The organism is Thermus thermophilus, assembly GCF_019974155.1.
Classification (GTDB): domain Bacteria; phylum Deinococcota; class Deinococci; order Deinococcales; family Thermaceae; genus Thermus; species Thermus thermophilus_C.
Genome location: NZ_AP025158.1, coordinates 2053192 through 2105750, shown reverse-complemented (window position 1 = coordinate 2105750; position 52559 = coordinate 2053192). Strand labels below are relative to the sequence as shown.

The window sequence follows — 52559 nt, the reverse complement described above, 5'->3', positions numbered from 1 at the left end:
TTGAGCCTGTGCACGAGCTGTCCCACGTTGGCCTCCTCCCGGGCCGTCACGCCCACGAAGCCTCCGCCCACGGGACGGAGGAGGAGGAGCCTCGAGGCGGTGCGCAGGTAAAAGAGGGCGTACCCCTGGCGGCGGAGGAGGAGGTGGGCGGTGTCCAGGGGTATGGGGAAGCCCTCGGGGAGCTCGGCCTTCCCCGAGGGGTGGGCCACCACCACCCCCGTCACCCCCTCGAGGCGGGCGAGGCTTCGGGCGAGGCGGTCCCGCTCCGCGGGGTCGGCCAGGTCCACCGCCTCGAGGGCCGGCGCGGCCTCCGGCGCCGCCTCGCCTTGGGGTTCGGGCGGAGGGGGGGTAGCCGCCTTGAGCCGCCGAACGAGGGCCTTAAGCCCGGGGGGCATTTCCCGGAAGGGGAGGATGGCCCGTAGCTCCTCCCAAAGCGGTCCCTCCAAAAGCCGTGCCCAGTCCTGGGGGGTGGTCGGGGCGAGCCGCGCTTTGGCACGGGCGAGGAGGTTGGCGGCCGCTTGCGGGGAAAGGTACTCGCTGAGGATGTCTACGACCTCGCGTTCCATAGGAGGGGCTTGCCAATCCGCCCCTTAGAGTGTACCATAACGACTGCCCGAGGCTTCGGGCGCCCGTCGCTGGGGTGTCGTCTAAGGGTAGGACAGCGGACTCTGGATCCGCCGGTCGTGGTTCGAATCCACGCACCCCAGCCAAACTTTGGCCCCATCGACTAGCGGTTAGGTCACCGGCCTTTCAAGCCGGCGGCGGGGGTTCGAGTCCCCCTGGGGTCACCAAAGCCAGCCGAGCCGCGCATGGCCCCATCGTCTAGAGGCCTAGGACACGGCCCTCTCAAGGCCGAGACGGGGGTTCGAATCCCCCTGGGGTCACCAGAAACACCCCTTCGGGGGTGTTTTTTCCGCGGCTCGGTTGGTTTTTTCTTGACACCCTTCCCCTCACCCCCCAAAATGGGACGAGGTATACCCCCTATAGGTATGTGAGGGGGTAAACTGGCATCCAAGGAGGAGGGAAAGAATGGAGTTCAACCTGAGCGCACTGGGGAGCACCCCCACCTCGGAGGAAACCTACGATGTGGTCATCATCGGCGGGGGGCCCGCGGGGCTTACCGCCGGGATCTACGCCGGCCGGGCCCAGCTCAAGACGGTCATCGTGGAGAAGGGGCTTCCCGGGGGGCAGATCGCCCAGACGGACGAGGTGGAGAACTACCCGGGCTTCCCCGAGGGCATTTCCGGGCCGGAGCTCGCGGGCCGCATGGTGCAGCAGGCGGAGAAGTTCGGGGCCCGGATCGTCATGGACGAGGTCCTGGGCCTGGAGAAGGCCGAGGGGGGCTACCTGGTCCGGGGCTACGAGCGGAACTACCGCGCCCGGGCGGTGATCGTGGCCACGGGGGCGAACCCGAGGCGGCTTGGGGTCCCCGGGGAGGACAAGTTTTACGGCCGGGGGGTTTCCACCTGCGCCACCTGCGACGGCTTCTTCTACCGCGACAAGGAGGTGGTCGTGGTGGGTGGGGGGGACGCCGCCGTGGAGGAGGGGATCTTCCTCACCAAGTTCGCCCGAAAAGTGACCCTGGTCCACCGCCGGGACGAGCTTAGGGCCAACAAGGTGGCCCAGAAGCGGGCCTTCCAGAACCCCAAGATGCACTTCCTCTTCTCCCACGTGGTCACCGAGATCCTGGGAGAGGACCAGGTGACGGGGGTGCGGCTTAAGAACCTGAAGACGGGGGAGGAGTACGTCTACCCCACGGACGGCGTCTTCGTCTTCATCGGCCACGAGCCCAACACCGCTTTCCTCAAGGGGGTGGTGGAGCTCAGGCCCGACGGGTACATCGCCGTGCGGGACGAGGTCTTCACCTCGGAACCCGGCATCTTCGCCGCCGGGGACGTGGCCGACCCCATCTACCGCCAGCTCACCACGAGCGTGGGGGCAGGCACCCGCGCCGCCATGATGGCCGAGCGCTACCTGGCGGAGGAGGCGGAAAAGGTCAAGGGCTAGGCGGACGTGGCGCGCCTTTGGGCGCTTCTCGTGGCCTGGGGCCTGGGCCTCGCCCAGCTCCTCTATCTTCCCCTGGACGACCGTCCCCCCAACCTCGCCCCCTGCGCCTGGGGGGTGGTCCTCTGTCCGCCCCGGGAGGCCTACCGGGGGCCGGAGGGGGCCGACCTCGAGGCCTTGAGGGCCTGGCTCCTCGCCACCCCCGGGTGGGGGCTTGTGGCGAGCCTGGACGCCTTGGCCTACGGGGGGCTTGTGCCAAGCCGCCACCTCCCCCTCGCCCCGGAGGACGCCTTGGCCCGCCTCGCCCCCCTCCTCGCCTGGAAGGCCCGTGGGGGCGGGGCGCTTTACCTCTTCGGCGTCGTCCCGAGGTGGGACGCCTCGAGGCGGGAGCGGAACCTTCGGGTCCTCCAGGCCCTCGCCTCCTGGAGGGGCCTTCGGGGGGTCTACCTGGAGGCGGTCTGGGACGACGCCCTGAGGAACTCCCCAGGCCCCCGGGAGGCCCGGGCCCTGGGCTACCCCGCCCGCCCCGGGGCCGACGAGGCGGGCCAGGTCCTGCTTCTTAGGGCCCTGAGGCCCGGCCTCCGGGTGGCCGTGGTCTACGAGGACGAGGCCTTGCGCGCCCGGGTCACCCCCTACGAGGGGCTTCCCCTGGAAGAGACCGTGGCCGGGGTCTTGGCCAGCGCCCGCGCGGTGGCGGTGCCCTTGGCCGAGGGCCCCGACCTCGTCCTCTACGTCTACGGGGGTGGGGACCCGAGAAGGGCCGCCCTGGACCTCCTCCGCCTCATGGCCCGCCACCCCGTGGCCCTGGCCGACCTCGCCCGGGTGAACCGGGGGGACCCCCGCCTCATGGCCTACCTGGAGGGGATGGGCCTCTACGCCCGCCTCGCCGCCTACGCCGCCTGGGGCACGCCGGCGAACAACCTGGGGAGCGCCTTGGCCCAGGGGGGGCTTTTCCTCGAGGACCGGGAGGGGCGGCTTTCGCGCCTCGCCGAGGCCTACTTCCAGTACTGGTGGGGGGAGGTGGGCAGGCCCTGGGTGCGGGCCCGCTTCCCCGAGCCCCTCCCCGAGGAGGCCCGGGCCGTGGCCGAGGGCTTTCCCCGGGTGGAGCTGGACGGGTTCTGGCTGGACCTCCGGGGCCTCGCCTTCCCCTGGCGGCGAAGCTTTGAGGCCTGGCCTGAGCTCGCCCTGGTGCCCCGCCGGGCGGGCCCCGCCTTGGGCCGGTAGAATGGCGCCGTGGACGCGCCTTTCCGGGTGGTGGTGGGGGTTTCCGGGGCGAGCGGCATGCCCTACGCCCTGGACCTCCTCGAGGCGCTCAAGGACCTCGCCGAGGTGCACCTCGTCCTCTCCCAGGGGGCCACGCGGGTGCTCTGGGAGGAGATGGGCCTAAGCCCCAAGGACCTCCACGCCCTGGCCCACCGGGTCTACAAGGACCAGGACCTGGGCGCCCCCATCGCCTCGGGCTCCTTCCCCACCCGGGGGATGGTGGTCGTCCCTTGCTCCGCCACCACCCTGGCCAAGGTGGCCGCGGGCTTGGCCGACACCCTCCTCACCCGGGCGGCCTACGTCCACCTGAAGGAGCGCCGCCCCCTCGTCCTTGTCCTGAGGGAGACCCCTTTGCCCCTCCCCACCCTGAGGGCCATGGTCCAGGCGGCGGAGGCCGGGGCCACCATCCTCCCGGCGAGCCCCGGCTTCTACCACCGCCCCAAGGAGATCAGGGACCTCCTCGGCTTCGTCACCCAGCGCATCCTGGACCACCTGGGGCTTCCCGGGAAGCGCGCCCCCCGGTGGGGGGAAACGTGACGCTTTTTTGCCGACCTGCGATGTTACGATGGGGAGGATGACCCTCACCCAGGAGCAACGGCTGGTTCTGGACGCGGTGCGCCGGGTGGCCCGGGAGGTCCTCTACCCCCTCGCCCCCGAGTACGACCGGAAGGCCGAGTACCCCTGGCCCCAGCTCAAGGCCCTGGCCGAGCTCGGCCTCCTCGGCATGACCACCCCGGAGGCGTGGGGCGGGGTGGGTCTGGACTCCGTGACCTGGGCCTTGGCCCTGGAGGAGCTCGCCGCCGCCGACCCCAGCGTGGCCGTTATCGTCTCCGTGACCAGCGGCCTTCCCCAGTACATGCTCCTCCGCTTCGGGAGCGAGGCGCAGAAGCGGCGCTACCTCGTGCCCCTGGCCCGGGGGGAGTGGATCGGGGCCTTCTGCCTCACCGAGCCCCAGGCGGGCTCCGACGCCAAAAGCCTCCGCGCCGAGGCGCGGCGGGTCAAGGGCGGGTTCGTGCTGAACGGGGTCAAGAGCTGGATCACCTCCGCTGGCCACGCCCACCTCTACGTGGTCATGGCCCGCACGGAGAAGGGGATCAGCGCCTTCTTGGTGGAGAAGGACACCCCGGGGCTTTCCTTCGGCCGCCCCGAGGAGAAGATGGGCCTCCACGCGGCCCACACCGCCGAGGTGCGCCTCGAGGAGGTCTTCGTCCCCGAGGAGAACCTCCTCGGGGAGGAGGGGCGGGGCCTGGCCTACGCCCTCGCGGGCCTGGACTCGGGGCGCGTGGGGGTGGCGGCCCAGGCGGTGGGCATCGCCCGGGGGGCCTTTGAGATCGCCAAGGCCTACGCCGAGGAGCGGGAGCAGTTCGGGAAGAAGCTAAAGGAGCACCAGGCCATCGCCTTCAAGATCGCCGACATGCACGTGAAGATCGCCGCCGCCCGCGCCTTGGTCCTCGAGGCCGCGCGGAAGAAGGACCGGGGGGAACGGTTCACCCTCGAGGCCAGCGCCGCCAAGCTCTTCGCCAGCCAGGTGGCGGTGGAGGTGACCCGGGAGGCGGTCCAGGTCCTGGGGGGGTACGGCTACCACCGGGACTACCGGGTGGAGCGGTACTACCGGGACGCCAAGGTGACGGAGATCTACGAGGGCACCTCGGAGATCCAGCGCCTCGTCATCGCCCGAGAGCTCTACCGCTAGCGCGCCCCGCCCTTCTCCCTTAGGGTGGAAAGGGTATGGTCCGCCGCCTCTTTGCCCTTTCCCGCCCCCTCTACTGGCTTTACGAAAGGCGCCTCCTCAGGGAGGTCAAGCGGGGCCCCATGCCCCGGCACCTGGGCCTCATCCTGGACGGGAACCGCCGCTACGCCCGCGCCCTCGGCCTTTCCCCCACCAAGGGGCACGAGTTCGGGGTGCAGAAGGCCTACGAGGTCCTGGAGTGGTGCCTGGAGATGGGCATCAAGACCGTGACCGTCTGGGTCTTCTCCACCGACAACTTCAAGCGCTCCCCGGAAGAGGTGGAGACCCTCATGAACCTCTTCCTGCGGGAGGCCGAGCGGATGGCGGAGGACCACCGGATCCTGGAAAACCAGGTGCGGGTGCGCTTCATCGGCAGGCGGGAGGGGTTTTCCCCGGAGGTGGTCCGGGCCATAGAGCGCCTGGAACGGAGGACGGAGGGGCACCGGGGCATGTTCCTCAACATCGCCATGGGCTATGGGGGGCGGGAGGAGATCGTGGACGCCGTGAAGCGGCTTCTTCTGGAGGCGGAGGCCCAGGGCCTCACCCCTAAGGAGGTGGCCGAGGCCCTCACCCCGGAGGACATCGCCCGCCACCTCTACACCGCCGGGCTTCCCGACCCCGACTTCATCATCCGCACCTCGGGGGAGATCCGGCTTTCCGGCTTCCTCCTCTGGCAGTCCGCCTACTCCGAGTTCTACTTTGCCGACGTCCTCTGGCCCGAGTTCCGCAAGATTGACTTCCTGCGCGCGCTAAGGAGCTACCAGGCCCGCGAGAGGCGGTTTGGGCGTTGACAACCCGCGGCGTTTCGTATACCCTTACGGGCAAGATGCTGGCCCGCGCGAAAAAACTCGGCCGCCGGGGGGTAGGATAGCCCTCTAAGGGTTCCTTATCCCCCGGCCCGAGTTCGGGCCGGTTTTCTTTTGGGGAGGGGCGTATGCGGGAATGGAAGATCATAGACTCCACGCTTCGCGAGGGCGAGCAGTTTGAGCGGGCCAACTTCTCCACCCAGGACAAGATAGAGATCGCCAAGGCCCTGGACGCGTTCGGCATTGAGTACATTGAGGTCACCACCCCGGTGGCCTCCCCCCAGTCCCGCAAGGACGCCGAGGTCCTCGCCTCCTTGGGCCTCAAGGCCAAGGTGGTGACCCACATCCAGTGCCGCCTGGACGCGGCCAAGGTGGCGGTGGAGACGGGGGTGCAGGGGATTGACCTCCTCTTCGGCACGAGCAAGTACCTCCGGGCGGCCCACGGGCGGGACATCCCCAGGATCATTGAGGAGGCCAAGGAGGTGATCGCCTACATCCGCGAGGCGGCCCCCCACGTGGAGGTGCGCTTCTCCGCCGAGGACACCTTCCGCTCCGAGGAGCAGGACCTCCTCGCCGTCTACGAGGCCATCGCCCCCTACGTGGACCGGGTGGGCCTGGCGGACACCGTGGGCATCGCCACGCCCCGGCAGGTCTACGCCCTGGTGCGGGAGGTGCGGCGGGTGGTGGGGCCAAGGGTGGACATTGAGTTCCACGGCCACAACGACACGGGTTGCGCCATCGCCAACGCCTATGAAGCCATTGAGGCCGGGGCCACCCACGTGGACACCACCATCCTGGGGATCGGGGAGCGGAACGGGATCACCCCTTTGGGGGGGTTCCTCGCCCGCATGTACACCCTCCAGCCCGAGTACGTGCGCAAGAAGTACAAGCTGGAGATGCTCCCCGAGCTGGACCGGATGGTGGCCCGGATGGTGGGGGTGGAGATCCCCTTCAACAACTACATCACCGGGGAGACGGCCTTCAGCCACAAGGCGGGGATGCACCTCAAGGCTATTTACATCAACCCCGAGGCCTACGAGCCCTACCCGCCCGAGGTCTTCGGGGTGAAGCGGAAGCTCATCATCGCCTCGAGGCTCACCGGGCGGCACGCCATCAAGGCGCGGGCGGAGGAGCTCGGCCTCCACTACGGGGAGGAGGAGCTCCACCGGGTCACCCAGCACATCAAGGCCCTGGCCGACCGAGGCCAGCTCACCCTGGAGGAGCTGGACCGGATCCTCCGGGAGTGGATCACGGCGTGAGGCTAGAGGTTATGGAACTCCTCTTCGGTGAGGCCGGCATCGCGCAGGATGCGCTTGAAGGTGCCCTTGGGAAGCTCCCCGCTGTGGAAGGGCACCACCACGATGCGGCCGTCGGGGTGCGCGTAAAGCCTATGCCCACCCTTGGCCATGCGCTCCACGAACCCGAGGCGGCGGAGCTTCCGGGCCACCTCCTCCGGCCTAGGCGGCATCCACGCCCACCTCTACCGCTTGCACGTCCTGGGGAAGGGGGCACCCTTCGGTTTTCAAGTAGGCCAGGACGAGTTCCAAGGCTTCTTTGGCCCGCGCCAAGGCTTCCTCGGGGCTTTGGCCGAAGGAGTGGGCTTGGGGCACCGCGGGAAACTCGGCGATCCAGACCCCTGGGGTCTCCGGGTCCGGGTAGAGGAGGGCGGTGTACTTGGGCATACCCTCAGTATAGGAGGTGCGTGTGGGACAGACGCTAGCGGAAAAGATCCTCTCCCACAAGGTGGGAAGGCCCGTGCGGGCGGGGGAGCTCGTGGTGGTGGAGGTGGACCAGGTGATGGTGGTGGACTCCATCGCCGGGAGCTTTTTCAAGCGCCTGGAGTACCTGGAGGCCACCCCCCGCTACCCGGAAAGGGTCTCCATCGTGATAGACCACGTGGCCCCGGCGGCGAACCTGGAGGTGGCCAAGGCCCAGAAGGAGATAAGGGAGTGGGGCAAGCGGCACGGCATCCGGGTCTTTGACGTGGGGAGGGGGGTGTGCCACCAGGTCCTCATAGAGGAGGGCCTGGCCCAGCCGGGCTGGGTGGTGGTGGGCTCGGACAGCCACTCCACCACCTACGGGGCGGTGGGGGCCTTCGGCACGGGGATGGGGGCCACGGACATCGCCTTGGCGGCGGCGAGCGGGCGCACCTGGCTTCGGGTGCCCGAGAGCGTCAAGGTGGTCTTCCGGGGAAGGCTTCCCAAGGGGGTCACGGCCAAGGACGCCGCCCTGGAGATGGTCCGCCTCCTCACCGCCGAAGGGGCCACCTACATGGCGGTGGAGATCCACCTCCTGGACGGGGCGGAGGCCCTCACGCGGGGCGAGCGCATGACCCTCGCCAACCTCACCGTGGAGGCGGGGGCCAAGGCGGGGCTTGTGGTGCCGAGTGGGGAGATCCTGGAGATGTACCGGGTGCCCGACTGGCTCTACCCCGACCCCGACGCCCGGTACGCCAAGGAGGTGGAGATAGACCTTTCCGCCCTCACCCCCAGGGTCTCCGTGCCCTTCTACGTGGACAACGTCCACGAGGTGGCCGCGGTCAAGGGCAAGCGGGTGGACCAGGTCTTCATCGGCACCTGCACCAACGGCCGGATTGAGGACCTCAGGGCGGCGGCGGAGGTGCTAAGGGGGAGGAAGGTGGCCCCTTGGGTGCGGCTTTTGGTGGTCCCGGCGAGCTCCCAGGTCCTGGAGGAGGCGGCCAGGGACGGCACCCTCCTCACCCTCCTCGAGGCCGGGGCCACCATCGGCACCCCGGGGTGCGGCCCCTGCATGGGGCGGCACATGGGGGTCTTGGCCCCGGGGGAGGTGTGCGTCTCCACCTCCAACCGCAACTTCCGGGGACGCATGGGAGCCCCGGACGCCGAGATCTACCTGGCGAGCCCCCGCGTGGCGGCGGCGAGCGCCGTGGCGGGCTACCTCACCACCCCGGAGGAACTGGAGGAGGTCCATGCCTAGGGTTTGGAAGTTCGGCGACCAGATCAACACCGACGACATCCTCCCCGGCAAGTACGCCCCCTTCATGGTGGGGGAGGACCGGTTTCACCTCTACGCCTTCGCCCACCTTCGGCCCGAGTTCGCCAAGCAGGTGCGCCCCGGGGACATCCTCGTCTTTGGGCGGAACGCGGGGCTCGGCTCTAGCCGCGAGTACGCCCCCGAGGCCCTGAAGCGCCTCGGCGTCCGGGCCATCATCGCCAAAAGCTACGCCCGCATCTTCTTCCGCAACCTGGTGAACCTGGGGATCGTCCCCTTTGAGTCGGAGGAGGTGGTGGATGCGCTAGAGGACGGCGACGAGGTGGAGCTGGACCTGGAAAGCGGGGTGCTTGTCCGAGGGGAGGAGCGCTTTGCCCTCCGCCCCCCGCCCCCCTTCCTCCTGGAGGCGCTCAAGGAGGGGTCCCTCCTGGACTACTACAAGAAGCACGGGCGCTTCCCGGGGGAGTAGACTCTAGTCATGGAGGACCTAGAGATCGTCTGTCCGGTGTGCGGCGAGGCCAGCCTGGTGCTGGCGGAGGACCTTGAGGACCTGGAGGTCGGGGACGTGCTGGAGTGCGAGGCCTGCGGGGCCTTCCTGGAGGTGGTCTCCCTGGACCCCTTGGAGGTGGAGGTGACGGAGGAGGGCCTGGAAGGTTTCTTCGTGGACTGCCCCCGTTGCGGCTACACCTTTGAGCTCTCCGAGGAGGACCAGGGCCAGGAGGCGGAGTGCCCCGAGTGCGGCTTCCGCTTCCTCCCCGACTGGAGCGAGGTAGAGGAGGACGAGGAATGGTAGCGACCTGCCCTGAGTGCGGTGCGGAACTGCGGCTGGAGAACCCGGAGCTTGGCGAGCTTGTGGTCTGCGAGGACTGCGGCGCGGAGCTTGAGGTGGTGGGGCTTGACCCCTTGAGGCTCGAGCCCGCCCCCGAGGAGGCGGAGGACTGGGGCGAGTGATCCCACCCCACGCCGGCCTAAGTACCCCACCGCGGCTCTCGCCGCGGTGGGGGCCCCAAAAGGACCTTCCCAAGCCTTATTTGGGGCGGCCCGTGTTGCGAAATCAACGTGCAGCCACTTAGGCCGGCGTGGGACCTCTTCGGGAGGCGAGATGCTGGCCATCCTCTACGACCGCATCCGCCCCGACGAGCGGATGCTCTTTGAGCGGGCGGAGGCCCTGGGCCTCCCCTACAAGAAGGTCTACGTCCCCGCCCTGCCCATGGTCCTGGGGGAAAGGCCCGAGGAGCTTGAGGGGGTCACGGTGGCCCTGGAGCGGTGCGTGAGCCAAAGCCGGGGCCTCGCCGCCGCCCGCTACCTCACCGCCCTCGGCATCCCCGTGGTGAACCGCCCCGAGGTCATAGAGGCCTGCGGGGACAAGTGGGCCACGAGCGTGGCCTTGGCCCGGGCGGGCCTTCCCCAGCCCAGGACCGCCTTGGCCACGGACCGGGAGGAGGCCCTTAGGCTCATGGAGGCCTTCGGCTACCCCGTGGTGCTGAAGCCCGTGATCGGAAGCTGGGGGCGCCTTTTGGCCAAGGTCACGGACCGGGCCGCGGCGGAGGCCCTCCTTGAGCACAAGGAGGTCTTAGGGGGGTTTCAGCACCAGCTTTTTTACATCCAGGAGTACGTGGAGAAGCCCGGGCGGGACATCCGGGTCTTCGTGGTGGGGGAGAGGGCCATCGCCGCCATCTACCGCAGAAGCGCCCACTGGATCACCAACACCGCCCGGGGCGGGCAGGCGGAGAACTGCCCCCTCACGGAGGAGATCGCCCGGCTGGCCGTGGGGGCGGCGGAGGCCGTGGGGGGCGGGGTGGTGGCTGTGGACCTCCTGGAGTCGGAGCGGGGGCTATTGGTCAACGAGGTGAACCACACCATGGAGTTCAAGAACTCCGTGCACACCACCGGGGTGGACATCCCGGGGGAAATTCTGAAGTACGCGTGGAGCCTGGCCTCATGACCTTGCGGGAAGCGGTGGAGCGGTTGGTGGCGGCCTTGGCGCCGGAGGAGGTCTGGCTCTTCGGCTCTTGGGCCCGGGGGGAGGCCGGGCCGGGCTCGGACGTGGACCTCCTGGTGGTGGTGCCCTACGAAGGGGACCCTAAAGAGCTCGCCCTTCGCGGGTACAGGGCCCTGAGGGGGCGGGGCTTTCCCCTGGACCTCTTGGTCTACCCCCGTGCCCTCTTGGAGCAGAGGCTCGGGGAGGGGAGCCTTCTTCTCCGGGAGATTTTCCGGGAAGGGCGGTGCCTCTATGCGCGGGGAAAAAGGTGGCTTAAAAGTTCGGCCGGAAGAGGCCAGGGAAGCCCTTTCCCTGGCCCAAGCCCAAGCCCTGGTGGAGGAGCTTAGGAGGTGGCTTCATGACCGGTAAGAAAACCCTTTCCATCGTGGGGGCCTCGGGGTACGCCGGGGGAGAGTTCCTAAGGCTTGCCCTTTCCCACCCCCATCTGGAGGTGAAGCAGGTGACCTCGAGGCGCTTCGCGGGCGAGCCCGTCCACTTCGTCCACCCCAACCTCCGAGGACGCACGAACCTCAAGTTCGTCCCCCCGGAGAAGCTGGAGCCCGTGGACATCCTGGTCCTGGCCCTGCCCCACGGGGTCTTCGCCCGGGAGTTTGACCGCTACAGCGCCCTCGCCCCCGTCCTCATAGACCTCTCTGCGGACTTCCGCCTGAAGGACCCGGAGCTCTACCGCAGGTACTACGGGGAGCACCCGAGGCCGGACCTCCTTGGCCGCTTCGTCTACGCCGTGCCCGAGCTCTACCGGGAGGCCTTGAAGGGGGCGGACTGGATCGCCGGGGCCGGGTGCAACGCCACGGCCACCCTCCTCGGCCTCTACCCCCTCCTCAAGGCCGGGGTCCTGAAGCCCACCCCCATCTTCGTCACCCTCCTCATCTCCACCTCGGCCGCCGGGGCCGAGGCGAGCCCGGCGAGCCACCACCCCGAAAGGGCGGGGTCCATCCGGGTCTACAAGCCCACGGGCCACCGCCACACCGCCGAGGTGGTGGAAAACCTCCCGGGCCGCCCCGAGGTCCACCTCACCGCCATCGCCACCGACCGGGTGCGGGGGATCCTCATGACCGCCCAGGCCTTCCTCCAGGACGGCTGGAGCGAACGGGACGTCTGGCAGGCCTACCGGGAGGCTTACGCCGGGGAGCCCTTCATCCGCATCGTCAAGCAGAGGAAGGGGGTCCACCGCTACCCCGACCCCCGGTTCGTCCAGGGCACCAACTACGCCGACATCGGCTTTGAGCTGGAGGAGGACACGGGGAGGCTCGTGGTCATGACGGCCATTGACAACCTGGTGAAGGGCACCGCGGGCCACGCCCTCCAGGCCTTAAACGTCCGCATGGGCTGGCCCGAGACCCTGGGCCTGGACTTCCCTGGACTCCACCCTTAGGGCAGGGAGGTGGGCTTGTGATCGTGGTCAAGGTGGGAGGCGCCGAGGGGATCAACTACGAGGCCGTGGCCAAGGACGCGGCCTCCTTGTGGAAGGAGGGGGTAAAGCTCCTTCTCGTCCACGGGGGAAGCAGCGAGACCAACAAGGTGGCGGAGGCCTTGGGCCACCCGCCCCGCTTCCTCACCCACCCCGGGGGGCAGGTGAGCCGCCTCACCGACCGGAGGACCCTGGAGATCTTTGAGATGGTCTACTGCGGCCTGGTGAACAAGCGCCTGGTGGAGCTTTTGCAGAAGGAGGGGGCGAACGCCATCGGCCTTTCCGGCCTGGACGGGAGGCTTTTCGTGGGCCGTAGGAAGACCGCGGTCAAGTACGTGGAGGACGGAAAGGTCAAGATCCACCGCGGGGACTACACCGGGACGGTGGAGGAGGTGAACAAGGCCCTTTTGGACCTCCTCCTTGGGGCGGGCTACCTCCCCGTCCTCACCCCGCCCGCCCTAAGCTACGAGAACGAGGCCATCAACACCGACGGGGATAGCATCGCCGCCCTCCTCGCCACCCTCTACGGGGCCGAGGCCCTGGTCTACCTCTCCAACGTCCCGGGCCTCCTCGCCCGCTACCCCGACGAGGCCTCCTTGGTGCGGGAGATCCCCGTGGACCGGGTGGAGGACCCGGAGTACCTGGCCCTCGCCCAAGGCAGGATGAAGCGGAAGGTCATGGGGGCGGTGGAGGCGGTGCGGGGCGGGGTCAAGCGGGTGGTCTTCGCCGACGCCCGGGTGGAAAACCCCATAAGGCGGGCCCTTTCCGGGGAAGGCACCGTGGTACGCTAGGGCCATGGCGCGCTTCGCCCTGGTCCTCCACGCCCACCTCCCCTACGTGCGGGCCCACGGGATGTGGCCCTTCGGGGAGGAGACCCTCTACGAGGCCGTGGCCGAGACCTACCTCCCCCTCGTCCGGGTCCTGGAGCGGCTTCGCGCCGAGGGGGTGGAGGCCCCCTTCACCCTGGGGATCACCCCGATCCTGGCGGAGCAGCTCGCCGACCCCCGGATCAAGGAGGGGTTCTGGGCCTACGCCAAGGACCGCCTGGAGAGGGCCCAGGGCGACTACCAGCGCTACCGGGGCACGGCCCTCGAGGCCAGCGCCCGGCACCAGGTGGCCTTCTGGGAGCTCACCCTGGACCACTTCCACCAACTTGGGGGCGACCTTCTGGCGGCCTTCCGCCGGGCCCAAGAACGGGGGCAGGTGGAGCTCATCACCTCCAACGCCACCCACGGCTACTCCCCCCTTCTGGGCTACGACGAGGCCCTCTGGGCCCAGATCAAGACCGGGGTCAACACCTACCGCCGCCACTTCGCCAAAGACCCCACGGGCTTCTGGCTCCCGGAGATGGCCTACCGGCCCAAAGGGCCCTGGAAGCCCCCCGTGGAAGGCCCCCCGGAAGGGGTGAGGCCCGGGGTGGACGAGCTTTTGATGCGGGCCGGGATCCGCTACACCTTCGTGGACGCCCACCTGGTCCAGGGGGGTGAGCCCCTCTCCCCTTACGGGGAGGCCGCCTTGGGCCCCGTGGAAAGCGGGGAGGCCACCTACCACGTCCACGAGCTGGCCTCGGGCCTTAGGGTCCTCGCCCGCAACCCGGAGACCGCCCTCCAGGTGTGGAGCGCCGACCACGGCTACCCGGGGGAGGGGCTTTACCGGGAGTTCCACCGCAAGGACCCCATTTCCGGCCTCCACCACTGGCGGGTGACCCACCGCAAGGCCGACCTCGCGGAGAAGGCCCCCTACGACCCGGAGGCGGCCTTCGCCAAGGCGGAAGAGCACGCCCGCCACTTCGTAGCCCTCCTGGAGCGCCTCGCCGAGGGGCGCCCCGAGGGGGTCATCCTCTCCCCTTACGACGCCGAGCTCTTCGGCCACTGGTGGTACGAGGGGGTGGCCTGGCTCGAGGCCGTCCTGAGGCTTCTCGCCCAAAGCCCCAAGGTCCGGCCCGTGACCGCGCGGGAGGCGGTGCAGGGGCCCGCGGTGCGGACCGCCCTCCCCGAGGGCTCCTGGGGCCGGGGTGGGGACCACCGGGTCTGGCTCAACGAGAAGACCCTGGACTACTGGGAAAAGGTTTACCGGGCGGAGGGGGCCATGCGGGAGGCGGTGCGCCGGGGGGTCCTCCCCGAGGGGGCGTTGCGCCAGGCCATGCGCGAGCTCCTGCTCCTCGAGGCCTCCGACTGGCCCTTCCTCATAGACACGGGGCAGGCGGAGGCCTACGCGCGGGAGCGGTACGAGGAGCACGCCCGGGCCTTCTTCCACCTCCTTAAGGGGGTCTCCCCCGAGGAGCTTAGGGCCTTGGAGGAGCGGGACAACCCCTTCCCCGAGGCCAATCCCCGCCTCTACCTTCAAGAGGGGGCTTGATGGAAGAGGTGCGCCACGCCATCCTCCAGTTCCGCCCCGAGAAGAGCCGGATTGGGGAGAGCCTGGCCCGGCTTAGGGCCCACCTCGAGGCCCTCCGCCCCCACGCCCCCCAGGTGGTGGTCCTGCCCGAGGCCGCCCTCACCGGCTACTTCCTCCAGGGAGGGGTAAGGGAGCTCGCCCTCACCCGCCACGAGCTTTTGGAGCTCCTGGTGGGCGTGTACGAGGAGGTGGGGTGGGAAGGGGTTTTGGACGTGGTGGTGGGCTTCTACGAGCGGGACGAAGGGGCCTACTACAACAGCGCCGCCTACCTGGAGCTTCCCCACCGCGTGGTCCACGTCCACCGCAAGGTCTTCCTCCCCACCTACGGGGTCTTTGACGAGGAGCGCTACCTGGCCCGGGGAAGCCGGGTGGAGGCCTTCGCCACCCGGTTCGGGAAGGCGGCCCTTCTCATCTGCGAGGACTTCTGGCACTCCATCACCGCCACCCTCGCCGCCCTGGACGGGGCCGAGGTGATCTACGTGCCCGCGGCGAGCCCGGCCCGGGGCTTCCAGGGGGGGTATCCCGAGAACGTGGCCCGCTGGCGCACCCTCGCCCAGGCGGTGGCGGCGGAGCACGGGCTATATGTGGTGGTGGCCAGCCTGGTGGGGTTTGAGGGGGGGAAGGGGATGAGCGGGGGAAGCCTGGTGGTGGGGCCGGACGGGCGGGTCCTGGCCGAGGCCCCCCTCTTTGAGGAGGCGGCCCTTCTCTTCGCCTTGGACCGGGGGCGCATCGCTCCGGTGCGCTACGAGAGCCCTCTTCTCTCCGACCTCGAGGCGGGCCTGCCCCTGCTTCTTTCCGACCTGCAGAGGGTCTTAGGGAGGCGGGATGCGGATCGTTGAAGCCCCCAAGCTTCACGAGACCCTGGAGCTCAACTGGCCCCTGGTGGCGGACTTCCTCACCCGTTTTATCCGGGAGGAACTTTCCTGGCGGGGCTACGAGAAGGCCATCGTGGCCGTCTCCGGTGGGGTGGACTCGGCCACCACCCTGGCCCTGGCGGTGCGGGCCCTGGGGGCGGAAAGGGTCCACGCCCTCTTCCTGCCCCACCGGGAGAGTAGCCCCACCTCCCGGGAGCACGCCCACCTGGTGGCCGAAACCTTCGGCGTGGCCCTGGAGGAGGTGGACATCACCCCCATGGTGGAGGGCTACGCCGCCCTCACCCCGGACCTCACCCCCCACCGCAAGGGAAACGTCATGGCCCGGGCGCGGATGATCGTCCTCTTTGACAAGTCCGAGGCCTACAAGGCCCTCCCCCTGGGCACGGGGAACAAGACGGAAAGGCTTTTCGGCTACTACACCTGGCACGGGGACGACACGCCCCCCGTGAACCCCCTGGGGGACCTCTACAAGACCCAGGTCTGGCGGCTCGCCGAGTACCTCGGCGTGCCGGAGGAGGTGGTGAGGAAGCCCCCCACCGCCGACCTCATCCCCGGGCAGACGGACGAGGCCGATTTGGGGGTGCGCTACCTCCGGGCCGACGTGATCCTGGAGCACTACCTGAAGGGCTACTCCGACCGGTACATCCTGGGCCTGGGCTTCACTGAGGAGGAGCTTAGGCGGGTGAAGGAACGGGTGAACCGCACCCACTGGAAAAGGGCCCTGCCCACGGTGGCCCTCCTTTCCTCCACTGGCATTGGGGAGTTCTACCTGAGGCCCTTGGACTACCGCCCTTAGGAGGCCTTATGGCGCGCAAGGTGGGAAGCGCGGGGAAGACCCTCGCCCGAAGGCTGGGACGAATCGCCCTGGTGCTCTTGGGTTTCGGCTTCGCCATCTGGCTCCTCGTCAAGCTCCTCGCCCCCTGGATGGGGGCCCTGGCCCTTCCCCTGGCCTTCTTGGCCGTGGTGCGCCTGCTTCAGGACAAGGAGGTGGAGCGCGAGGTGGTGGCGAAGGCGCGGGGCTACCTGGGGGAGGCCCGGGTGGGCCGGGTCCTCGAGGCGCTCCCCTCCCCTTGGCGGGTCTTCCACGACGTGGACTTGGGCGGGGAGAACGCCGACCACGTGGTGGTGGGTCCCGCCGGCGTCTTCAACGTGGAGGTGAAAAACTACACGGGCCCCATCCGGGCCACGCCCCAGGGGCTTTGGGTCCGGGGGGAGCGCCGGGACGATCTGGTGCGCCAGGCCTGGCGCCAGGCCCACAAGCTTCGGGAGCTTTTGGGGGTGGAGGTGGAGCCCCTTTTGGTCTTCGTGGGCGGGCGCCTGGAGGGGCGCCGGGTGGGGCGGCTTCCCGTGCTGCCACCGGAGGAGGTGGGGCCCTACCTCAGGGGCCTCCCCCTGCGCCTGAGCTTTACCGAGGCCCAGCGGGTGTCCAAGCTCTTGGAAGGGAGGGTGCGCTGATGGAGGATCTAGAGCTCAAGCGCCTCTTGCAGCAGGCCAAGACCATCGCCGTCCTCGGGGCCCACAAGGACCCTTCCCGCCCCGCCCACTACGTGCCCAGATACCTTCGGGAACAGGGCTACCGCGTCCTCCCCGTGAACCCTAGGTTCCAGGGGGAGGAGCTTTTCGGGGAGGAGGCGGTGGCGAGCCTCTTGGACCTGAAGGAGCCCGTGGACATCCTGGACGTCTTCCGTCCCCCTTCCGCCCTCATGGACCACCTTCCGGAGGTCCTTGCCCTGAGGCCCGGCCTGGTCTGGCTCCAGCTCGGGATCCGCCACCCGGAGTTTGAAAAGGCCCTGAAGGAGGCGGGCATCCCCGTGGTGGCCGACCGCTGCCTCATGGTGGAGCACAAGCGCCTCTTCCGGGGGCCCCTTCCCCTCTAGCCGTGGAGGCCTGGCAGAAAGCCCTCCTCGCCTGGTACCGAGAAAACGCCCGCCCCCTCCCTTGGCGGGGGGAGAAGGACCCTTACCGCGTCCTGGTCTCCGAGGTCCTCCTGCAGCAGACCCGGGTGGAGCAGGCCGTTCCCTACTACCGCCGCTTCCTGGAGCGCTTTCCCACCCTGAAGGCCCTGGCCGCGGCCTCCCTGGAAGAGGTCCTTAGGGTCTGGCAGGGGGCGGGCTACTACCGGCGGGCGGAACACCTCCACCGCCTGGCCCGAAGCGTGGAGGCGCTTCCCCCGAGCTTCGCCGAGCTGCGGAAGCTCCCCGGCCTCGGGCCCTACACCGCGGCGGCGGTGGCCTCCATCGCCTTCGGGGAGCGGGTGGCGGCGGTGGACGGGAACGTCCGGAGGGTCCTCTCCCGCCTCTTCGCCCGGGAAAGCCCCAAGGAGAAGGAGCTTTTCGCCCTCGCCCAGGGCCTCCTTCCCGAGGGCGTGGACCCGGGGGTGTGGAACCAGGCCCTCATGGAGCTCGGGGCCACGGTCTGCCTGCCGAAAAGGCCCCGTTGCGGGGCCTGCCCCTTGGGGGCCTTCTGCCGGGGGAAGGAGGCCCCAGGGCGCTACCCCGCGCCCAGGAAGCGCCGGGCGAAGGAGGAGCGCCTCACCGCCCTCGTCCTCCTCGGGCGGAAGGGGGTGCACCTGGAGAGGCTTGAGGGGCGCTTCCAGGGCCTCTACGGCGTCCCCCTCTTCCCCCCTGAGGAGCTTCCCGGGCGGGAGGCGGCCTTCGGGGTGCGCTCCTTTCCCCTGGGCGAGGTGCGCCACGCCCTCACCCACCGGAGGCTTCTCGTGGAGGTGCGGGGGGCCCTTTGGGAGGGAGAGGGGGAGGACCCCTGGAAAAGGCCCCTACCCAAGCTCATGGAGAAGGTGCTCCGCCAGGCGCTTCCCCTCCTCGCTCATGCGGGCGTAGTCCCCCTCCCGGACGCATAGGCCCACGGCGTAAAGCCCCTCCAGGCGCTTGAGGCGGAAGGTCTCTTCCTCCCACTCCTCGGGGTGGAAGGCCAGGTAGCGCACCCGGTAGCCCGGGGTGGAGGGGGTTTCCGGCACCTCCCCCTCCCGCTCCACGAAGCGGAAGCCCAGGGCCTCGAGGTCCTCCTGGAGGTCGGGGTAGCTCGCCTCGGAAAGCCGGCCCGCCTCCTCCACCACCTCCCCCAGGAAAAGCCTCGCCCCGAGGAAGCTCCCCACCGCGAGCACCACCCTTTCCGCCCGGGCCGGGGGGCCCTCCCAGGTCCTGACCCCCACCACCCGGTTGCCCTCCAGGAGAAGCCCCGTGGCCGTGGCCTGGAAGAGGTGAAGGGGTTTGAGGCCTTCTAGGAGGTACTTGGCCCGGGCGTGGAAGGCCCAGACCCTTGGGTCCTCGGGGTCGTAGGCCCGTTCCAGGAGGCTTCCCGGGGGAAAGGGGGGTTTGGGGGGCAGGAAGGGCATCATCACCGCGTCCAGGCTCTGGGTGAGGAGGCCCACCCGCACCCCCCTTTGCGCGAGCCAAAAGGCGGCCTCGGCCCCGGAGAACCCCGCGCCCACGATGAGGACTGGGTACGCCGTCATACGCTAAAAGCCTAACCCCCTGGGCCCCAAGGGCCCAGGGGGAAAGCCTGGCGGGCCGTGAAGGACTCGAACCTCCAACCCCCGGTTTTGGAGACCGGTGCTCTGCCAGTTGAGCTAACGGCCCCCGCCAAGGGGGATCATACCACATCCCCGGCGGGAAGGCCAAGCCTCACTCCACGGTCACGCTCTTGGCCAGGTTGCGGGGCTGGTCCACGTCCCGCCCCAGGAGCACGGCGATCTCGTAGGCGAGGAGCTGGAGGGGGACCACGCTCACGATGGGGGCGAGGAGGGGGTGGACCTCGGGGACGTAGATCACGTCCTGGGCGAGCCTCGGGATCTCCTCGTCCCCCTCGGTGGCGATGGCGATCACCTTCCCTCCCCGGGCCCGCACCTCCTGGATGTTGGAAAGGGTCTTCTCGTAAAGCGGGCCCCGGGTGGCCAGGACCACCACGGGCAGGCGCTCGTCAATGAGGGCGATGGGCCCGTGCTTCATCTCCCCGGCGGGGTAGGCCTCGGCGTGGATGTAGCTGATCTCCTTGAGCTTCAGCGCCCCTTCGTAGGCGGTGGGGGCCTGGACGTGCCGCCCCAGGAAGAGGAAGTCCCGGGCCTGGTGGTACTTCTCGGCCACGTGGGCCACGAGGGGCCTTTTCTCCAAGACCTCCTCCACGAGCCTGGGGAGGCGGCGCATCTCCCGGAGGAGGCCTTGGGCCTCCTCGGGGGCAAGGGCGCCCCGGGCCCGGCCGAACCAGACGGCGAGGAGGGCCATGGCCGCGAGCATGGCCGTGTAGGCCTTGGTGGAGGCCACCCCGATCTCCGGCCCGGCGTGGATGTAGAGGACGTCCTCCACCTCCCGCGTCAGGGTGCTCCCCTTGGCGTTGATGACCCCAAGGGAGCGGGCCCCCTTGCGCTTGGCCTCCCTCAGGCCCTCCAGGGTGTCTATGGTTTCCCCCGACTGGCTGATGGCGAGGGCGAGGGTCCTCGAGTCCACCACGGGGTCGCGGTAGCGGTACTCGCTGGCCACGTCCCACTCGGTGGGGAGGCGGGCCAGGGTCTCCAGGAGGTACTTCCCGTAAAGCCCGGCGTAGCTCGCCGTTCCACAGGCGATGACATGGACCCGGTCCACCTCCCGCGGGTCCAGGGCGAGGCCGAGCTCCACGGTCCCCTCTTCCTCCCTCAAGCGCCCGCCCAAGGTGTTCTCCAGGACCCAGGGCTGCTCGTAGATCTCCTTCAGCATGTAGTGGGGGAAGCCTCCCTTCTCGGCGGCCTCCAGGGTCCAGTCCACCTCCACCGCCTCCCTCTGGACCGGCCTGCCCTCCAGGTCGGTGATCTCCACCTCCTCCCGGGTGAGGCGCACCACGTCCCCGTCGTGCAGGAAGATGACCCGGCGGGTGTAGGGGAGGAGGGCGGGCACGTCGGAGGCCAGGAAGTTCTCCCCTTCTCCCAGGCCCACCACCAAGGGGCTCACCGTCCTCGCGGCCACGATCTCCTCGTGGTCCTCGTGGGCCACCACCACGGCGTAGGCCCCGCGCACCGACTTGAGGGCTTCCCGTAGGGCCTTAAGGAGGTCGCCTTGGTAGGTTTCCTCCAGGAGGTGGGCGAGGACCTCGGTGTCCGTCTCCGACTGGAAGCGGTGCCCCCGGGCCTTTAGGGCCTCCTTGAGCTCCAGGTAGTTCTCAAAGATGCCGTTGTGGATGAGGGCGATCCTCCCGTCCTCCGTGGTGTGGGGGTGGGCGTTGGGGTCCGTGGGGGCCCCGTGGGTGGCCCAGCGGGTGTGGCCGATGCCCAAGGCCCCCTGGAGGGGCGTCTTCCCCACGGCCTCCGCCAGGGCGGAGAGCTTCCCCGAGCGCTTCACCACCTTGAGGCCCTCCGGGGTCCGCACCGCGATGCCGGCGGAGTCGTACCCCCTGTACTCCAGGCGCCGAAGCCCGTCCAAAAGCACGTCCGTCGCGTTCCTAAACCCTACGTAGCCTACGATCCCGCACATATGGCCTCAAAAGGCCACCGGGAAGGGGCCGAAGCCCCCAAAGGGCGCGCCTTCTTCCCGGCGGTTTTCCTCCTGGGTACGCCCTGCCCCTCGGTTGTCCGCCCCTCGCGGGGCCGGCTTTCCCTCGGGGCTTTTCGCAGGCGGGCGGGGCGGGCACACCCCGGGCGGCATCCGCGGATCCCTCGATCTTTCCCGGCTGTAGCCGGTTATCCCCTTCGCGGGGTCCGCCACCTCGTGAGGCCGATGGCCCCCTGCGCTTCCCGCCTTCCACCGACGCGTCTTTTCGGACCGTCTCCCACCTCCCTCCCCGAAGGGGGAGTATAACAGAAACCTTAAGGCCCGACCGCTTGACAAGAGCGCGTGAGGTTTTTATGATAGCCCCGGATGCGGGGAAAAAAGGCTCCTTTTCGGGGGTCTTTCCCGCACCGGGCGGACCTGGGCGGAGAGGAAACGCGGCAACTCGCCCGTCTCGGGTTCCCGCCCAAGACCCTTAAGGGGGTGTGAGGCATATGAAGAAAAGGCTGGTCACACTACTGGCAGGGCTCTTGACCGTCCTCTCCATGGGGTTCGGTCTGGCCCAGTTCTCCGACGTGCCCGCCGGGCACTGGGCCAAGGAGGCGGTGGAGGCCCTGGCGGCTAAGGGCATCATTCTGGGCTTCCCCGACGGCACCTACCGGGGGAACGAGGCCCTCACCCGCTACCAGGCCGCCCTCATCATCTACCGCCTCCTGCAGCAGATTGAGGAGGAGCTGAAGGCCAAGGGTGAGTCCCCCACCATGGAGGCCCTGGCTCCTGAGGACCTCGAGGCCCTGAAGAACGCCGTGCAGGAGCTCGCCGCCGAGCTCGCCGCCTTGGGCGTTCGGGTCTCGGCCCTGGAGGACAGCGCCGCCACCAAGGAGGACATCGCCCGCCTCGAGGCCCTGATCGCCGAGCTCAAGGCCCAGCCCATGCCTGAGCCCGGCATGGACCAGGCCGCCCTCCAGGACCTCATGGACCGGGTGGAGGCCGCCTCCGTCGCCGCGGACACCGCCCTCGCCCAGGCCCAGCAGCTGGCCGAGCGGCTGGACGCCCTGGCCCAGGACGTGGAGGGCGTGAAGGGCGACGTGGCCGCCCTTTCCACCCAGGTGGAGGCCAACGCCCAGGCCATCCAGGCCCTGAACGAGCTCGCCGTCCTCCTGAACCAGGACGTGCTGGCCCTCCAGGACCGGGTGACCGCCCTGGAGAAGCTGGTCTCCGGCGGCCAGGAGCTCCCCGACCTGGAGCAGTTCGCCACCAAGGAGGACGTGGCCGCCGTCCAGGAGTTCGCCGCCGCCCTGCGCTCCGACCTGGTGGGCCTCTCCGAGAAGGTCTCCAAGCTGGAGGAGCAGGTGGCCGAGCTCAACAAGGTGCGCTACTCCATCTCCGGCAGCCTCTCCGCCACCTACGGCACGGCCACCAACACCGGCATCAACTTTGACATTGACCGCCTCTTCCCCGGCAACCAGGTCTCCTCGGGCTCCGGCCAGCAGGACTACGGTGCTGGTCCGCCTTACCGCAACCGGGTGGCCCAGCGCCGGGGCGACTTTGACCAGACCTTCACCAAGGGCTCCGCCACCCTCACCTTCGGGGTCAAGGTGGCCCAGCCCGGCACGAGCGGGGTGAACGTCTCCGAGGCCAGCGCCACCCTCCAGGTGCCCGCGGCTTTCGGGACCTCTTACACTTCTGCTCCCACCATCCGCCTCAACGCCGCAAGCGTCAAGGGCAACGTGGACGGCCAGGCCTTCAGCGTGGTCTACAGCCGGGCGGTGAGCAGCTTCAAGTTCAACGACTACCTCTTCGCCAATGACAACGACCCCGAGCCGGCTAACCCCCGCCAGGGCATGGTGGCCACCTTCTCCGGCACCAAGTTCCCCCTCTCCCCCGAGGTCACCGTGGTGGCGGGCGTGGCTAACAACGAAGGGGCCTCTTTCAATGCTCCAGCCGCGCTCCAGGGCGGCTACTTCGGCATCCGCACCGCCTTCAAGCCGGTGGAGGGCTTCAGCCTGGCCCTGAACTACGCCGAGAACTACGGCAACCGCTCCGCCCTGGGCGTGGACGCGAGCCTGGCCCTGGGGCCGGTCAAGCTCAGCGGGCTCTTTGACACCTCCAAGACCTGGCCCACGGGCGGCCTGCGGAACTTCTTTGACAGCACCCTCGCCGACTGGGCCTACTACGTCAAGGGCGACCTCAGCCTGGGGCCCCTCTCCCTCTCCGCCAACTACCGGGCCATTGACCCGGCCTACGAGAACGGCGTGGCCGGGATGTCCTCCAACTACCACTACTTCTACTTCGGGGTGGGCGGGAACGGCACTGCCCCCTATGCTCCCAACAACCGGGGCTTTGGCGTGCAGGCCAAGCTTAACTTGGGCCTTCTGGAGGGCCTAGAGGTCCGGGGCTACTACGAGAACGCCTACGACTACAATGGAGTGAAGCTGGGCTCTGCTGGTGGTTACCAGCAGCAAGCCTACGGTGTAGGGGCCACCCTTAAGCTCTTCCGCGGCTTCGCCCTGAACCCCTACTGGAACCAGCTCTTCTTCAGCAACACGGCTGAAGGGGATACCCGTGGTTCTGCTAGCCTTGGCATTGTTAACTACAACTACAGCGACTACTTCTACAACGGTCAGGACAGCCGCTACGACTACTTCTACAACGGTCAGGACAGCCGCTACTCCTCCAGCCTTGGCGTGAAGTTCATCCACGACGCCAAGGCAGAAAGCGCCCTGATCCCCGGGCTTGACCTCACCTTGGGCTACCAGGTCTTCGCTGATTCCAGCGGGGATTACAGCCTGCGTGACCTCCTGGCCTACGCTGCCTACAGCTTCAAGCTCGGCCCCTTGAGCCTTAGCCCCTATGTCCGTTACCATGCGTTCACCGATACCAACCCGGGTGGGCCCCCTCTCTACAGCGATCCCCTGACTCTTGCTGCTGGTCGCACCACCTACGACTACACCACCCTCAAGTACGGGATTAAGGTGGCCACGGATCCCCTGGGCATCCCCTTGAAGCCCAGCCTGGAAGGGGTCTACGCCGCCCGCTCCACGGATATCACCCGTGGCTCCACCAGCGATGCCCAGGAGACCTACTGGCGCGTGGGCCTCACCCTGAACGAGTTCCTGGTGCCTGGCGCCAGCGTCAAGGTGGGCTACGCCTCCTACCGCGGGCAGAACGTGGTGGACCCCGCTGGCTCCTTCCTCACCCGGGGCTACGGCGACTTCTCCCTGAGCGCCACCACCGACCACCTCTTCACCTACCCTGGCGAGGTCCAGTTCCCCTGGAACCTCACCACCGGAGCGGGGACCGGGTCTGGCGGCGTGGACGGGATCTACGTGGAGGCCAAGTACTACGGCTTCACCGTGGCCTACCTGGACGCTGTCCTCCTGGACGGGGCGGACAACGTCCAGTCCTACGGCCGGGCCTTCAAGGTCACCTACAACGTCAACTTCTAGGCCCTAGGAGCGCCTTCCCCCGCCCCCCCAAAGGGGGCGGGGGTTTTTGTTACCCCCCTTCCTATAGGGAAGCGAGGAGGCCCCTATACTTGGGTAAGGATGACCTTCCGCTACCGGGGGCCTGCGCCCAAGGGGGACCAGCCCCAGGCCATCGCCGGGCTCGTGGAGGCCTTGAGGGACGGGGAACGGTTCGTCACCCTCCTCGGGGCCACGGGCACGGGGAAGACGGTGACCATGGCCAAGGTCATAGAGGCCCTGGGAAGGCCCGCTTTGGTCCTCGCCCCCAACAAGATCCTGGCGGCCCAGCTTGCGGCGGAGTTCCGGGAGCTTTTCCCGGAAAACGCCGTGGAGTACTTCATCAGCTACTACGACTACTACCAGCCCGAGGCCTACGTCCCGGGGAAGGACCTCTACATAGAGAAGGACGCCTCCATCAACCCCGAGATTGAGCGCTTAAGGCACTCCACCACCCGAAGTCTCCTCACCCGGCGGGACGTGATCGTGGTGGCCTCGGTCTCGGCCATCTACGGCCTCGGGGACCCGAGGGAGTATAGGGCCAGGAACCTGGTGGTGGAAAGGGGCAAGCCCTACCCCAGGGAGGCCCTTTTGGAGCGCCTCCTGGAACTCGGCTACCAGCGGAACGACCTGGACCTCTCCCCGGGCCGCTTCCGGGCCAAGGGGGAGGTTCTGGAGATCTTCCCCGCCTACGAGACCGAGCCCATCCGGGTGGAGCTATGGGGGGACGAGGTGGAGCGCATCCTCCAGGTGCACCCCATCACCGGGGAGCGGCTTCGGGAGCTTCCCGGCTTCGTCCTCTTCCCCGCCACTCACTACCTCTCCCCGGAGGGGCTAGAGGAGATCCTGAAGGAGATTGAGAAGGAGCTTTGGGAGAGGGTCCGCTACTTTGAGGAAAGGGGAGAAGTCCTTTACGCCCAGCGCCTCAAGGAGCGCACCCTCTACGACCTGGAGATGCTGAGGGTCATGGGCACCTGCCCGGGGGTGGAGAACTACGCCCGCTACTTCACGGGGAAGGCCCCGGGGGAGCCCCCTTACACCCTCCTGGACTACTTCCCCGAGGACTTCCTCGTCTTCCTGGACGAGTCCCACGTGACCGTGCCCCAGCTTCAGGGGATGTACCGGGGGGACTACGTGAGGAAGAAGACCCTGGTGGACTACGGCTTCCGCCTGCCTTCGGCCCTGGACAACCGCCCCTTGCGCTTTGAGGAGTTTTTGGAGCGGGTTTCCCAGGTGGTCTTCGTCTCCGCCACCCCGGGGCCCTTTGAGCTAGCGCATTCGGGGCGCGTGGTGGAGCAGATCATCCGGCCCACGGGGCTCCTTGACCCCCTGGTCCGGGTCAAGCCCACGGAGAACCAGATCCTGGACCTCATGGAGGGGATACGGGAGAGGGCGGCGAGGGGGGAGCGCACCCTGGTCACGGTGCTCACGGTGCGCATGGCGGAGGAGCTCACGAGCTTCCTGGTGGAGCACGGGATCCGCGCCCGCTATCTCCACCACGAGCTGGACGCCTTTGAGCGCCAGGCCCTGATCCGGGACCTCCGGCTTGGCCACTACGACTGCCTCGTGGGGATCAACCTCCTCCGCGAGGGCCTGGACATCCCCGAGGTCTCCCTGGTGGCCATCCTGGACGCGGACAAGGAGGGCTTCCTTAGGAGCGAACGGAGCCTCATCCAGACCATCGGCCGGGCGGCGCGGAACGCCCGGGGCGAGGTCTGGCTCTACGCCGACCGGGTCTCCGAGGCCATGCAGAGGGCCATAGAGGAGACGAACCGGAGAAGGGCCCTCCAGGAGGCCTATAACCGGGAGCACGGCATCACCCCAGAGACGGTGCGGAAGGAGGTGAGGGCCGTCATCCGCCCCGAGGGCTACGAGGAGGTCTCCCTCGAGGCCGACCTCTCCGGGGAAGACCTGAAGGAGCGGATCGCCGAGCTGGAGCTTCTCATGTGGCAGGCGGCGGAGGCCTTGGACTTTGAGCGGGCGGCGAGGCTTAGGGACGAGATCCGGGCCCTCGAGGCCCGCCTCCAGGGCATAAGGGCCCCCGAGCCCGTCCCCGGGGGGCGGCGGAAGCGGAAGAAGCGGTGAAGCGTCCCCTAGGCCAGGAGGAGGAGGGGGTTTTCCAGGTAGAGGGCCACCCGCTCCAGAAGCTTCCTCGCCAGGGGCGCTTCCAGCCCCGAGGCGGCGAGGAGGCCTTCTTGGGAGAGGAAGAGGCTTGGGCGGCCGGTGTGCACCTCCTCCTCCCCGTGGAAGCAGAGGAGGCCTTCCCCTTCCTCCCCGCTTCCTTCCCGGAAGAGGGCGAGGAAGGAGGGGGAAGGCTTAAGCCCCCGCACCTCCTCCCCCTCCACCCGGCCCACGAGGGCCCGCATGGGGATTTCCAGCTCCGCGAGGGCCCGCTCCGCGGCCCGGAGGAGAAAGGGAAGGGGGGTTTTGGGCACCCCGTGGACCCGCTGGAAGAGGTCCATGGCCTCCTCTAGAGCCTTTAGGTCCACCCGCCTACGGTGGACGCGGAGGAGCGTGAGGGAGGCCGGGGGAGGGGCCACGGGGACCGCCGCGATCCCTTCCTCCGCCTGGGCCTGGGGCCAGGGGGGAAGGGGTTCTGGGGCCGGGGGCGCCTCCATTGGGGCTGGGGAGGGCTCCTCGGCGAGGAGGAGGTCCTCCTCCCAGGCCTCCTCCTTTGGGACTTCCTCGGGAAGCCGCTCCTCCTCCCAGGCCTCGAGGGGAACGGCCTCCGGCTCCTCCGCCAGGAGGACCTCTTCCTCTAGGGAGAGGTCCAGCTCCACCTCGGGGAAGTCCAGCGCTTCTTCCTCCAAGGTGAGGGGCGGAGGGGTGGGCTCGGGCTCCTGGGGGATCACCTCGGCGAGGTCCACCCCCTCCCGGCCCAGGACCTCCTGGGCCCGCCTCAGCTCCTCCTCCTTGGGGAGCGGGGGCGGGGCCTCGGGCTGGGGGGGGAGGTCCACCTCCCCGGCCATGACCTTGGCCAGGTAGGCCAGGATGTCCCGCTCCACAATGAGCCCGTCAGGGCCCGTGCCCTGAAGCTTCCGCCAGTCTATGCCGTTCTCCTCCGCCAGGCGCCGGGCCAGGGGCGTGATCTTGGGTTCTTCCATCTTGGTCCTATGATAGCAGGGTGGAAGCGCGCTTCGCCGAGCTTTTGGCCGAGTACTGCCTCGAGGCGGGCCCCGGGGAGACCGTCCTGGTGGAGGCGGAAACCCCGGCCCTCCCCCTCCTTCCCCACCTGAAGCGGGCCCTCCTGCGCCGGGGCGCTTACCCCCTCATCCGCCTGAGCTACCCCGGGGAGGAGCGGGACTTCCTCCTCTTCGGCGGGCGCTGGCTAGAGGAGGTCCCGGAGGCGGAGATCGCCCTCTACCAGCGGGCGGACAAGTTCCTGCGCGTCCTCTCCGCGGAGAACCCCCTGGAGGCGGCCGCGGTGGACCCCGCCTTGGCCCTGCGCAGGCAGCGGGCCTGGCGCCCCCTCACCGAACTCCGCCTGGGGAAGCGCTGGGCCCTCACCCTCTACCCCACGGTGGGCTACGCCGTGGGGGCGGGGATGGGGACGGAGGCGTTCCGGGCCTACCTGGAAAGGGCGCTCTTCCTGGACCGGGAGGACCCCGTGGCCGCCTGGCGGGAGCTTTCCCGCTTCCAGGAGGGGCTTATCCGGAGGCTTTCCGCCGCGAAGGAGCTCCGCATCCTGGCCCCCGGCACGGACCTGAGGCTTTCCGTGGCGGGGCGCACCTGGATCAACTCCGATGGCCGGCGCAACATGCCCTCGGGGGAAGTCTTCACCGGCCCCGTGGAGGACTCCGCCGAGGGGGAGGTGCGCTTCAACCTCCCCGCCTTCGTGGGGGGAAGGCGGGTGGAGGGGGTGTACCTGCGCTTTTCCCGGGGGGAGGTGGTGGAGGCCCGGGCGGAGGTGGGGGAGGCCTACCTCCAGGCGGCCCTGGCCACCGACCCCGGGTCCAGGCGGCTCGGCGAGGTGGGCATCGGCACCAACTTCGCCCTGGACCGACCCACGGGCCTCGTCCTCCTGGACGAGAAGATGGGGGGCACCGTCCACCTGGCCCTGGGCCGGAGCTACCCGGAGACGGGCGGGCGGAACGAAAGCGCCCTCCACTGGGACCTGGTCCTCTCCTTGAGGGAAGGGCGGCTCCTCCTGGACGGGACCCCCCTGCTGGAGGCCGGGCGCTTCCTCTAGAGGTCCTTCTGCTCAAAGACCAAGGCGGCGAGGAGGGCGAAGCCCAGGGTGTAGAGGAGGAGGAGGGGTAGCCCAAGCCCCACGGCCTCGGGCCGCAGGTAGAGGTCCAAATAGGTGGTGAGGAGGAAGGGCGTGAGGGCAGGGAAGGCCACGAGGAGGCGCATGAGGAGGAGGGTGGCCACGGCGGCCAGGGCGCCCGCCGTGGTGGAGAGGAAGACGGTCCCGTAGAGGAAGGCCAGGGAGGCGAGGGGAAGGAGCACGGCCCCGGCGAGGAGGTGGGCCTTAAGGAGCTCGGCGAGGGCCGCCTGAGGGCTCAGAAGCCCCGCCCCGGCGAATCCCCCTTCCCCGAGGCCCGTGCCGCCGTAGAAGGCCCCAAGCCCATGGGGCATCCCCGCGAGCACCCCCCCGAGGAAGCTCGCCCCCAGGAGGACGAAGGGGTAGAGGAGGACGGCGAAGAGCTTGGCGAGGAGGAGGTGGATCCGGGAGAGGGGCCTTAGGAGGAGGCTTTTCAGCGTGCCCTGGGCCACCTCACTTCCCAGGGCCTCGCTCGCCGCCATCACCACCAGGAAGGGGAAGAGGAACTCCATCCCGGCGAGGAGGCTTAAGGACACCACCTGCCACCCCGAGGCCAGGACCAGGCCGTAGACCTCCTTAAGCCCCGGGGCCAAGGCCCAGAGGAAGGGGAGGAGGAGGGCGAAGAGGAGGCCGAGCCTAACCGAGCGGAGCCGGAAGAGCTTGTAGACCTCAAAGCCCACGAGCCTAAACATGCCGCACCCTCTCCTGGTAGTAGTCCAAGAGGTCAAAGCGGTGGGGGGCGAGGGACCTCACCCGGTAGCCCTCCGCCAGAAGGGCGCGGAGGGCGGCCTCCGGCTCCCCCTCAAAGACCACGCTCCGCCCCTGGAGCCGGGCCCAGGCCACCTGGGGCAGGGTCTTGAGGAGGGCGAGGGCCCCCTCCGGGGGCTCCGCCTCCAGCCGGTAGGCCTCCTTCCCGGAGAGGACCACCTCGTCCAGAAGCCTCCCCCCGCCCAGGATCCCCACCCTGTGGGCATAGCGGGCCACCTCCTGGAGGTGGTGGGTGGAGAGGAGGATGGCCACCCCCTCCTGGGCCAGCTCCTGGAGGAGGCGGTGGACGAGCTCCACCCCCTCGGGGTCCAGGCCGGAGGTGGGCTCGTCCAGGACGAGGACCTTGGGGCGGTGGAGGATGGCCGCGGCCAGACCCAGGCGCTGCCTCTGCCCCAGGGAGTACCCCTCCACCCTTTGGTCGGCCACCGCCAGGAGCTTAAGCCGGGCGAGGACCTCGCCGATGCGGGCCTCGTCTTCCACCCCGGAGAGCCGGGCGTGCATTCTGAGGTTCTCCCGGCCCGTGAGGTAGGGGTAAAAGGCGGCCGGGGCCTCCACCACCGCCCCCAGGTGGCGGCGGGCGGCGGGGCTTTTGTGGACGTCCTCCCCGAGGAGGAAGGCCCGGCCCTCCGTGGGGAAGGCGAGGCCGGTGGCCAGGCGGATGAGGGTGGTCTTGCCGCTCCCGTTGGGCCCCGTCAGGGCGTAGACCTCCCCCGGGCGGACGGAGAGGCTCACGCCCTCCAAGACGGGCCTCCGCCCGTAGCGCTTGCTCACGCCCTCTAGCTTCAGGGCTTCCATGGGTGCTATACTACCCAAGCCCCCGGTCCAGCGCGGCGGGCCAGGCGTGAACCGGGTCAGGTCCGGAAGGAAGCAGCCCTAAGCGCCTCGGTCCGGGCGCCGCTGGGAAGCCGGGGGCGCTTCCTTGGCGATCCCCCTTTGGACCAGGTCCGCCACCGCCTCCGGGGTGTAGCCCGCCTCGAGGAGGACCTCCCGCGTGTGCTCCCCGAGGAGGGGCGGGGGAAGGCCTGGCCCCGCGGGGGTCCGGGAGAGGAAGCGCAAGGGGTTGGCCAGGGTGGGGAGGGCGCCCAGGAGGGGATGGGGGAGGGTCCAGACCGCGCCCCGCGCCCTCGCCTGGGGGTCCTGGAAGGCCTCCTTCAGGTCGTTTACCGGGGCGGCGGGGACGCCCGCCTCCTTGAACCTCTCTAGCCAGTAGGCCCGGGGGCGGGTCTTGAGGACCCCGGAGAGGGCCTCCACCACCTCCTCCCGGTGCTCCACCCGGAGGGCGTTGGTGGGAAAGCGCCGGGCGAGGTCGGGAAGCCCCACCGCCTGGCAGAGCCTCGCGAACTGCTCGTCGTTGCCCACGGCCAGAATGAGCCAGCCGTCCTCCGCGGGGAAGGCCCCGTAGGGGACGATCTGGGCGTGGGCGTTGCCGAGCCTTTTTGGGGGATTTCCCGTGAGGAGGAAGCTTTCCCCGAGGTTCGCCAGGGCGAAAAGCCCCACGTCAAAGAGGGAGAGGTCAATGTGCTGGCCCTCCCCGCTTCGCTCCCGCTCCAGGAGGGCGGCGAGCACGGCCAAGGCCCCCATCATCCCCGTCATCGCGTCAATCCAGGCCACGCCCACCTTCATGGGGGGGCCTTCGGGCTCCCCCGTGACGGACATGATCCCGGTGTAGCCCTGGAGGGCGGCGTCGTAGCCGGGCTCCTTAGCCCTGGGCCCGGTGTGGCCGAAGCCGGTGATGGAGAGGTAGACGAGGCGGGGGTTCAGGGGCTTCAGGCTCTCGTAGTCCAGGCCGAAGCGCCTGAGGTCCCCCGTCTTGAAGTTCTCCACCAGGACGTCCGCCTTCTGGGCGAGGCGGCGCACCGCCTCCTGGCCCTCGGGGGCCTTTAGGTCCAAGGCCACGCTCCGCTTTCCCCGGTTCACCGCGAGGAAGTAGGCGCTCTCTCCTTCCACGAAGGGCGGGCCCCAGCCCCGGGTCTCGTCCCCCCAGGGGGGCTCCACCTTGACCACCTCCGCCCCGAGGTCCGCCAGGATCATGGTGCAAAGGGGCCCCGCCAGGACCCGGGAGAGGTCCAGAACCTTGAGGCCGGAAAGGGGCTTCATGGGGGCATCTTACGCCGGTATAGTGGGGGGGTGGGCCGCTTCCTCCGGCACGCCTTCGCCCTTTCGGTGCTTCTTTTCGTCCTTCTTCCCTTCCTCTGGATGGCCTACGCCGCCTTCATGCCCAAGGAGGCGGTGTACTCGGGGGAGCTCTTCTCACGGGTGGGCTTCAGCCTGGAGAACGTGCGGGCCCTGGCCCGGGAGGGCTTCTGGGGACGCCTTCTCTTCTCCTTGGGGGTGTCCTTTGGGGCGGTGGCCTTGGAGCTTTTCACCGCCCTCTTCGCCGCTTACGCCCTGAGGGCGGGCCTGGGGCTTCTCCCCTTCTACCTGGTCCTGATGGCGATCCCGGCGGAGCTCCTCCTCGTGCCCCTTTACGGGGTCCTGAAGGACCTCTCCCTGCTGGAGACCTTCTGGGCCCTGCTCCTGCCCTTCGCCGCGAGCCCCTTCGTCATCTACCTCGTCTACCAAGGCATGCGGGCCGTGCCCGAGGAGCTTCTGGAGGCGGCCAAGCTGGACGGGGCCGGGCACCGGGTCCTCCTCTTCCGCATCCTCCTCCCCCTGGTGCGCCCCACCCTGGTGGCGGCCGGGGTGCTGGCCTTCGCCGCCCACTGGAACCTGGTCCTTTACCCCCGGGTGGTGGTCTCCGACCCAGGGCTTTGGACCCTCCAGACCTGGCTCACGGACCTGCAGCGCAAGTACCCCACGGACTGGGGCCTCCTCTCGGCGGCGGCCCTCCTCAGCGTCCTCCCCATCGCCCTCCTCTACCTCCTCTTTGAGAGGCGGGTGGTGGCCACCTTTGAGGAAGGGCTAAAGGGGTAGCTACACTGAAGGCGTAGGGAAAGGGGGTGAAGGCCGTGCGCGCCCTGGCGTTGGCGCTTGCCCTGGTCCTTTCCGGTTGCCTCCCCGTGGCCATGCTGCGCCCTCCGGAGCCCGCCCGGGGGGCGGAGTTTTCCCTGGGGGCGACCCTGATGCCCAATCCGTTCGCCAACCGAGACCGTTACCCCGTGCTTCCCCTGCCCTACCTGGCCTACGCCAAGGGGGACGGGACCTTGGAGTACAACCTCTCCCTCCAGTGGGGCCTCCGGGGCGGGGTGAAGGTGGGCTTGGCCCCCGGGGTGGCCCTGGACGCGGGCCTCACCCTCCCGCCTGACTTGGGCCAGGGGGCGGACTGGAGTAGGTGGGGGGTGCCCGTGGTCCTGGACGGGGGGGTCATCCTGGGCGGGGGAGGCTACTACCTCTCGCCCAGGCTCCATCTCCTGGGGGTGCTGGGAGGGGGGTGGGGGTTGCTCTACCAGTTTTCCGCGGGGGTCTACGGCGGGAACTGGGTCGCGGAGGTGGGGGCCTTGGGCGGGCCGGGGATGGACGGGGTCCTCTTCAGCCTCTCCGCCGCCTGGCGCTTTGGAACCTCTCCCTTAGCGCCTTGAGCCTTTCCCGCACCCGCTCCTCCCAGCCTTCCCCCAGGGCCTCAAAGAGGGTGAGGCCTTCCAGGCCCTCGGGGAGGTACGGCTGGGCGAAGCTTCCCTCCTTGTCCTCGTGGTAGTAGGCGTACCCCTCCCCGTGGCCCAGGGCGCGGGCGAGGCCGGTGGGGGCGTTTCTTAGGTTTAGGGGGACCTCGGCCTCGGGGTGGGCCTCCGCCGCCTCCTGGGCCTTTTGCCAGGCGGCGTAGAGGCTGTGGCTCTTGGGGGCCAGGGCCAGGTAGATGGCGGCCTCCACCAAGGCGAGCTCCCCTTCCGGGCTTCCCAAGGCCTCGTAGGCCTCCTTGGCGGCCACGGCGAGGCGGAGGGCCAGGGGGTCGGCGAGGCCCACGTCCTCCACCGCCACCCGGATGAGCCTGCGGGCGAGGTAGCGGGGGTCGGCCCCGCCCCGGAGGAGCCTCGCCAGGTAGTAGAGGGCGGCGTCCACGTGGCTTCCCCGCAAGGACTTGTGGAGGGCGGAGACCAGGTCGTAAAACCGGTCCCCCTCCCGGTCCATGGCGAAGCGCTCCGCCCCCAGGGCCTCCCGCACGCTCCTCAGGTCCACCCGGCCGAAGCTTGCGGCGAGCTCCAGGGTGTTCAGGGCAAAGCGGGCGTCGCCCCCGGCCGCTTGGGCGAGAACCCGTAGGGCTTCCTCCTCGTAAGGGGTGCCGGGAAGGCCCCTCGGGTCTTCCAGGGCCCGCTTGAGGAGGGCGAGGAGGTCGGCCTCCCCCAGGGGCCTTAAGGGGAAGAGGCGGAGGCGGGAGCGGAGGGCGGGGATGAGGGCGAAGGCGGGGTTTTCCGCCGTGGCCCCGATGAGGGTGAGGAGGCCCGACTCCAGGTGGGGCAGAAGGGCGTCCTGCTGGGCCTTGTTGAAGCGGTGGATCTCGTCCAGGAAGAGGACGAGGCCCCCCTTCGCCCTGGCCTCCTCCACCGCCTGGCGCACCTCCTTAAGCCCCGCCTCCACCGCGGAAAGCCTTAGGAAGGGCCTTCCCACCCCCTCGGCGAGGAGCCTCGCCAGGGTGGTCTTGCCCGTGCCCGGGGGGCCGAAGAGGACCATGGAGGAAAGCCGCCTTGCCTCCAGCATCCGCCTTAGAAGCCCCTTGGGGCCGGTGAGGTGGGGCTGGCCCAGGACCTCGTCCAGGTTTCGGGGCCTGAGTCGCTCGGCCAGGGGCTCCACCCCTCCATGCTAAGCCGGGGGCAAGGGGGCCTGTGGTAGGCTTGGGGGGAATGCGGGCCCTCTTCCTCTTGCCGTGGGGGTTCTTCCTCCTTGGCCTCCTCCCCCTGGCCGTGGCGGACCCCGTGGGGACGGTGGGGTGGGGCGCTCTTCTCGCCGCTTTTCTCCTTGCCGCCGTGGCGAGCCTCTACTCCCGCTTTCCCGTGGCCTTCCCCGTGCAGCTCGCCCTGGTGCTTGGGCTTAGCCTTCTGGCCTTTGAGCGCGCCCTAGAAGGCGCCCTGCGCCTGGTGGGGCTTGACCTTCCCGGCTACGCCGCCCTTGGGGGGGTGCTCGGGGCCTTGGCCCTGGGGGTGGCCTTCTTCCTGGGCACGGGGCGGGAGGCCCCCCTCCTGCCCCCCCTGCCGGGGGTGGGGACGCGGGAGGACCTCCTGCGCCTGGCGGGGGCCTTGGAGGGCCTCGCCCTGAGGCGGCCTTTGGTCTTGGTTTACCTGGCCACGGAGGCCCCGCCCGAGAGGCTGGAGGCGGAGCTCAGGCGGGGGGACCTGGCCTTTAGGCTTCGGGGAGGGTACCTCCTCGTCCTCCAAGGAGGCCGCCCCGAGGACGCCCTGGGCTTCCTCAAGCGGCTTCAGGCCCGGTTTCCCCTCTCGGCCTACGCGGTGGAGCGCTGGCGGGGGGGGAGCCTGGAGAAGGTGCTCGCCCGCCTCGAGGCCGAGGCCCTCCTCCAGTCCTGAAGCGGTGTAGCCTCCTCGTCCCTACACCCACAAGGGGTGTACGGGTCTACCCCCTAGAGCCCCCGGCTTCCCTCGGGCTTCCCCTACCCTGGGGCATAAGGAGGTGGACCATGGAGCAGGGGAAAGCCATCAGCGAGGCCTGGAAAGAGGCCCTGGAAACCTACGGGGAGCGGGAAGAGGAGTAGGCCTAAAGGGGGCCCGGGGGTGGGGAGGCCGCCCCCGGTTTTCCTTTGCCTTCCCACCGGGCGCTTCCTCCGGGAGGGGTCCAGGACCGCCCAATCTCCATGGGTGCACCAATCCGCCACTCCACCACGGGAAGGCCCTTAGGATAAGGGCATGCGGGTGGCGACCTTCTCCCTGGTGGCCCAAGACCCCAAGACCGGGGACCTGGGCGTGGCCGTGGCCAGCAAGTTCCTGGCCGTGGGGGCGGTGGTCCCCTTCGCCGAGGCGGGGGTGGGGGCCCTCGCCACCCAGTCCTACGCCAACCCCCGGTTTGGCCCCCAGGGCCTCGCCCTCCTCCGCCAGGGGGCGAGCCCGGAAGGGGTCCTCGAGGCCTTCCGCCGCACCGACCCCGACTTGGAAAAGCGCCAGTTCGGCCTGGTGGCGGCCACGGGGGAGAGCCTCACCTTCACCGGAGCCGAGTGCCACCCCTGGGCCGGGGGGGTGGCGGGAAAGGGGTACGCGGCCCAGGGGAACCTCCTTTCGGGGGGCGAGGTGGTGGAGGCCATGGTGGAGGCCTTCCTCACCGCCAAGGCCCCCTTCCCCGAGAGGCTCCTTTTGGCCCTGAAGGCGGGGGAGGAGGCCGGGGGGGATAAGCGGGGGAAGCAGTCCGCCGCCCTCCTGGTGGTGGGGGAGGGGAAGGGGTACGGGGGGCTTTGGGACCGGTACGTGGACCTCCGCGTGGACGACCACCCCGAGCCCATAGACGAGCTCTTCCGGCTCCTCTCCCTCCACCGCCTCCTCTTTGAACGGCCCAAGGAGCGCCGCCCCCTCACCGAGGAGGAGGTGCGCTGGCTCCAGGGGGTGCTCGGGCGCCTCGGGCTTTACGCCGGGGAGGCCCACGGGGTCTTTGACGAAGCCACGGAGCGCGCCTTTTTGGCCCTAATCGGCATGGAGAACCTGGAAGAGCGCTACCGGGGGGGGCCCGAGGTGGACGAGGCCACCTTAGGCTACCTCAAGGGGAGGTACGGATGGAGCTAGGGGCCGGGGGCGTGGTCTTCAACGCCAAACGGGAGGTCCTCCTCCTTCGCGACCGCATGGGCTTCTGGGTCTTCCCCAAGGGCCACCCGGAGCCGGGGGAGAGCCTGGAGGAGGCGGCGGTGCGGGAGGTCTGGGAGGAGACGGGGGTCCGGGCCGAGGTCCTCCTTCCCCTCTACCCCACCCGCTACGTCAACCCCAAGGGGGTGGAGCGGGAGGTGCACTGGTTCCTCATGCGGGGGGAAGGGGCGCCCCGCCTGGAGGAGGGCATGACCGGGGCGGGGTGGTTCTCCCCCGAGGAGGCCCGGGCCCTCCTCGCCTTCCCCGAGGACCTGGGGCTTTTGGAGGTGGCCCTTGAGCGTCTACCGCTTTGAGGACAAGGTGCCCCAGGTGCATCCCACGGCCTTCATCGCCCCCGGGGCCTATGTGGTGGGGGCGGTGGAGGTGGGGGAGGGGGCTTCCATCTGGTTCGGCGCCGTGGTCCGAGGGGACCTGGAAAGGGTGGTGGTGGGTCCCGGGACCAACGTCCAGGACGGGGCCGTCCTCCACGCCGACCCCGGCTTTCCCTGCCTCCTTGGGCCTGGGGTCACCGTGGGCCACCGGGCGGTGGTCCACGGGGCGGTGGTGGAGGAAGGGGCCCTCGTGGGCATGGGGGCGGTGGTGCTGAACGGGGCGAGGATCGGCAAAAACGCCGTGGTGGGGGCAGGGGCGGTGGTGCCGCCGGGCATGGAGGTGCCCGAGGGGAGGCTCGCCCTCGGGGTCCCGGCCCGGGTGGTCCGCCCCGTGGACCCTCCCGGGAACGCCCCCCGCTACCGGACCCTCGCCGAGCGCTACCGGAAGGCCCTCTTCCCCGTGGAGGCTCCGAGGCGCTACCGCCTCACCCTGAGGGGCCAGGACGCCCTGAACCCCTTCAGCGAGGTGCACCTCCAGCTTAAGCGCACGAGGAAGGAGGCCCTCGAGGCCCTCAGGCGGGCGGCCCAGGGCTTTCCCTTGGACCCTGAAGAGGCCTTGCCCCTTCTCGCGGAAGGGCTTCTCGTCCCGGAGTGAGCCCGGGGCCACAGAGCGGGGGGCAGGAAAGGGGCAGCATGGAGCGCAAGATGGTGGAACTTGAGGACACGGGCTTGACCTTTGCCACCGAGGTGGACCTGGAGCGCCTTCAGACCCTCGCCGCCGAGTGGCTCCAGGTCATCGGGGAAGACCCCGGCCGCGAGGGGCTTTTGAAGACGCCGGAGCGGGTGGCCAAGGCCTGGGCCTTCCTCACCCGGGGCTACCGGCAGCGCCTGGAGGAGGTGGTGGGCGGCGCCGTTTTCCCGGCGGAGGGAAGCGAAATGGTGGTGGTGAAGGGCGTGGAGTTCTACTCCATGTGCGAGCACCACCTCCTCCCCTTCTTCGGCAAGGTCCACATCGGCTACATCCCCGACGGGAAGATCCTGGGCCTTTCCAAGTTCGCCCGCATCGTGGACATGTTCGCCCGCAGGCTCCAGGTGCAGGAGCGCCTCGCGGTCCAGATCGCCGAGGCCATCCAGGAGGTTCTGGAGCCCCAGGGGGTGGGGGTGGTGGTGGAAGGGGTCCACCTCTGCATGATGATGCGGGGGGTGGAGAAGCAGCACTCCCGCACCGTGACGAGCGCCATGCTGGGGGTCTTCCGGGAGAACCAGAAGACCCGGGAGGAGTTTTTGAGCCACCTCAAAGACCCCTTTGGGCTATAGGCTCCGCGCCCGGTATAGTAGAGGGCATGACGGTCCACCTGCCGGACGGCAAGCCCCTGGAGCTCCCCCCGGGGGCCACGGCGAAGGACGTGGCCCGGGCCCTGGGGGAGGGCTGGGAGCGGCGGGCGGTGGGGGCCATCGTGAACGGGGAGCTTTACGACCTCTTGAAGCCCCTCCCCGAGGGGGCCAGGGTGCGCCTCCTCACGGAGAAGGACCCCGAGTTCCAGACCCTCTTCCGCCACACCCTGGCCCACGTCCTGGCCCAGGCGGTGAAGGAGTTCTTCCGGGAGAAGGGCTATGACCCGGAAAGCGTGAGGCTCGGGGTGGGGCCCGTGATTGAGAAGGGCTTTTACTACGATATAGAAGCCCCCGAGCCCCTCTCCGACGAGGACCTCCCCGCCATAGAGGAGAAGATGCGGGAGATCCTCAGGCGGGACCTCCCCCTAAGGCGCTTCGTCCTCTCCCGGGAGGAGGCCCTCGCCCGCTACCGGGGGAAGGACCCCTACAAGACGGAGCTCATCCTGGAGATCCCCGAAAGCGAGGAGATCAGCTTCTACCAGCAGGGGGACGAGGCCTACGGCTTCACCGACCTCTGCCGCGGGCCCCACGTGCCCTCCACGGGGCGCATCCCCCCCCACTTCAAGCTCACCCACGTGGCGGGGGCCTACTGGCGGGGGGACGAGAAGAGGCCCATGCTGCAGCGGGTCTACGGGGTGGCCTTCCGCACCGCCGAGGAGCTTAAGGAATACCTCTGGCAGCTGGAGGAGGCCAAGAAGCGAGACCACCGGCGCCTGGGCCGGGAGCTGGAGCTCTTCCTCATAGACCCCATGGTGGGGAAGGGCCTGGTGCTCTGGCTTCCCAAGGGGAACGTGGTCCGGGAGGAGCTCATGGCCTTCATGCGGGAGGAGCAGGTGAAGCGGGGCTACCAGCTCGTGACCACGCCCCACATCGGGAGCCTGGAGCTCTACAAGACCAGCGGCCACTACCCCTACTACGCGGAAAGCCAGTTTCCCCCCATCAGCTTCAAGGAGCGGGGCGAGGAGGAAGAATACCTCCTCAAGCCCATGAACTGCCCCCACCACATCAGGATCTACGCCTATAGGAAGCGCTCCTACCGGGAGCTTCCCCTAAGGCTTGCCGAGTTCGGCACGGTCTACCGCTACGAGAAGGCGGGGGAACTCCTTGGCCTCACGAGGGTTAGGGGCTTCACCCAGGACGACGCCCATATCTTCTGCACTCCCGACCAGGTGAAGGGGGAGTTCCTCGGGGTCTTGGACCTGGTCCTTAAGGTCTTCGCCACCCTGGGGCTTAGGGACTACCGGGCCCGGATCGGGGTGCGGGACCCGGGAAGCGGCAAGTACGTGGGGGACGAGGCCAAGTGGGCCCTGGCGGAGCGGCAGATTGAGGAGGCGGCCCTCGAGGCCGGGCTCCAGTACACCGTGGAGCCGGGGGACGCCGCCTTCTACGGCCCCAAGCTGGACTTCGTGGTGAAGGACGCCCTGGGGCGGGAGTGGCAGCTCGGCACCATCCAGGTGGACTACAACCTGCCCGAGCGCTTCGGCCTGACCTACGTGGGGCCTGACGGGGAGGAGCACCGCCCGGTGATGCTCCACCGGGCCCCCTTCGGCTCCTTGGAGCGCTTCATCGGCATCCTCATTGAGCACTTCGCCGGGGACTTCCCCCTGTGGCTCGCCCCGGTGCAGGCGGTGGTGGTCCCCGTGTCCGAGAAGCAGGGGGACTACGCCCGGGAGGTGGCGGAAAGGCTCAAGGAGGCGGGCCTACGGGCCGAGGCCGACACGAGGCCCGAGAGGATGCAGGCCCGGATCCGGGACGCCGAGGTGCAGAAGGTGCCCTACATCCTCGTGGTGGGGGAGCGGGAGAAGGCCGAAGGGGCGGTGAGCGTGCGCCGCCGGAAGAAGGGCAACCTGGGGACGATGCCCCTCGCCGCCTTCCTGGAAGGGGCCCTCAGGGAGTATCGGGAAAGGCGGCTTGAGCCTATCTTTTAAGCCATGCGGGCCAGGTCCACCCTCTTCACCCTGTTCGTGGAGTACGTCTACCCGGAACGGGCGGCCCGGGTGCGGGACCTCGTGGCCATGATGGCCGCCCTGGGCTTTTCGGAGATGGCGGTGCGGGCGGCGCTTTCCCGGAGCGCCAAGCGGGGCTGGGTGGCGCCCAAGCGGGAGGGGCGGGCCGCCTCCTACGCCCTCTCCGACCGGGTCTACTGGCAGGTGCGCCAGGTGCGCCGCCGCCTCTACGGGCCCCTCCCCCCGTGGGACGGGCGCTTCCTCCTCGTCCTTCCCGAGGGGCCCAAGGACCGGGGGGAGAGGGAGAGGTTCCGGCGGGAGATGGCCCTTTTGGGCTACGGAGGGCTGCAAAGCGGGGTCTATTTGGGGGTTGGGGTGGACCTCGAGGCCACCCGGGAGCTCCTCGGCTTCTACGGCCTCGCCGCCACCTGCTTCCAAGGGGAGCTTCTCGGGGGAAAGGAGGAGGTCCTCAGGGCCTTCCCCCTGGAGGAGGCCAAGGCGGGCTATGGGCGGCTTGCCGCCTTCCTGGGCCAAAGCCCCGAGGACCCCGTGGAGGCCTTCCGCCACCTCACCCGGCTCGTCCACGAGGCGAGGAAGCTCCTCTTCCTGGACCCCGGCCTCCCCCAGGAGCTTTTGGGCCCTGAGTTTCCGGGGCCAAAGGTGCGCCGCCTCTTCCTTGCGGCCCGGGAGGAGCTGAGGGCCCGGGCGGCCCCCTTCCTCAAGGGCCTTTCCCTCCCCCTTTCAGACCTCTCACCCGTTTCCCGGTAGGCTTAGGGGCATGAGGGGGTTTTCCGCCCTTCTGCCCATCCTCTCCCTGGCCCTGGCCCAGACGGTCATCCCCTTTTGGCACACCGCAGGCCCTCCCGGCGACCGGGTCCTGGAGGAGGCGATCCGCTCCTTCCACGCGGGCCAGAACGCCTACCGCCTCGAGGCCCGGTACGTGGGGGACTACCGCGAGGCCGGGGTGAAGCTCCTCGCCGCCCTGCGCTCCGGCAGGCCGCCCGCCCTCTTCCACGCCGAGCTCTCCTTCCTGCCCCGCCTCGCAAAGGAGGGGCTCGCCCTTCCCCTGGACGCCCACCTCCAGGACCTGCCCCAGGACCTCTACCCCGCCCCCCTCAAGGCGGGCCAGGTGCAGGGAAGGACCTACGGCCTTCCCCTCGGGGTCTCGGTCCCCGCCCTCTACTACAACAAGGACGCCTTCCGCGCCAAGGGGCTTAAGCCCCTGAGCTCTCATCACTTTCCTCCCCCCAGTTCCTGAAGCAACCTGACCAGCTCCTCCACCACTGCTTCCCTCCAAGGCGGGGGCCCCTGGGCCAGGGCGATCCGGCCCAGACGGAAGAGGCTTTGCCGCTCGGGATGGGCCAGAAGCCGGGGAAGCCATTCCCTGCCCTGCAAGCGCGCCCCCAGAAGGACCAAGAGCGCCATCCCCAAGGCCAGAAGCCATAACCACCCCCTGAGGCTCGCCCCCGTCCGCAGCCGATGGCGGTCCAGCCCAAACCCCTGCCCCTTCAGGTCCCTAAACCCCTCTTCAATCCACATCCGCCACCCATAGGGCGGCTCCCCCCCAAAAGGGCCCGAATAGGCCAGATACCAGGGATCCCGACCCCCTGGGTACACCAGGAGGGTGACTTCTACCCCCTCCCCACCGTGTCCGAAAAGGCGGACCTCCTCCCGCAGGGGGTGGACCACACGCTGGTAGCCCTCCTTCAGGGGAAGGCGCTTCCCCCCTTGGGGTTCCACCTCCCGGTTCTGCCGCAGGCGGATGAGGAAGCCCATGCCCCACCCCTGGAGCTTTCGCATCAGGGAGACCCGGTCAAAGCCGCGGTCCAGGAGGAAGAGGGGGGTATATCCCAGGTCCTGGACGGCGCGGCCCAGGCGGTGGAGGAACTCCTCCTCCACCCGGTTTTGACTGGGGAAAGGGGAGAGGGGGTGAAGAGCGAAGGCCACCACCAGGGCCCTTCCCTTGAGGGGAAGGGCGGCCACCAGGGCTTGGTGCCTACCGTCCTCTGTGAAGGTCCAGTCCACGATGAGGGGGAGGGGGCGGTCTTTGGGGAAACGAGGGACGAGGAGGGGGAGGAGGGCTTCGGTGAGGGCCCAGGGGTCTTGCAGGGTGGGGTGATGGAGGAAGCGCCAGAGGCGATTGAGGCGGCTTTGGGCCAGGGTGGGGAGGGGGGTTCTGCGGGCGAGGTCGGAGAGGGTGGGGTCCAGGGGGGTAGTGAGGAGGGTGGACAGGAAGAGGGCGAGGTTGGAGCGGATGGTTTTCCTGAGGGAGGCGAAGACCTTATGGACCCAGAGGGTGATAACTTGGGAAAGGGGGGTGGTGGGCGGCACACCTTACTTACCCCCCTCTTCTCTTCCCTTGTCAAGCCCCAGCCCTCAAAGTGATGAGAGCTCAGGCTTAAGCCCCCCAGGACCTGGGCCGAGGTGGAGCGGGTGGCGGAGGCGCTTACCAGCCGCACCGCCAAGGGGATGGTGATCGCCACCGACGTGTGGAGCTTCAACGCCATCGTCATGAGCCTGGGGGGAAGCCTGGTGAAGGACGGGCTTCCCGCCTTCACCTCTAAAGAAGTGGTGGAGGCCCTGGAGATGCTCTACCGCATGGTGCAAAAGGGGCACGCCCAGGCCAGGAACCTGGCGGAGGCCCCCTTCGCCGTGGCCGACTTCCTCAGGACCAAGGCCTTCATGGGCATCGGCCCCACCACGGCCCTCCCTGTGGTCCTGGCCCAGACCGCCCTCCCCTTCCAGGTGGGGTACGCCCCCTTGCCCCGGGTCCCGGGCGGGGCCGTCCCCCTCTCGGGGGCGGTCCTCGTGGTCCTCAAGGGGGCGAGTCCCGAGGAGGCCCGGGGGGCGGTGGCCTTCTGGCGCCACTTCCTGGAGCCCAAGCGCCAGGCGGACTGGGTGCGCACCACCTGGTACCTGCCCTTGAGGCGGGCGGCGGAGGCCGAGCTTAAGGACTTCCTCCAGGACCCCGAGCGGCAGGCGGTCTTCGCCCAAGGGGAGGCGGCCCGCCCCTGGAGCCAGGACCCTGAGCTTGTGGTCTGGTACGGCTACCTGGAGGAGGCCCTGGAGAAAAGCCTCAAGCAGGGGGTGAGGCCCAGGGTGGCCCTGGAGGAGGCCCAGAAGAAGGCCCTGGCGGCGGAGAGGAGGTAGTGAGAATGCGAGGGCTTGCCCTCGGCCTTTTCCTGAGCCTGGCCCTGGCCCAAGTGGAAATCCCCCTCTGGCACACCCTGGGGGAGGGGGGGTTCCTGGAGGCGGAGGCCGAAGCCTTCAACCGTTCCCAGGGGCGCTTCCGGATCCTCCCCCGGTTCGTGGGGGACTATAGGGAGCTCGGCGTCCTCCTCGCCGCCGCGCTTCGCAACGGCACGGCGCCTCCCGTGGCCCAAGTGGAGCTCGGCTTCCTTCCGGTCCTCGCCCTGGAGGGGCTGGCGGTCCCCCTTCCTCCTCCGGGAATCCCTGGCCTGGACCCTGCCCTTCTGCGCCTAGGGGAGGTGGGAGGGAGGCTTTACGGCTACCCGGTGGGCGTTTCCGTGGCGGTGCTTTTTTACAACCGGGAGGCTTTCGGAGCCCGGGGGCTTTCGCCTCCTAAGGATTTCGCCGAGCTGGGGAGGGTGGCCCGGGCGCTTTCCACCCGCTCGGCGAAGGGGCTCCTCTTCTCCGCTGACGTCTACAGCTTCGCCGCCTTGGTCTTGGCCCAAGGGGGGAGGCTTGCCCAAGCAGGTCGTCCCGCCTTGGACGGGGAAGGAGCCCTTCGCACCCTGGAGTACCTCGAGGCCTTAAAGCGGGAGGGGGTCCTCCAGGTGCGCTCCGCCACGGAAATTCTCGCTGCGGGAGCGGACTTCCTCAGGACGAAGGCGTTTATGGCCCTAGGCCCCTCCACCCTCCTTCGCGCCGTGGAGGGCCGCACCCGGCTTCCCTTCGCCATAGGTCTTGCCCCGCTTCCCTTGGAGCCTCAAGGTCGGGTGGCCGCCTCCGGCTCGGTGCTGGTGGCCTTCCGCCACGCGGGCCCGGAGGCGAGGGAAGGCCTTCTCGCCTTTTACCGCCACCTGGCCGAGGGCCACCGACAGCTCGCCTTGGCCCGGGGTACCCTCTACCTGCCTCTGAACCTAGAGGCCCAGGAGGCTTGGCGCAAGGAAGAGGCGGGCCGCCTCCTCCTGGACCAGAAGCCCCGCCTTGCCCCATGGCACCAGGAAGCCCCCCTCCTCCTCTGGGCGCCTCCCTTGGAGGAGGCTTTGGAGAAGGCTTTAAAAGGAAACGTGCCCCCTAAAAAGGCCTTGGAGGAGGCCCAGGCTCGGGCCTCGAGGAGGCCCTAAAGCAGGTGGTGGGCCTTTCCGATGAGGAGCATCAGGGCCACGGTGCCCGCGGCCAGGAGGATGAGGATGAGCATAAAGAGGACGAACCTGAGGTCAAAGGTCTCCCCTTCCGTGGTGAGGACCCGCGGGTTGAGGATGAGGTAGAAGAAGAGGGTCACCAGGGCCGCACCCAGGGCGAACAATGCGATGTACACCATACTTCCCTCCCTAGAAGAGGCGGAAAAGCGCCTCCAAGCTCGCCTTCAAGTCTACCAGCCCCACCCCGTAGGTGGAAACCCCTAAGGCCCGCCCTACCCCCCCGAGGTAGGGGCCCTCGGCCTCGGGCAGGTCCACGGGGAGGGGCGGGCTTTCCCAGGCGGGGTAGGCCCGGCGCTCAGGGTAGACGAGGCCCGTGGGGCTTCGCACCCGGAGGTGGAGGGGCTCGCCCTCGGCCTTAAGGGGCCGCCAGCCCGCCTCCGTCTCCTTCCCCCCGGGAAAGCTCCGACCCAGGCCTTGCCCGTAAAAGGCCAGGAGGAGGCGGTCCGGGCGGTGGCGGCGGAGGAGGTGCTCCAGGGGGGCGCGGGTGGGCCCGGTGAGGGGGAGGCCCTCCAGGGTGGGGGAGAGGGGGGAGGGGTCCAGGGCGAGGAGGACCCGGCCCCGGAAGGCGAGGCCGTTTAGGGCCTGGAGCACGGGGAGGGCCTCGGCGTAGGGGGCGTGGAGGAGGGTGGTGCCCCCGCCCCTTCCCCCCTCCAGGTAGCAAAGAAGGGTGCCGAACTCGTCCAGGTAGGCGCGGGCGTGGAGGGAGAGGACCTCGAGGTCCTCGCTCAGGCGTTCCAAAAGGTCCGAAGCCATGCCCATGCTATTCTAACCCCGTGCGCCACCTGGTCCTCTCCGACATCCACGGGAACTGGCCCGCCCTGGAGGCGGTGCTCCAGGCCGCCCCCCCCTTTGACCGGGTGCTCTTCCTGGGGGACGCGGTGGGCTACTACCCGGACGGGGACCGGGTGCTCGGCTGGCTCCGGGAGGTGGGGGCGGAGTGCGTTCTGGGGAACCACGACGCCTGGCTCCTCGCCCTGGACCGGCTCCCCGTGGAGGGCGTGGTGCTGGAGATCCTGGAGTGGCAAAGGCGCCGCCTCTCCCCCGAAAACCTCGCCTTCCTCGCCTCCTGGCCCTGGCAGAGGGAGGTGGAGGGGGCGCTCCTCGTCCACGGAAGCCCCTGCGACCCCTGGGAGTACCTGGACGACCTGGCCCCCGCCCGGCAGGCCTTCCGCTGCAGCGGGGCCCGGCTCGCCTTTCACGGGCACACGCACCTCGCGGGGGCCTTTCTGGAGCTCCAGGGCCCCCGCCCCTGGGTGCGCTACCAGGCCTTCCCCGAAGGGGGGGAGCTCGTCCTGCCCCCCCCGGTGCGGGCCCTGGTGAACCCGGGTTCCGTGGGCCAGCCCAGGGACGGGGTCCCGGGGGCGGCCTTCGCCCTTTGGGAGGGGGACCGGATCGCCTTCTACCGGGTGGCCTACGACCTGGAGCGCGTGGCCGCCCGCCTTGCGGAGGAGGGCTTTCCCCCATGGCTCTACACCCGGCTCACCCTGGGGCAATAATCGGGCACGAGGCCGTTCTCGCCCTCCTTCCCCGCCTCACCGCCCAGACCCTGCTCTTCTCCGGCCCCGAGGGGGTGGGGCGGCGCACCGTGGCCCGCTGGTACGCCTGGGGGCTCAACCGCGGCTTCCCCCCGCCCTCCCTGGGGGAGCACCCGGACGTCCTCGAGGTGGGGCCCAAGGCCCGGGACCTCCGGGGCCGGGCCGAGGTGCGGCTGGAGGAGGTGGCGCCCCTCTTGGAGTGGTTCTCCAGCCACCCCCGGGAGCGGGTGAAGGTGGCCATCTTGGACTCGGCCCACCTCCTCACCGAGGCCGCGGCCAACGCCCTCCTCAAGCTCCTGGAGGAGCCCCCTTCCTACGCCCGCATCGTCCTCATCGCCCCAAGCCGCGCCACCCTCCTCCCCACCCTGGCCTCCCGGGCCACGGAGGTGGCCTTCGCCCCCGTGCCCGAGGAGGCCCTGCGCGCCCTCACCCAGGACCCGGAGCTCCTCCGCTACGCCGCCGGGGCTCCGGGCCGCCTCCTTAGGGCCCTCCAGGACCCGGAGGGGTACCGGGCCCGCATGGCCAGGGCGCAAAGGGTCCTGAAGGCCTCGCCCCTGGAGCGCCTCGCCCTGCTTCGGGAGCTTTTGGCCGAGGAGGAGGGGGTCCACGCCCTCCACGCCGTCTTGGAGCGCCCGGAACACCTTCTCGCCCTGGAGCGGGCGCGGGAGGCCCTGGAGGGGTACGTGAGCCCCGAGCTGGTCCTCGCCCGGCTGGCCTTAGACTTAGGGACATGACCGTGGGCGTACGCTTCCGTACCCCCGTCCTCCGCTACGTCCGCTTCCGGGGGGAGGCCCCGCCCGTGGACGCCTTCGTGGTGGTCCGCACCGGACGGGGGCTGGAGGTGGGCCGGGTCCGCACCCCTCCCGTGGACCGGCCGGCCTCGGGGGAGGTGGTGCGGCTCGCCTCCAAGGAGGACCTGGACCGGGCGGCGAGGCTTCGCGCCCGGGCGGAGGAGGCCCTCCACTTCGTCCGGGCCCGGTTCCGGGAGGAAGGGGTGCAGGCCAAGATCCTGGGGTGCGACTTCACCCTGGACGGCCGCCACCTCGTCATCCACTACAGCGCCGAGGAGCGGGTGAACCTGAGGCGCTTTGCCCCCGAGCTCGCCCGCGCCCTGGGGGCCCGGATTGAGTTCGTGGCCGAAGGCCCCCGGGAGGAGGCCCGCTACCTGGGGACCTTGGGGGCCTGCGGCATGGAGTCCTGCTGCTCCACCTGGCTCCAGGGCTTCGCCCAGGTCTCCATCAAGCTCGCCCGGGACCAGCAGCTTCCCCTAAACCCCGAGAAGATCTCGGGCCCCTGCGGGAGGCTTCTCTGCTGCCTCACCTACGAGCACCCCGTCTACCAGGAGCTTCTCAAGGAGCTTCCCAAGAAGAACGCCCGGGTGTGCACGAGGGAGGGGGTCTGCGGCAAGGTGCAGAAGGTGAACCCCTTGAAGGGCACGGTGGAGCTCCACCTGGAGGACGGGAAGACCCTCGAGGTCTCCAAGGAGGAGCTCGCGTGAGGAGCTACCTCCCCCAAGGCCCCCTCCCCGCCTTCTACCACTACTACCCCGGCGTCCCCGCCGTGGTGGGGGTGCGGGTGGGGGAGAGGGTGAACTTCTGCCCGGCGGTGTGGAACACGGGCCTCTCCGCCAACCCGCCCCTCTTCGGGGTTTCCATCAGCCCCAAGCGCTTCACCCACGGCCTCCTCCTGAAGGCCCGCCGCTTCTCGGCAAGCTTCCACCCCTTTGAGCAAAAGGACCTCGTCCACTGGCTGGGAAGCCGCTCGGGCCGGGAGGTGGACAAGGGCCAGGCCCCCCACTTCCTGGGCCATCTGGGAGTGCCCATCCTGGAAGGGGCCTACGCCGCCTACGAGCTTGAGCTCCTCGAGGTCCACACCCTCGGCGACCACGACCTCTTCGTGGGCCGGGTGGTGGCGGTCTGGGAGGAGGAAGGCCTCCTGGACGAGAAGGGAAGGCCTAAGCCTGGCCTTTCCCTCCTCTACTACGGCAAGGGCCTCTACGGGCGCCCCGCCGAGGAGACCTTCGCGCCGTGAAGGAGGCGGAGGCCTTCGCCAGGAGGGTGCGCCGCCTGGTCTTCAACCGCCAGCGGACCGAGGCCCAGGTCTTCCTGGAGGAGGGCTTCCTCTACCTCAGGGCGGACGCCCACGCCCGCTTCGCCCAAGGGGTGGGGGCGGAGCGCCTCCAGGGCTTCGCCCTCCTGGAAAACGGGGTGGAGCTCGTCTTCCGGGACGGAAGCCGCCTGAGGCTTACCCACCGCCTGGGGCGGCTTCGCGCCTACTTCTCGTAGGGCTTGCCCACGGCGGCCGGGGGGCGGCTCCGGCCGATGAAGCCCGCCAGGACCAGGACCGTGACCACGTAGGGGAAGGCTTGGACCAAGACGGCGGGGAGGATCTCGCTCCCCTGGAGCTGGATGGCGAGGGCCGAGGCGAGGCCGAAGAGGAGGGTGGAGAAGAGGATGCCCGCGGGGTGCCAGTTGCCGAAGATCATGGCCGCCAGGGCGATGAAGCCCATCCCCGCCGACATGCCCCGCACGAACTGGTTCAGGAAGCCGATGGAGAGGTAGGCCCCCGCAAGCCCCGCCAAAACCCCGGAGAGGACCACCCCGATGTAGCGCATGCGGTGGACGTTCACCCCCAGGGTGTCCGCGGCCTCGGGGTGCTCCCCCACGGCCCGCAGGCGGAGGCCGAAGGGGGTCTTGAAGAGGACCCACCAGCTTAAGGGCACCAGGAGGAAGGCCAGGTAGACCACGGGGGAGAGGCCGAAGAGGAGGGGGAGGCGGTTTACCACCTCCTTGGAGCTCGTGGCGTTGCCGTAGAAGTAGGTGAGGACGAGGCTTGGGGCCCCCAGGGCCAGGAGGTTGATGGCGGTGGCGCTGATGATCTGGTCCGCGCGGTACTTGATGGAAACCAGGGCGTGGACGAAGGCCACCAGGCCCCCTACCCCCATGGCGCTCACCACCCCCACCCAGGGGAGCCAGGGATGGGGCCCGGGGCCTAGGGCGGCCTCGAGGCGCTCCACCACCACCGCCGCCGTGAGGGCGCCGAAGAGGAGGATCCCTTCCAGGGCGATGTTCGTCACCCCGCTCCTCTCCGAGAACATCCCCCCGAGGGCGGTGAGGAGGAGGGGCGTGGTCTGGCGCAGGGTAGAGAGGAGAAGCGCGGTGAGGAAGGCGGCGTCCAGACTCATTCTTTCACCTCCTTTTCCGCCTTGAGCTCCACCTCCGCGGCCCTCAGGGGGTCGGTGAAGTACCGGGGGAGGAAGCCCCCCGCGGCGATGAAGAGGACGATGAGGGCCTGGAGCACCGCCACCAGCTCCCGGCTGATGCCAAGCTGCAGGTTCACCTGGAGCCCCCCGGTGAGGAGGATGCCGAAAAGCCAGGCGGCGAGGCCCACCCCAAGGGGGGTGTTCTGCCCCATGAGGGCCACGGCGATCCCGTCAAAGCCCACGGAGTAGGGGAGGGACTGCTTCAGGCGGTACTCGTCAATCCCGCCCCCCAGGACGTAGTGGGTGGCGGCGAGGCCCGCCAGGGCCCCCGCCAGGAACATGGTCCAGACCACCTTTCTTCCCGGGTTCACCCCCCCGTACTCCGCCGCCTTGGGGGCGAGGCCCAGGGCGCGAAGCTCATACCCCCCCACGTGGCGGAAGACGTAGAGGTGGAAGAAGAGGAGGGCGAGGAGGGCGAGGAGGAAGGCCCCGTTCAGGCGCACCGAGGTGAGGTCGGGGCCGAAGGCCACCTGGGGCCCGGGAAGAAGCCCCCCAAGCCCGTAGCCCAAGGCCCCGAGGAGGCCTGCGGCGAGGACCCGGTGGCCCAGGCTCCTCCGCACCAGGAAGTAGCCCAAAACCCCCAGGAGGAGGGCGAGGGGCAGGGCGAAGGAGAGCTCCCCACCCGGGGCCACGAGGTCGGTCCAATGGGGGATGCGGGCCTCGGGCCGGACCTCGTAGCTCCGGGCCTCGTAGCCGGGGTACTTGAAGGGGAGGTGGAGGGTTTGGCCGAAGAACTTGTACTCGTTGGCGGAGATGAGGAAGAGGAAGAGGCTTGCGGCGATGTAGTTGAACATGATGGTGTTGATCACCTCGTGGGCCCCGAAGCGGGCCTTGAGCCAGCCCGGGATTGCCCCCCAAAGCCCCCCGGCCAAGGCGGCGGCGAGGAGGGCCAGGGGCAGGACGAGCCACCTCGGGCCCGGGAGGTAGACCCCCACCAGCATGGCGGCGATGGCCCCCAGGATGAGCTGCCCCGGGGCCCCGATGTTGAAGAGGCCGCCCCTAAAGCCCAGGGCCACGGAAAGCCCGGTGAAGATGAGGGGGGTGGCGAGGAGGAGGCTTTGGAGAAACCCCGAAGGGCTCACCAGGGGGCTATAGAGGAGCTGGTAGGTGTAGGTGATGAGGTCCAGCTTGAGCATAAGGGCCTCCCGCCAGGTGGCGGCCTCCCCGGGGCTTTCCTTGAGCACGGCCACGATGGCCCCACCTAGGAGGGAGGCGAGGAGGAGGGAGAAAAGGGGCACCACCACCCCCCGCCTCCGCACCAAAAGGGCGAGCCCCCCCGGGGAAAAGACCCGGGCGAGGAGGAGGAGGTAGAGGCCGTAGGCCAAGGTGGCGTAGCTCCCAAGGCCCAGGCTATACCGCCTGAGGAGGGGCCTTTCCGCCCCGGCGTTCACCTGGGCCACGCTCCCTTGGAAGAGGAGGTAGGTGAGGAGGAAAAGCCCTAGGCCCAGGGCCCCCGCCCAGTAGAGCCCCTGGGGGCCCGCCTTGGTCCAGGGGAGGAGGAGGCTCAGGGCAAGCCAGGCCAGGGAGAGGTAGAAGACGGGGTAGAGCCAGGCGTCCCGGTAGCCTTGGGGCAGGCTCCCTTGGGGCAGGTGGTGGCCGAAGGGGTTGAGGAGCACCCCCTCGCCGCCGAAGACCCTATGGGGCACGGCCCAGGGGGCGAGGTACCAGAGGAGGAGGGTGCCCCCCCCTCCCAGGAGGACGAGAAGCCCCAGGCGCTTGCGGTCCGTCAACACGCGGAGGATTTTACCCCAAGGGGGTGGCCTCTCGTGCTAGACTCCCCTCGTGGCGGCTTCCCCAGAGGAAAAGGCGGACAAGGTGCGCCGCATGTTCTCGGAGATTGCCCCCCGCTACGACCTCCTAAACCGCCTCCTCTCCTTCGGGGCGGACCTCCGCTGGCGCAGGCGGGCGGCGGACCTCGCCCTGGAGAAGGCTCCAAGGCGCATCCTGGACCTGGCCACGGGGACGGGGGACCTGGCCCTCCTCCTCAAGGAAAGGGCCCCCGAGGCGGAGGTGGTGGGGGCGGACTTCGCCCCGCCCATGCTGGAGATCGCCCGGAGGAAGGCGGAGGCGAGGGGGGTGGGGGTTCGCTTCCTCGAGGCGGACGCCCTCGCCCTCCCCTTCCCCGACGGGGCCTTTGACGCGGTGACCATCGCCTTCGGCTTCCGCAACTTCGCCGACTACGGAAAGGCCCTAAGGGAGCTTTATCGGGTCCTGGCCCCCGGGGGGAGGCTCGTCCTCCTGGAGTTCCCCCCGCCCCCCCGGGGGGCCTTTGGCCTCGTCTACCGGGTCTACTTCGGGCGGGTCCTCCCGTTCCTCGGGGGGCTTCTTTCGGGGAACTTCGGGGCCTACCGCTACCTGCCGGAAAGCGTGGAGGCCTTCCCCCCTCCTGAGGCCCTGAAGGCCATGATGGCGGCGGCGGGGTTTTCCGTGCGCTACGAGCTCCTCACCTTCGGGGTGGCGGCCATCCACGTGGGGGACAAGCCCTAAAGCCCGGCCGCTTGCCTCAGCTCCTCGTCGCTGGGGAGCCTTCCCTCCTTGAGGGCTTCCACCAGGAAGCGGGCCATCCGCCCGAGGGCGTCCCGCACCCTTCGCCACTCCTCCAGGGGTTTCCCCGTGGGGTCGGGGAAGGAGACGTGGCGCTTTTGGGTCCTTGCGGGGTAGGCGGGGCAGGCCTCCTTGGCCTGGTCGCACACGGTGAGGACGAGGCCGAAGTCCCAGGGGTCGGGGACCTCGAGGAGGGTCTTGGAGAAGTGGCCCGAGAGGTCCAGCCCCACCTCGGCCATCACTCGCTTGGCCTCCTCCTTCACGAAGGCCTTCTCCGTGCCCGCGGAGTGGACCTCGAGGTCCACCCCAAGCTCCCGGGCGAAGTGGCGGAGCCAGGCCTCCGCCATCTGGCTTCGGGCGGAGTTGTGGGTGCAGAGGACGAGGACCCGCATCCTCCAAAGCCTAGGCCCCCTCGGTCAGGGGGAGGTCATGCGCTCAAGCTGGGCCACCTTCTCCTCGAGGACCCGAACCCCCCGGCGCCAGAAGTCCACGCTCTCCAGGTCAAAGCCGAAGCGGAGGGCGAGCTCCTTGGCCCGGTAGCGGCCGGACTCGGCGAGGAGGGCCTCGTAGCGCTCGGCGAAGCCGGGGTCCTCCTTGGCCGCCTGGTAGACGGCAAGCCCGAAGAGGAGGCCGAAGGTGTAGGGGTAGTTGTAGAAGTCGGCCCCGTAGTAGTGCCCTTTCACCGCCCACATGTAGGGGTGGCGGGTGGCCAGGGCCTCCCCGTAGGCCTCCTCCTGGGCCTTGAGCATGAGCTCCTTGAACTCCCTTGGGGAAAGCTCCCGCGCCCTGCGCCTTTGGAAGACCCAGGACTCAAAGAGGAAGCGGCTATGGATGTCCACCACCACCTGGGCCGCCCCCTGGAGGTAGGTGTCCAGGATGAGGAGGCCCTCCTCGGGGGAGGCCTCCTTGAGGGCCGCCTCCACCACCAGGGTCTCGTTCATGATGCTCGCCGTCTCCGCCAGGGTCATGGGGACCCGGCGGAGGGAGGCCGGGGCCTCCTTGAGGGCGAAGTTGTGGTAGGCG

At 69.4% G+C, this 52559-nt stretch carries 56 protein-coding genes, 4 tRNA genes, 1 other RNA gene and 2 pseudogenes (2 of these 63 only partly in view); 45 read left to right on the top strand and 18 right to left on the bottom strand.

The genetic code is table 11. The features are described from left to right. Nucleotides 1-566, bottom strand: partial view of a hypothetical protein gene (locus TthTMY_RS11380; protein ID WP_096411326.1) — the 5' portion only. Its footprint begins 31 nt before the window's first position; the window shows 566 of its 597 coding nt (coding positions 1-566); the start codon lies at nt 564-566; its stop codon lies off the left edge, out of view. A 70-nt stretch (nt 567-636) separates the two neighbouring features. Here TthTMY_RS11380 and TthTMY_RS11375 point away from each other — a divergent pair. The 9 genes from TthTMY_RS11375 to lysS all read left to right on the top strand — a co-directional run bounded on the left by TthTMY_RS11375 (nt 637) and on the right by lysS (nt 7061). Further along, a tRNA-Gln gene (locus tag TthTMY_RS11375) sits at nt 637-710 on the top strand. A gap of 6 nt (nt 711-716) precedes the next feature. Continuing rightward, nucleotides 717-791, top strand: a tRNA-Glu gene (locus TthTMY_RS11370). Between the two features lie 20 nt (nt 792-811). After that, a tRNA-Glu gene (locus tag TthTMY_RS11365) sits at nt 812-887 on the top strand. Between the two features lie 142 nt (nt 888-1029). Beyond that, a complete protein-coding gene (gene trxB / locus TthTMY_RS11360) occupies nt 1030-2007 on the top strand; it encodes a thioredoxin-disulfide reductase (RefSeq protein WP_096411325.1) in 978 nt (325 codons plus the stop codon). Nucleotides 2008-2013: 6 nt separating this feature from the next. Then, complete coding sequence (locus TthTMY_RS11355) at nt 2014-3228, top strand: DUF4127 family protein (protein WP_096411324.1); 1215 nt, start codon at nt 2014-2016, stop codon at nt 3226-3228. Nucleotides 3229-3237: 9 nt separating this feature from the next. After that, complete coding sequence (locus TthTMY_RS11350; RefSeq protein ID WP_096411323.1) at nt 3238-3804, top strand: UbiX family flavin prenyltransferase; 567 nt, start codon at nt 3238-3240, stop codon at nt 3802-3804. A gap of 37 nt (nt 3805-3841) precedes the next feature. Next, a complete protein-coding gene (locus TthTMY_RS11345) occupies nt 3842-4960 on the top strand; it encodes an acyl-CoA dehydrogenase family protein (RefSeq protein ID WP_096411322.1) in 1119 nt (372 codons plus the stop codon). 35 nt (nt 4961-4995) lie between these two features. Next, entirely contained in the window at nt 4996-5787 is a 792-nt protein-coding gene (locus TthTMY_RS11340; RefSeq protein WP_096411321.1) for an isoprenyl transferase, read from the top strand. Between the two features lie 143 nt (nt 5788-5930). Next, nucleotides 5931-7061 carry a homocitrate synthase gene (gene lysS / locus TthTMY_RS11335; protein ID WP_096411320.1) on the top strand — a complete coding sequence of 377 codons (1131 nt, stop codon included), beginning with the start codon at nt 5931-5933 and terminating at the stop codon, nt 7059-7061. A gap of 2 nt (nt 7062-7063) precedes the next feature. Here the strand turns inward: lysS and TthTMY_RS11330 are convergent, their stop codons facing one another. After that, nucleotides 7064-7270, bottom strand: a complete 207-nt coding sequence (locus TthTMY_RS11330) for a type II toxin-antitoxin system HicA family toxin (RefSeq protein ID WP_008633873.1) — start codon at nt 7268-7270, stop codon at nt 7064-7066. Further along, nucleotides 7260-7484, bottom strand: a complete 225-nt coding sequence (locus tag TthTMY_RS11325; protein WP_093005029.1) for a type II toxin-antitoxin system HicB family antitoxin — start codon at nt 7482-7484, stop codon at nt 7260-7262. The genes TthTMY_RS11330 and TthTMY_RS11325 overlap by 11 nt, the downstream gene beginning before the upstream one ends. Before the next feature lie 22 nt (nt 7485-7506). Between TthTMY_RS11325 and TthTMY_RS11320 the strand changes: the two genes are divergently transcribed. The 14 genes from TthTMY_RS11320 (at nt 7507) to mutY (ending at nt 18314) form a co-directional block, all read left to right on the top strand. Beyond that, on the top strand, nt 7507-8757 hold the full coding sequence (locus TthTMY_RS11320; RefSeq protein WP_172844659.1) for a 3-isopropylmalate dehydratase large subunit: 1251 nt from the start codon (nt 7507-7509) through the stop codon (nt 8755-8757). Further along, nucleotides 8750-9241, top strand: coding sequence for a homoaconitate hydratase (locus TthTMY_RS11315; protein ID WP_223903294.1), 492 nt, complete (start codon nt 8750-8752; stop codon nt 9239-9241). The genes TthTMY_RS11320 and TthTMY_RS11315 overlap by 8 nt, the downstream gene beginning before the upstream one ends. Nucleotides 9242-9250: 9 nt before the next feature. Continuing rightward, nucleotides 9251-9565 carry a paraquat-inducible protein A gene (locus tag TthTMY_RS11310; RefSeq protein ID WP_223903293.1) on the top strand — a complete coding sequence of 105 codons (315 nt, stop codon included), beginning with the start codon at nt 9251-9253 and terminating at the stop codon, nt 9563-9565. Further along, entirely contained in the window at nt 9559-9723 is a 165-nt protein-coding gene (gene lysW, locus TthTMY_RS11305; protein ID WP_014510935.1) for a lysine biosynthesis protein LysW, read from the top strand. The genes TthTMY_RS11310 and lysW overlap by 7 nt, the downstream gene beginning before the upstream one ends. A gap of 151 nt (nt 9724-9874) precedes the next feature. Further along, nucleotides 9875-10717, top strand: coding sequence for a lysine biosynthesis protein LysX (gene lysX, locus TthTMY_RS11300; protein ID WP_096411317.1), 843 nt, complete (start codon nt 9875-9877; stop codon nt 10715-10717). After that, nucleotides 10714-11100 (top strand): nucleotidyltransferase domain-containing protein, encoded by a 387-nt coding sequence (locus TthTMY_RS11295; RefSeq protein ID WP_172844658.1) that lies wholly within the window; start codon nt 10714-10716, stop codon nt 11098-11100. The genes lysX and TthTMY_RS11295 overlap by 4 nt, the downstream gene beginning before the upstream one ends. A gap of 11 nt (nt 11101-11111) precedes the next feature. Next, complete coding sequence (argC, locus tag TthTMY_RS11290) at nt 11112-12149, top strand: N-acetyl-gamma-glutamyl-phosphate reductase (RefSeq protein WP_096411316.1); 1038 nt, start codon at nt 11112-11114, stop codon at nt 12147-12149. A gap of 17 nt (nt 12150-12166) precedes the next feature. Next, the gene (locus TthTMY_RS11285; protein WP_096411315.1) at nt 12167-12976 is read left to right on the top strand and encodes a [LysW]-aminoadipate kinase; all 810 of its coding nucleotides are present in this window, start codon (nt 12167-12169) and stop codon (nt 12974-12976) included. 4 nt (nt 12977-12980) lie between these two features. Beyond that, nucleotides 12981-14543, top strand: coding sequence for a 1,4-alpha-glucan branching protein (locus tag TthTMY_RS11280; RefSeq protein WP_223903292.1), 1563 nt, complete (start codon nt 12981-12983; stop codon nt 14541-14543). Continuing rightward, nucleotides 14543-15421, top strand: coding sequence for a nitrilase-related carbon-nitrogen hydrolase (locus tag TthTMY_RS11275; protein WP_096411314.1), 879 nt, complete (start codon nt 14543-14545; stop codon nt 15419-15421). The genes TthTMY_RS11280 and TthTMY_RS11275 overlap by 1 nt, the downstream gene beginning before the upstream one ends. Next, complete coding sequence (locus tag TthTMY_RS11270; protein WP_096411313.1) at nt 15408-16253, top strand: NAD+ synthase; 846 nt, start codon at nt 15408-15410, stop codon at nt 16251-16253. The genes TthTMY_RS11275 and TthTMY_RS11270 overlap by 14 nt, the downstream gene beginning before the upstream one ends. A gap of 8 nt (nt 16254-16261) precedes the next feature. Beyond that, entirely contained in the window at nt 16262-16912 is a 651-nt protein-coding gene (locus tag TthTMY_RS11265) for a nuclease-related domain-containing protein (RefSeq protein WP_093005010.1), read from the top strand. Further along, nucleotides 16912-17334 (top strand): CoA-binding protein, encoded by a 423-nt coding sequence (locus TthTMY_RS11260; protein ID WP_096411312.1) that lies wholly within the window; start codon nt 16912-16914, stop codon nt 17332-17334. Before TthTMY_RS11265 ends, TthTMY_RS11260 begins: the two co-directional genes overlap by 1 nt. A gap of 2 nt (nt 17335-17336) precedes the next feature. Continuing rightward, nucleotides 17337-18314 (top strand): A/G-specific adenine glycosylase MutY, encoded by a 978-nt coding sequence (gene mutY, locus TthTMY_RS11255; protein ID WP_096411311.1) that lies wholly within the window; start codon nt 17337-17339, stop codon nt 18312-18314. Here the strand turns inward: mutY and TthTMY_RS11250 are convergent. The 3 genes from TthTMY_RS11250 to glmS form a co-directional block, all read right to left on the bottom strand. Continuing rightward, complete coding sequence (locus TthTMY_RS11250) at nt 18231-18929, bottom strand: FAD-dependent oxidoreductase (protein ID WP_096411310.1); 699 nt, start codon at nt 18927-18929, stop codon at nt 18231-18233. The genes mutY and TthTMY_RS11250 overlap by 84 nt on opposite strands. 48 nt (nt 18930-18977) lie before the next feature. Then, a tRNA-Trp gene (locus TthTMY_RS11245) sits at nt 18978-19053 on the bottom strand. A gap of 45 nt (nt 19054-19098) precedes the next feature. Then, entirely contained in the window at nt 19099-20913 is a 1815-nt protein-coding gene (glmS, locus tag TthTMY_RS11240; protein WP_096411309.1) for a glutamine--fructose-6-phosphate transaminase (isomerizing), read from the bottom strand. 509 nt (nt 20914-21422) lie between these two features. Here glmS and TthTMY_RS11235 point away from each other — a divergent pair. After that, complete coding sequence (locus TthTMY_RS11235) at nt 21423-24377, top strand: S-layer homology domain-containing protein (protein WP_096411308.1); 2955 nt, start codon at nt 21423-21425, stop codon at nt 24375-24377. A 99-nt stretch (nt 24378-24476) separates the two neighbouring features. Then, nucleotides 24477-26477, top strand: a complete 2001-nt coding sequence (gene uvrB / locus TthTMY_RS11230; RefSeq protein WP_096411307.1) for an excinuclease ABC subunit UvrB — start codon at nt 24477-24479, stop codon at nt 26475-26477. An 8-nt stretch (nt 26478-26485) separates the two neighbouring features. Here uvrB and TthTMY_RS11225 read toward each other — a convergent pair whose 3' ends face one another. Next, nucleotides 26486-27496 carry an E3 binding domain-containing protein gene (locus TthTMY_RS11225; protein WP_096411306.1) on the bottom strand — a complete coding sequence of 337 codons (1011 nt, stop codon included), beginning with the start codon at nt 27494-27496 and terminating at the stop codon, nt 26486-26488. Nucleotides 27497-27516: 20 nt separating this feature from the next. Between TthTMY_RS11225 and TthTMY_RS11220 the strand changes: the two genes are divergently transcribed. Continuing rightward, on the top strand, nt 27517-28581 hold the full coding sequence (locus TthTMY_RS11220) for an aminopeptidase (RefSeq protein ID WP_096411305.1): 1065 nt from the start codon (nt 27517-27519) through the stop codon (nt 28579-28581). On the opposite strand, the gene TthTMY_RS11215 is transcribed toward TthTMY_RS11220, so the two are convergent. Together TthTMY_RS11215 and TthTMY_RS11210 are read right to left on the bottom strand one after the other, a co-directional pair. Continuing rightward, nucleotides 28578-29348 (bottom strand): ABC transporter permease, encoded by a 771-nt coding sequence (locus tag TthTMY_RS11215; protein WP_223903291.1) that lies wholly within the window; start codon nt 29346-29348, stop codon nt 28578-28580. The genes TthTMY_RS11220 and TthTMY_RS11215 overlap by 4 nt on opposite strands. Continuing rightward, nucleotides 29341-30219: an ABC transporter ATP-binding protein gene (locus TthTMY_RS11210; protein ID WP_096411304.1), complete on the bottom strand. Its 879-nt coding sequence runs from the start codon at nt 30217-30219 to the stop codon at nt 29341-29343. The genes TthTMY_RS11215 and TthTMY_RS11210 overlap by 8 nt, the downstream gene beginning before the upstream one ends. 19 nt (nt 30220-30238) lie before the next feature. On the opposite strand from TthTMY_RS11210, the gene ffs reads away from it, so the two are divergent. Continuing rightward, nucleotides 30239-30333: signal recognition particle sRNA small type (ffs, locus tag TthTMY_RS11205), an RNA gene on the top strand. Nucleotides 30334-30342: 9 nt separating this feature from the next. Here ffs and TthTMY_RS11200 read toward each other — a convergent pair. Next, nucleotides 30343-31521, bottom strand: a pseudogene (locus TthTMY_RS11200) (CaiB/BaiF CoA transferase family protein); the annotation flags it as partial. Nucleotides 31522-31551: 30 nt separating this feature from the next. On the opposite strand from TthTMY_RS11200, the gene TthTMY_RS11195 reads away from it, so the two are divergent. Continuing rightward, nucleotides 31552-32337: a carbohydrate ABC transporter permease gene (locus tag TthTMY_RS11195; RefSeq protein WP_096411303.1), complete on the top strand. Its 786-nt coding sequence runs from the start codon at nt 31552-31554 to the stop codon at nt 32335-32337. Between the two features lie 26 nt (nt 32338-32363). Then, a complete protein-coding gene (locus tag TthTMY_RS11190) occupies nt 32364-32942 on the top strand; it encodes a hypothetical protein (protein WP_096411302.1) in 579 nt (192 codons plus the stop codon). Here the strand turns inward: TthTMY_RS11190 and TthTMY_RS11185 are convergent. Beyond that, a complete protein-coding gene (locus TthTMY_RS11185; RefSeq protein WP_096411301.1) occupies nt 32893-34149 on the bottom strand; it encodes a replication-associated recombination protein A in 1257 nt (418 codons plus the stop codon). The genes TthTMY_RS11190 and TthTMY_RS11185 overlap by 50 nt on opposite strands. Nucleotides 34150-34199: 50 nt before the next feature. Between TthTMY_RS11185 and TthTMY_RS11180 the strand changes: the two genes are divergently transcribed. The 8 genes from TthTMY_RS11180 (at nt 34200) to TthTMY_RS11145 (ending at nt 41065) form a co-directional block, all read left to right on the top strand. Next, nucleotides 34200-34877 (top strand): hypothetical protein, encoded by a 678-nt coding sequence (locus tag TthTMY_RS11180; RefSeq protein ID WP_172844657.1) that lies wholly within the window; start codon nt 34200-34202, stop codon nt 34875-34877. A gap of 336 nt (nt 34878-35213) precedes the next feature. Next, nucleotides 35214-36077 carry a DUF1028 domain-containing protein gene (locus TthTMY_RS11175; RefSeq protein ID WP_096411299.1) on the top strand — a complete coding sequence of 288 codons (864 nt, stop codon included), beginning with the start codon at nt 35214-35216 and terminating at the stop codon, nt 36075-36077. Continuing rightward, nucleotides 36068-36448 carry an NUDIX hydrolase gene (locus tag TthTMY_RS11170; RefSeq protein ID WP_011228981.1) on the top strand — a complete coding sequence of 127 codons (381 nt, stop codon included), beginning with the start codon at nt 36068-36070 and terminating at the stop codon, nt 36446-36448. Before TthTMY_RS11175 ends, TthTMY_RS11170 begins: the two co-directional genes overlap by 10 nt. Next, complete coding sequence (locus TthTMY_RS11165; RefSeq protein ID WP_096411298.1) at nt 36429-37121, top strand: gamma carbonic anhydrase family protein; 693 nt, start codon at nt 36429-36431, stop codon at nt 37119-37121. The genes TthTMY_RS11170 and TthTMY_RS11165 overlap by 20 nt, the downstream gene beginning before the upstream one ends. Nucleotides 37122-37159: 38 nt before the next feature. Continuing rightward, the gene (folE, locus tag TthTMY_RS11160) at nt 37160-37783 is read left to right on the top strand and encodes a GTP cyclohydrolase I FolE (protein WP_172844656.1); all 624 of its coding nucleotides are present in this window, start codon (nt 37160-37162) and stop codon (nt 37781-37783) included. Between the two features lie 26 nt (nt 37784-37809). Beyond that, nucleotides 37810-39789, top strand: coding sequence for a threonine--tRNA ligase (thrS, locus tag TthTMY_RS11155; RefSeq protein WP_223903290.1), 1980 nt, complete (start codon nt 37810-37812; stop codon nt 39787-39789). Nucleotides 39790-39792: 3 nt separating this feature from the next. Continuing rightward, nucleotides 39793-40575: a PaaX family transcriptional regulator C-terminal domain-containing protein gene (locus tag TthTMY_RS11150; RefSeq protein WP_096411296.1), complete on the top strand. Its 783-nt coding sequence runs from the start codon at nt 39793-39795 to the stop codon at nt 40573-40575. 10 nt (nt 40576-40585) lie between these two features. After that, nucleotides 40586-41065, top strand: coding sequence for an extracellular solute-binding protein (locus tag TthTMY_RS11145; protein ID WP_223903289.1), 480 nt, complete (start codon nt 40586-40588; stop codon nt 41063-41065). Here TthTMY_RS11145 and TthTMY_RS11140 read toward each other — a convergent pair. Next, complete coding sequence (locus TthTMY_RS11140; RefSeq protein ID WP_096410490.1) at nt 41041-42138, bottom strand: IS4 family transposase; 1098 nt, start codon at nt 42136-42138, stop codon at nt 41041-41043. The genes TthTMY_RS11145 and TthTMY_RS11140 overlap by 25 nt on opposite strands. Before the next feature lie 66 nt (nt 42139-42204). On the opposite strand from TthTMY_RS11140, the pseudogene TthTMY_RS11135 reads away from it, so the two are divergent. Then, a pseudogene (locus tag TthTMY_RS11135) lies at nt 42205-42957 on the top strand (extracellular solute-binding protein); the annotation flags it as partial. 5 nt (nt 42958-42962) lie between these two features. After that, a complete protein-coding gene (locus TthTMY_RS11130) occupies nt 42963-44117 on the top strand; it encodes an extracellular solute-binding protein (protein ID WP_096411295.1) in 1155 nt (384 codons plus the stop codon). Here the strand turns inward: TthTMY_RS11130 and TthTMY_RS11125 are convergent. After that, on the bottom strand, nt 44114-44314 hold the full coding sequence (locus TthTMY_RS11125; RefSeq protein WP_096411294.1) for a hypothetical protein: 201 nt from the start codon (nt 44312-44314) through the stop codon (nt 44114-44116). The genes TthTMY_RS11130 and TthTMY_RS11125 overlap by 4 nt on opposite strands. A gap of 10 nt (nt 44315-44324) precedes the next feature. Then, nucleotides 44325-44954, bottom strand: coding sequence for a hypothetical protein (locus TthTMY_RS11120; protein ID WP_223903287.1), 630 nt, complete (start codon nt 44952-44954; stop codon nt 44325-44327). A 14-nt stretch (nt 44955-44968) separates the two neighbouring features. On the opposite strand from TthTMY_RS11120, the gene TthTMY_RS11115 reads away from it, so the two are divergent. From TthTMY_RS11115 to TthTMY_RS11095, 5 genes are read left to right on the top strand one after another with little or no spacing between them, the layout of a single operon-like run. Further along, nucleotides 44969-45691 (top strand): metallophosphoesterase family protein, encoded by a 723-nt coding sequence (locus TthTMY_RS11115; protein WP_223903286.1) that lies wholly within the window; start codon nt 44969-44971, stop codon nt 45689-45691. Beyond that, complete coding sequence (locus TthTMY_RS11110; protein ID WP_096411293.1) at nt 45658-46464, top strand: DNA polymerase III subunit delta'; 807 nt, start codon at nt 45658-45660, stop codon at nt 46462-46464. The genes TthTMY_RS11115 and TthTMY_RS11110 overlap by 34 nt, the downstream gene beginning before the upstream one ends. Further along, on the top strand, nt 46461-47228 hold the full coding sequence (locus TthTMY_RS11105) for a PSP1 domain-containing protein (RefSeq protein ID WP_223903285.1): 768 nt from the start codon (nt 46461-46463) through the stop codon (nt 47226-47228). Before TthTMY_RS11110 ends, TthTMY_RS11105 begins: the two co-directional genes overlap by 4 nt. Further along, nucleotides 47225-47761: a flavin reductase family protein gene (locus TthTMY_RS11100; RefSeq protein WP_096411292.1), complete on the top strand. Its 537-nt coding sequence runs from the start codon at nt 47225-47227 to the stop codon at nt 47759-47761. The genes TthTMY_RS11105 and TthTMY_RS11100 overlap by 4 nt, the downstream gene beginning before the upstream one ends. Further along, the gene (locus TthTMY_RS11095) at nt 47758-48015 is read left to right on the top strand and encodes a hypothetical protein (protein ID WP_096411291.1); all 258 of its coding nucleotides are present in this window, start codon (nt 47758-47760) and stop codon (nt 48013-48015) included. The genes TthTMY_RS11100 and TthTMY_RS11095 overlap by 4 nt, the downstream gene beginning before the upstream one ends. Here the strand turns inward: TthTMY_RS11095 and TthTMY_RS11090 are convergent. Further along, nucleotides 48003-48914 (bottom strand): ABC transporter permease, encoded by a 912-nt coding sequence (locus tag TthTMY_RS11090; RefSeq protein ID WP_096411290.1) that lies wholly within the window; start codon nt 48912-48914, stop codon nt 48003-48005. The two genes, TthTMY_RS11095 and TthTMY_RS11090, sit on opposite strands and share 13 nt — an antisense overlap. Continuing rightward, nucleotides 48911-50725 (bottom strand): ABC transporter permease, encoded by a 1815-nt coding sequence (locus TthTMY_RS11085; RefSeq protein ID WP_223903284.1) that lies wholly within the window; start codon nt 50723-50725, stop codon nt 48911-48913. The genes TthTMY_RS11090 and TthTMY_RS11085 overlap by 4 nt, the downstream gene beginning before the upstream one ends. Before the next feature lie 91 nt (nt 50726-50816). Between TthTMY_RS11085 and ubiE the strand changes: the two genes are divergently transcribed. Continuing rightward, nucleotides 50817-51479 (top strand): bifunctional demethylmenaquinone methyltransferase/2-methoxy-6-polyprenyl-1,4-benzoquinol methylase UbiE, encoded by a 663-nt coding sequence (gene ubiE / locus TthTMY_RS11080; RefSeq protein WP_229365160.1) that lies wholly within the window; start codon nt 50817-50819, stop codon nt 51477-51479. On the opposite strand, the gene TthTMY_RS11075 is transcribed toward ubiE, so the two are convergent. Together TthTMY_RS11075 and TthTMY_RS11070 are read right to left on the bottom strand one after the other, a co-directional pair. After that, on the bottom strand, nt 51476-51928 hold the full coding sequence (locus tag TthTMY_RS11075; RefSeq protein ID WP_096411288.1) for an arsenate reductase ArsC: 453 nt from the start codon (nt 51926-51928) through the stop codon (nt 51476-51478). The genes ubiE and TthTMY_RS11075 overlap by 4 nt on opposite strands. A gap of 24 nt (nt 51929-51952) precedes the next feature. Next, nucleotides 51953-52559, bottom strand: the end of a protein-coding gene (locus TthTMY_RS11070) for a M3 family oligoendopeptidase (RefSeq protein WP_096411287.1). It continues 1085 nt past the right edge of the window; only the last 607 of its 1692 coding nucleotides appear in the window; its start codon lies beyond the right edge, outside the window; it ends in the stop codon at nt 51953-51955.

Coding starts and splice junctions, on each gene's coding strand:
- trxB (WP_096411325.1), top strand. CDS start 1,030: ATGGAGTTCAACCTGAGCGCACTGGGGAGCACCCCCACCTCGGAGGAA.
- TthTMY_RS11345 (WP_096411322.1), top strand. CDS start 3,842: ATGACCCTCACCCAGGAGCAACGGCTGGTTCTGGACGCGGTGCGCCGG.
- TthTMY_RS11340 (WP_096411321.1), top strand. CDS start 4,996: ATGGTCCGCCGCCTCTTTGCCCTTTCCCGCCCCCTCTACTGGCTTTAC.
- lysS (WP_096411320.1), top strand. CDS start 5,931: ATGCGGGAATGGAAGATCATAGACTCCACGCTTCGCGAGGGCGAGCAG.
- TthTMY_RS11330 (WP_008633873.1), bottom strand. CDS start 7,270: ATGCCGCCTAGGCCGGAGGAGGTGGCCCGGAAGCTCCGCCGCCTCGGG.
- TthTMY_RS11325 (WP_093005029.1), bottom strand. CDS start 7,484: ATGCCCAAGTACACCGCCCTCCTCTACCCGGACCCGGAGACCCCAGGG.
- TthTMY_RS11315 (WP_223903294.1), top strand. CDS start 8,750: ATGCCTAGGGTTTGGAAGTTCGGCGACCAGATCAACACCGACGACATC.
- TthTMY_RS11310 (WP_223903293.1), top strand. CDS start 9,251: ATGGAGGACCTAGAGATCGTCTGTCCGGTGTGCGGCGAGGCCAGCCTG.
- lysW (WP_014510935.1), top strand. CDS start 9,559: ATGGTAGCGACCTGCCCTGAGTGCGGTGCGGAACTGCGGCTGGAGAAC.
- lysX (WP_096411317.1), top strand. CDS start 9,875: ATGCTGGCCATCCTCTACGACCGCATCCGCCCCGACGAGCGGATGCTC.
- TthTMY_RS11295 (WP_172844658.1), top strand. CDS start 10,714: ATGACCTTGCGGGAAGCGGTGGAGCGGTTGGTGGCGGCCTTGGCGCCG.
- argC (WP_096411316.1), top strand. CDS start 11,112: ATGACCGGTAAGAAAACCCTTTCCATCGTGGGGGCCTCGGGGTACGCC.
- TthTMY_RS11280 (WP_223903292.1), top strand. CDS start 12,981: ATGGCGCGCTTCGCCCTGGTCCTCCACGCCCACCTCCCCTACGTGCGG.
- TthTMY_RS11275 (WP_096411314.1), top strand. CDS start 14,543: ATGGAAGAGGTGCGCCACGCCATCCTCCAGTTCCGCCCCGAGAAGAGC.
- TthTMY_RS11270 (WP_096411313.1), top strand. CDS start 15,408: ATGCGGATCGTTGAAGCCCCCAAGCTTCACGAGACCCTGGAGCTCAAC.
- TthTMY_RS11265 (WP_093005010.1), top strand. CDS start 16,262: ATGGCGCGCAAGGTGGGAAGCGCGGGGAAGACCCTCGCCCGAAGGCTG.
- TthTMY_RS11260 (WP_096411312.1), top strand. CDS start 16,912: ATGGAGGATCTAGAGCTCAAGCGCCTCTTGCAGCAGGCCAAGACCATC.
- TthTMY_RS11250 (WP_096411310.1), bottom strand. CDS start 18,929: ATGACGGCGTACCCAGTCCTCATCGTGGGCGCGGGGTTCTCCGGGGCC.
- glmS (WP_096411309.1), bottom strand. CDS start 20,913: ATGTGCGGGATCGTAGGCTACGTAGGGTTTAGGAACGCGACGGACGTG.
- TthTMY_RS11235 (WP_096411308.1), top strand. CDS start 21,423: ATGAAGAAAAGGCTGGTCACACTACTGGCAGGGCTCTTGACCGTCCTC.
- uvrB (WP_096411307.1), top strand. CDS start 24,477: ATGACCTTCCGCTACCGGGGGCCTGCGCCCAAGGGGGACCAGCCCCAG.
- TthTMY_RS11225 (WP_096411306.1), bottom strand. CDS start 27,496: ATGGAAGAACCCAAGATCACGCCCCTGGCCCGGCGCCTGGCGGAGGAG.
- TthTMY_RS11215 (WP_223903291.1), bottom strand. CDS start 29,348: ATGTTTAGGCTCGTGGGCTTTGAGGTCTACAAGCTCTTCCGGCTCCGC.
- TthTMY_RS11210 (WP_096411304.1), bottom strand. CDS start 30,219: ATGGAAGCCCTGAAGCTAGAGGGCGTGAGCAAGCGCTACGGGCGGAGG.
- TthTMY_RS11180 (WP_172844657.1), top strand. CDS start 34,200: ATGCGGGCCCTCTTCCTCTTGCCGTGGGGGTTCTTCCTCCTTGGCCTC.
- TthTMY_RS11175 (WP_096411299.1), top strand. CDS start 35,214: ATGCGGGTGGCGACCTTCTCCCTGGTGGCCCAAGACCCCAAGACCGGG.
- TthTMY_RS11170 (WP_011228981.1), top strand. CDS start 36,068: ATGGAGCTAGGGGCCGGGGGCGTGGTCTTCAACGCCAAACGGGAGGTC.
- folE (WP_172844656.1), top strand. CDS start 37,160: ATGGAGCGCAAGATGGTGGAACTTGAGGACACGGGCTTGACCTTTGCC.
- thrS (WP_223903290.1), top strand. CDS start 37,810: ATGACGGTCCACCTGCCGGACGGCAAGCCCCTGGAGCTCCCCCCGGGG.
- TthTMY_RS11150 (WP_096411296.1), top strand. CDS start 39,793: ATGCGGGCCAGGTCCACCCTCTTCACCCTGTTCGTGGAGTACGTCTAC.
- TthTMY_RS11145 (WP_223903289.1), top strand. CDS start 40,586: ATGAGGGGGTTTTCCGCCCTTCTGCCCATCCTCTCCCTGGCCCTGGCC.
- TthTMY_RS11130 (WP_096411295.1), top strand. CDS start 42,963: ATGCGAGGGCTTGCCCTCGGCCTTTTCCTGAGCCTGGCCCTGGCCCAA.
- TthTMY_RS11125 (WP_096411294.1), bottom strand. CDS start 44,314: ATGGTGTACATCGCATTGTTCGCCCTGGGTGCGGCCCTGGTGACCCTC.
- TthTMY_RS11120 (WP_223903287.1), bottom strand. CDS start 44,954: ATGGGCATGGCTTCGGACCTTTTGGAACGCCTGAGCGAGGACCTCGAG.
- TthTMY_RS11110 (WP_096411293.1), top strand. CDS start 45,658: ATGGCTCTACACCCGGCTCACCCTGGGGCAATAATCGGGCACGAGGCC.
- TthTMY_RS11105 (WP_223903285.1), top strand. CDS start 46,461: ATGACCGTGGGCGTACGCTTCCGTACCCCCGTCCTCCGCTACGTCCGC.
- TthTMY_RS11090 (WP_096411290.1), bottom strand. CDS start 48,914: ATGAGTCTGGACGCCGCCTTCCTCACCGCGCTTCTCCTCTCTACCCTG.
- ubiE (WP_229365160.1), top strand. CDS start 50,817: ATGTTCTCGGAGATTGCCCCCCGCTACGACCTCCTAAACCGCCTCCTC.
- TthTMY_RS11075 (WP_096411288.1), bottom strand. CDS start 51,928: ATGCGGGTCCTCGTCCTCTGCACCCACAACTCCGCCCGAAGCCAGATG.